The organism is Bacteroidota bacterium, from assembly GCA_019637975.1.
In the GTDB taxonomy this organism is placed as follows: Bacteria; Bacteroidota; Ignavibacteria; order UBA10030; family UBA6906; genus CAADGV01.
Genome location: JAHBUR010000029.1, coordinates 1 through 50,636 on the forward strand (window position 1 = coordinate 1; position 50,636 = coordinate 50,636).

Annotated in this window: 43 protein-coding genes; 11 read left to right on the top strand and 32 right to left on the bottom strand. The window is 52.6% G+C overall.

What is annotated here, in order from left to right; translation table 11 throughout:
• The 5 genes from KF749_14360 to KF749_14380 all read right to left on the bottom strand — a co-directional run.
• Positions 1-226, bottom strand: a 226-nt coding sequence (locus KF749_14360) for a carboxylate-amine ligase (GenBank protein MBX2992330.1), incomplete at its 3' end; no start/stop codon positions are given.
• A gap of 21 nt (positions 227-247) precedes the next feature.
• The gene (locus KF749_14365) at positions 248-1,228 is read right to left on the bottom strand and encodes a hypothetical protein (protein ID MBX2992331.1); all 981 of its coding nucleotides are present in this window, start codon (positions 1,226-1,228) and stop codon (positions 248-250) included.
• Positions 1,229-1,442: 214 nt separating this feature from the next.
• A complete protein-coding gene (locus tag KF749_14370; GenBank protein ID MBX2992332.1) occupies positions 1,443-1,766 on the bottom strand; it encodes a YbjQ family protein in 324 nt (107 codons plus the stop codon).
• Positions 1,763-2,230, bottom strand: a complete 468-nt coding sequence (locus KF749_14375) for a hypothetical protein (GenBank protein MBX2992333.1) — start codon at positions 2,228-2,230, stop codon at positions 1,763-1,765. Before KF749_14375 ends, KF749_14370 begins: the two co-directional genes overlap by 4 nt.
• On the bottom strand, positions 2,230-2,787 hold the full coding sequence (locus KF749_14380; protein ID MBX2992334.1) for a sigma-70 family RNA polymerase sigma factor: 558 nt from the start codon (positions 2,785-2,787) through the stop codon (positions 2,230-2,232). Before KF749_14380 ends, KF749_14375 begins: the two co-directional genes overlap by 1 nt.
• Positions 2,788-2,991: 204 nt before the next feature.
• On the opposite strand from KF749_14380, the gene pepF (KF749_14385) reads away from it, so the two are divergent.
• Together pepF (KF749_14385) and pepF (KF749_14390) are read left to right on the top strand one after the other, a co-directional pair.
• Complete coding sequence (pepF, locus tag KF749_14385; protein ID MBX2992335.1) at positions 2,992-4,848, top strand: oligoendopeptidase F; 1,857 nt, start codon at positions 2,992-2,994, stop codon at positions 4,846-4,848.
• A gap of 158 nt (positions 4,849-5,006) precedes the next feature.
• Entirely contained in the window at positions 5,007-6,881 is a 1,875-nt protein-coding gene (gene pepF / locus KF749_14390) for an oligoendopeptidase F (GenBank protein ID MBX2992336.1), read from the top strand.
• A gap of 30 nt (positions 6,882-6,911) precedes the next feature.
• Here pepF (KF749_14390) and KF749_14395 read toward each other — a convergent pair whose 3' ends face one another.
• The 8 genes from KF749_14395 to KF749_14430 all read right to left on the bottom strand — a co-directional run bounded on the left by KF749_14395 (position 6,912) and on the right by KF749_14430 (position 15,661).
• On the bottom strand, positions 6,912-7,514 hold the full coding sequence (locus KF749_14395) for a hypothetical protein (protein ID MBX2992337.1): 603 nt from the start codon (positions 7,512-7,514) through the stop codon (positions 6,912-6,914).
• Between the two features lies 1 nt (position 7,515).
• On the bottom strand, positions 7,516-8,412 hold the full coding sequence (locus KF749_14400; GenBank protein MBX2992338.1) for a hypothetical protein: 897 nt from the start codon (positions 8,410-8,412) through the stop codon (positions 7,516-7,518).
• Between the two features lie 8 nt (positions 8,413-8,420).
• Positions 8,421-9,494 (bottom strand): adenylate/guanylate cyclase domain-containing protein, encoded by a 1,074-nt coding sequence (locus tag KF749_14405; GenBank protein MBX2992339.1) that lies wholly within the window; start codon positions 9,492-9,494, stop codon positions 8,421-8,423.
• Complete coding sequence (locus KF749_14410) at positions 9,495-10,067, bottom strand: TIGR00730 family Rossman fold protein (protein MBX2992340.1); 573 nt, start codon at positions 10,065-10,067, stop codon at positions 9,495-9,497.
• Between the two features lie 154 nt (positions 10,068-10,221).
• Positions 10,222-10,722 carry a hypothetical protein gene (locus KF749_14415; GenBank protein MBX2992341.1) on the bottom strand — a complete coding sequence of 167 codons (501 nt, stop codon included), beginning with the start codon at positions 10,720-10,722 and terminating at the stop codon, positions 10,222-10,224.
• Positions 10,719-11,822: a hypothetical protein gene (locus KF749_14420; GenBank protein ID MBX2992342.1), complete on the bottom strand. Its 1,104-nt coding sequence runs from the start codon at positions 11,820-11,822 to the stop codon at positions 10,719-10,721. Before KF749_14420 ends, KF749_14415 begins: the two co-directional genes overlap by 4 nt.
• Positions 11,823-11,934: 112 nt before the next feature.
• Positions 11,935-15,114 carry a patatin-like protein gene (locus KF749_14425; protein MBX2992343.1) on the bottom strand — a complete coding sequence of 1,060 codons (3,180 nt, stop codon included), beginning with the start codon at positions 15,112-15,114 and terminating at the stop codon, positions 11,935-11,937.
• Between the two features lie 100 nt (positions 15,115-15,214).
• On the bottom strand, positions 15,215-15,661 hold the full coding sequence (locus KF749_14430; GenBank protein MBX2992344.1) for a CoA-binding protein: 447 nt from the start codon (positions 15,659-15,661) through the stop codon (positions 15,215-15,217).
• Positions 15,662-15,795: 134 nt separating this feature from the next.
• Between KF749_14430 and KF749_14435 the strand changes: the two genes are divergently transcribed.
• Positions 15,796-16,602: a DUF4382 domain-containing protein gene (locus KF749_14435; GenBank protein MBX2992345.1), complete on the top strand. Its 807-nt coding sequence runs from the start codon at positions 15,796-15,798 to the stop codon at positions 16,600-16,602.
• 26 nt (positions 16,603-16,628) lie between these two features.
• On the opposite strand, the gene KF749_14440 is transcribed toward KF749_14435, so the two are convergent.
• The 4 genes from KF749_14440 to nifJ all read right to left on the bottom strand — a co-directional run bounded on the left by KF749_14440 (position 16,629) and on the right by nifJ (position 22,970).
• A complete protein-coding gene (locus tag KF749_14440) occupies positions 16,629-17,351 on the bottom strand; it encodes a hypothetical protein (protein ID MBX2992346.1) in 723 nt (240 codons plus the stop codon).
• Positions 17,352-17,442: 91 nt separating this feature from the next.
• Positions 17,443-18,192, bottom strand: coding sequence for a 2,3-diphosphoglycerate-dependent phosphoglycerate mutase (gene gpmA, locus KF749_14445; GenBank protein MBX2992347.1), 750 nt, complete (start codon positions 18,190-18,192; stop codon positions 17,443-17,445).
• A gap of 144 nt (positions 18,193-18,336) precedes the next feature.
• Positions 18,337-19,335: a dihydroorotate dehydrogenase-like protein gene (locus KF749_14450; protein ID MBX2992348.1), complete on the bottom strand. Its 999-nt coding sequence runs from the start codon at positions 19,333-19,335 to the stop codon at positions 18,337-18,339.
• 29 nt (positions 19,336-19,364) lie between these two features.
• Positions 19,365-22,970: a pyruvate:ferredoxin (flavodoxin) oxidoreductase gene (nifJ, locus tag KF749_14455; GenBank protein ID MBX2992349.1), complete on the bottom strand. Its 3,606-nt coding sequence runs from the start codon at positions 22,968-22,970 to the stop codon at positions 19,365-19,367.
• Between the two features lie 314 nt (positions 22,971-23,284).
• On the opposite strand from nifJ, the gene KF749_14460 reads away from it, so the two are divergent.
• Positions 23,285-23,764, top strand: a complete 480-nt coding sequence (locus KF749_14460; GenBank protein MBX2992350.1) for a hypothetical protein — start codon at positions 23,285-23,287, stop codon at positions 23,762-23,764.
• A gap of 59 nt (positions 23,765-23,823) precedes the next feature.
• Here the strand turns inward: KF749_14460 and KF749_14465 are convergent, their stop codons facing one another.
• The 14 genes from KF749_14465 to KF749_14530 all read right to left on the bottom strand — a co-directional run bounded on the left by KF749_14465 (position 23,824) and on the right by KF749_14530 (position 40,198).
• Positions 23,824-24,885: an agmatine deiminase family protein gene (locus tag KF749_14465; GenBank protein MBX2992351.1), complete on the bottom strand. Its 1,062-nt coding sequence runs from the start codon at positions 24,883-24,885 to the stop codon at positions 23,824-23,826.
• Positions 24,873-25,784, bottom strand: coding sequence for a carbon-nitrogen hydrolase (locus KF749_14470; protein MBX2992352.1), 912 nt, complete (start codon positions 25,782-25,784; stop codon positions 24,873-24,875). Before KF749_14470 ends, KF749_14465 begins: the two co-directional genes overlap by 13 nt.
• Positions 25,785-25,847: 63 nt before the next feature.
• Complete coding sequence (pdxH, locus tag KF749_14475; GenBank protein ID MBX2992353.1) at positions 25,848-26,462, bottom strand: pyridoxamine 5'-phosphate oxidase; 615 nt, start codon at positions 26,460-26,462, stop codon at positions 25,848-25,850.
• A gap of 8 nt (positions 26,463-26,470) precedes the next feature.
• A complete protein-coding gene (locus tag KF749_14480) occupies positions 26,471-27,013 on the bottom strand; it encodes a carbonic anhydrase (protein MBX2992354.1) in 543 nt (180 codons plus the stop codon).
• 127 nt (positions 27,014-27,140) lie between these two features.
• On the bottom strand, positions 27,141-28,817 hold the full coding sequence (locus tag KF749_14485; GenBank protein MBX2992355.1) for a T9SS type A sorting domain-containing protein: 1,677 nt from the start codon (positions 28,815-28,817) through the stop codon (positions 27,141-27,143).
• Between the two features lie 183 nt (positions 28,818-29,000).
• The gene (locus KF749_14490; GenBank protein MBX2992356.1) at positions 29,001-31,400 is read right to left on the bottom strand and encodes an AAA family ATPase; all 2,400 of its coding nucleotides are present in this window, start codon (positions 31,398-31,400) and stop codon (positions 29,001-29,003) included.
• 110 nt (positions 31,401-31,510) lie between these two features.
• Complete coding sequence (rodA, locus tag KF749_14495) at positions 31,511-32,728, bottom strand: rod shape-determining protein RodA (protein ID MBX2992357.1); 1,218 nt, start codon at positions 32,726-32,728, stop codon at positions 31,511-31,513.
• A 3-nt stretch (positions 32,729-32,731) separates the two neighbouring features.
• Positions 32,732-34,606, bottom strand: a complete 1,875-nt coding sequence (mrdA, locus tag KF749_14500; GenBank protein ID MBX2992358.1) for a penicillin-binding protein 2 — start codon at positions 34,604-34,606, stop codon at positions 32,732-32,734.
• 6 nt (positions 34,607-34,612) lie between these two features.
• Positions 34,613-35,101, bottom strand: coding sequence for a rod shape-determining protein MreD (gene mreD / locus KF749_14505; protein ID MBX2992359.1), 489 nt, complete (start codon positions 35,099-35,101; stop codon positions 34,613-34,615).
• A 4-nt stretch (positions 35,102-35,105) separates the two neighbouring features.
• Positions 35,106-35,930 (bottom strand): rod shape-determining protein MreC, encoded by an 825-nt coding sequence (mreC, locus tag KF749_14510; GenBank protein MBX2992360.1) that lies wholly within the window; start codon positions 35,928-35,930, stop codon positions 35,106-35,108.
• Positions 35,927-36,952 carry a rod shape-determining protein gene (locus tag KF749_14515; GenBank protein ID MBX2992361.1) on the bottom strand — a complete coding sequence of 342 codons (1,026 nt, stop codon included), beginning with the start codon at positions 36,950-36,952 and terminating at the stop codon, positions 35,927-35,929. Before KF749_14515 ends, mreC begins: the two co-directional genes overlap by 4 nt.
• 23 nt (positions 36,953-36,975) lie before the next feature.
• The gene (gene purH / locus KF749_14520; GenBank protein MBX2992362.1) at positions 36,976-38,517 is read right to left on the bottom strand and encodes a bifunctional phosphoribosylaminoimidazolecarboxamide formyltransferase/IMP cyclohydrolase; all 1,542 of its coding nucleotides are present in this window, start codon (positions 38,515-38,517) and stop codon (positions 36,976-36,978) included.
• Positions 38,518-38,537: 20 nt separating this feature from the next.
• A complete protein-coding gene (gene purN, locus KF749_14525; GenBank protein MBX2992363.1) occupies positions 38,538-39,158 on the bottom strand; it encodes a phosphoribosylglycinamide formyltransferase in 621 nt (206 codons plus the stop codon).
• Positions 39,159-39,256: 98 nt separating this feature from the next.
• Complete coding sequence (locus KF749_14530; protein ID MBX2992364.1) at positions 39,257-40,198, bottom strand: LD-carboxypeptidase; 942 nt, start codon at positions 40,196-40,198, stop codon at positions 39,257-39,259.
• Between the two features lie 243 nt (positions 40,199-40,441).
• Between KF749_14530 and KF749_14535 the strand changes: the two genes are divergently transcribed.
• From KF749_14535 to KF749_14555, 5 genes are all read left to right on the top strand, one after another.
• Complete coding sequence (locus KF749_14535) at positions 40,442-41,023, top strand: RNA polymerase sigma factor (GenBank protein MBX2992365.1); 582 nt, start codon at positions 40,442-40,444, stop codon at positions 41,021-41,023.
• An 18-nt stretch (positions 41,024-41,041) separates the two neighbouring features.
• Positions 41,042-42,001, top strand: coding sequence for a HEAT repeat domain-containing protein (locus KF749_14540; protein ID MBX2992366.1), 960 nt, complete (start codon positions 41,042-41,044; stop codon positions 41,999-42,001).
• Positions 41,998-42,999 (top strand): DUF4097 family beta strand repeat protein, encoded by a 1,002-nt coding sequence (locus KF749_14545; protein ID MBX2992367.1) that lies wholly within the window; start codon positions 41,998-42,000, stop codon positions 42,997-42,999. Before KF749_14540 ends, KF749_14545 begins: the two co-directional genes overlap by 4 nt.
• A gap of 207 nt (positions 43,000-43,206) precedes the next feature.
• Positions 43,207-45,867, top strand: a complete 2,661-nt coding sequence (locus tag KF749_14550; protein MBX2992368.1) for a carbohydrate binding family 9 domain-containing protein — start codon at positions 43,207-43,209, stop codon at positions 45,865-45,867.
• Positions 45,868-45,956: 89 nt separating this feature from the next.
• Positions 45,957-47,084, top strand: coding sequence for a hypothetical protein (locus KF749_14555; protein ID MBX2992369.1), 1,128 nt, complete (start codon positions 45,957-45,959; stop codon positions 47,082-47,084).
• Positions 47,085-47,202: 118 nt separating this feature from the next.
• Here KF749_14555 and KF749_14560 read toward each other — a convergent pair whose 3' ends face one another.
• Complete coding sequence (locus KF749_14560) at positions 47,203-47,916, bottom strand: hypothetical protein (protein MBX2992370.1); 714 nt, start codon at positions 47,914-47,916, stop codon at positions 47,203-47,205.
• Positions 47,917-48,185: 269 nt separating this feature from the next.
• Here KF749_14560 and KF749_14565 point away from each other — a divergent pair, with 269 nt between their 5' ends.
• Both KF749_14565 and KF749_14570 read left to right on the top strand, forming a co-directional pair.
• Complete coding sequence (locus KF749_14565) at positions 48,186-49,502, top strand: hypothetical protein (GenBank protein ID MBX2992371.1); 1,317 nt, start codon at positions 48,186-48,188, stop codon at positions 49,500-49,502.
• A 16-nt stretch (positions 49,503-49,518) separates the two neighbouring features.
• On the top strand, positions 49,519-50,636 hold a 1,118-nt coding region (locus KF749_14570; GenBank protein MBX2992372.1), incomplete at its 3' end, for a saccharopine dehydrogenase NADP-binding domain-containing protein.

Sequence of the window (50,636 nt, forward strand, 5' to 3'; positions counted from 1 at the left end):
TGTTGCGCCGGAGTTCGAACACTTCCTCCTTCGCTTCTTTGATATTCTTGCAGATGCCCGTCCCGACTTCGATCACCGATTGATGCATTTCCGGCTTCACACGTTCTTGCAGGCGCAACTTTCCTTTGGCAATAATCTCGGCATTAATATGCGAGCGCAGGTCGCGCGTAATCGGATCAATCGTCTGAAATTCTTCTTCAATCCCCAGCGTGAAACTTGGCCGCATGGTCGTCTCTGCTTTCTTGCGCTACTTGGTGGATGTTTTCGAGGATGATTTCTTTGATTGCTTCTTGTCGGAAACGCCATTCAGAAAAGTTGCCCAACGGTATTCTGTTACCTCTCGGTTATTGTTGAGCGCAGTCTTGATGGCAAGCTCGGCCATGGCGTTGACAATCCAGGTGAAATTCTCCGCACCGACAGAGTAGTAATCAGCGTCAGGCGCGGGGTTCAAAAAATCAATTGCGTAGGGAATGCCGTCGCGCACAGCAAACTCCAGAGTATTCATGTCGTATCCCAACGCCCGGCAAATCGTCAGACAATCCTTGATGATGCGACGTTCAAGTTCAGGCGCGGGTGGAACGTTCGGAAGAACGTAGCGCATTTCGTGCGGTTGCTTCGGGTCGTAGCGCATGATGTGGACTTTCTCCTGCCCGATGCAATAACAACGGTAGTACTCTTCAAACTCAATCCCCTCTTGCAGCGTCATGACGAGGTCAGCGGTTTGGTGATAGAAGTGGAAGAAATCTCCTTCATTGTGACATTTGTACACGTGCTTCCATCCGCCGCCGCTGTACGGTTTGAGAAATGCAGGGAAGCCGACATACTCGAACACCTCTTTCCACTCCAGCGGATAGCGGAGATTGCGAAATGACTGGGTTGTGGTTTCAGGAGGATGTTTGTATGACGGCAACAAGACGGTCTTTGGAATTGCAATGCCGATCTTCGACATCAACGCGTAGTTGAAAAACTTGTCGTCGGCACTCCACCAGAACGGGTTATTGATGACCGCCGTCCCATGAATCATCGCGTTCTTCAGATACGCCCGATAGTACGGGACATCCTGCGAGATGCGATCGACGATCACATCATATTTCTCGGGTGCCGCCATCTTTGTAATGCCTACGTCAACAAATTCGGCAACGACTCCCTGATTCATTTCATTGATACGTGCAACCACTGCACCGGGAAAGGTATTCTCCATCCCGAAGAGAAAACCGACGCATTTCATGCTGACTCCAAATTGTAGTGTGTATAGCTCACCGGATGCACCCGGCGGGCAATATCGATGAGACTTGACCAGAGATCGTGAAGGAGCTCACTTCGAGGGAAGAAAAATTCCGCAACCTGTCAAAAGTCGAAGGTATGATAGGGAAAACACTGTTGAGTGTCAAGCAACACGAATCGCTCGAAAAACGGGTTTGGGACTCTTCAATGAGCCTTTTTCAGGCCGCGTCTTCGACCACAACGGCGGTTCCGTACGCCAGTATCTCCGCCGCATTTGCCATGATGTAGCTTGTCGAAAAGCGGACGTCAACTATCGCATTTGCGCCCAACTCGGTTGCCTGTGCCACCATTCTGTCCAGAGACTGGTCGCGGGATTCACCCAGTAGCTTGGTGTATTCTTCTATCTCTCCACCAAAGATATTCTTGAATAGGGCGACAATGTCCTTCCCGATGTGGCGGGCACGAATGGTGTTCCCGCGAACAATCCCGATCGTGCGGACAATTTGTTTTCCGGCTATCTCACCTGCGGTTGCAATGATCATCTGATGACCTTTCTATATTTGTCGGATTTTCTTGAGATCAGTTGCTCGCGGAGAACGGACACCAGCAACACGGCCAATCCCAACGATGCAGCGGCTACGCCGATAGTCACATACAGCGGCACATCGGTATCTCTGAGCAGACCATTGATAAGAACTTTCACCATCCATTGATGAATCGCAAAGCCTGCAAGCAACGTTGCGCCGACGGTTATCAGCAGCCATGCAAACCCCCGTTCCATTCTTGCATATACGCCCGCCCAGTAACGATCCCAGGTTTCTTCCGGTGGTTTTTTGAATTCCATCTCCATTGTCATCTCCTTCAATCTTTTCATTGTTGTCAGTTCCTTTTGTAGCGCGGGATGTGCCGCAAGCAGTTTCTGCAGTTCGTTGTTTTCCTTCCGCGTCAGGTCGCCATCAACCGCTTTTGCAAGCAGCGTGTGTTCGTATTCGGTCAGTTCCTTCATCACAATGCCCTTTCCAATTGGCTGCGTAATCGCTTTCGAGCATAGTACAATCTCGACATCACTGTCCCGACGGGACATTCCAGCAATTCAGCAAGCGTTGCGTACGGAGTATCGAGCATATCCCGTGCAACAATCAGCGAACGGTCATCAGGGGCAAGTCGCCACAACGCCTCCCACACGGATTTTCGTGTCTCCTTCAATTGCATCTGTGTCTCAGCATGAGGCTCGTCCGACTGAACCTCATCCAGCTCACCGGCAATCAACGACATGGAGACTGCTGCTCCTTTCCGGCTGCGTAACATGTTCAGACAATGATTCCTGAGAATTTGATAGTACCATGTATAGAATCGTTTTCCGCTTTCAAATGTGTCAATTGCCCGGAAAGCTTTGACAAATGCTTCCTGCGAGGCATCAAGCGCATCCTCATGCGAGCCCACAAATCCGAGCGCCGCATAATATGCTTGCTTCATGTATTTCTTTACGAGGTAACCGAATGCCTCCTTGTCCCCCGCCCGGCACCGGCGAATCCATTCGGTTTCCTGATCGTCGTTCTGCATTGATGTTCCGTTTCTACTGTATGATACACACAATCCGGCAGTTTATTCAATCTCACACAAGAATTTTCCGTCGCCGGATATTGTGAGTATGCGATGTGAGGGGGTTCACGGCTCCGCCCGATCCATTTGCCCTTTCAGCGGCTTCGTCGTACATTGTCTACCAACAAATTGCAAACAGCCCTTTGGAAGCGGATACCGACCATCATGTCTATTGAACGATTTCATACAGCCGGAGTCGCCGACTACTCACTTGAACGCGACAGAATAAAAATCCCCGACGACTTCAGGTGGGATCTCACAGCCATCTATCCTGATGATGCAGCATGGAAGAACGCAAAACAGCGTTTCATTGCAGAGTTGCCGGAGTTTGAACGCTATCGCGGAACACTGACTGAGTCGGCACAGACGTTGTTTGCCTGTCTCGATCTTGCAAGCAGGTTGGGGAAAGAATACACCCGCCTGTATTGCTACGCCAGCATGAACTCCGACCTTGACACACGCAATGCGGCTTATCTCGGGATGGAACAAGAAATGAGCGCTTTGGGGGCGGACTTCGGTGCAAAGTCGTCGTTCATTGAACCCGAAATCCTGAAAGTCGACAAGTCAACGATCGACGCGTTCATCGCACGTGAGCCGAAGCTGGAGATCTACCGACATAATCTGTATGACACGCTCCGCAGGAAAGAGCATACCGGAAGCGAGGGGGAAGAGAAGATCATCGCCGATGCCGGACTCATGTCCGATGCCCCGGGAAGTGTGTACAATATTTTCTCGAACGCCGACTTTCCGTTTCCCGAAATCGAGTTACACGACGGCAAGAAGGTAAAGCTTGATCAATCGGCGTTTGCGTTGCACAAAAGCGATGCCCATCGTGAGGATCGCAAGAAGATATTCGCCGCATACTTCGGCAAGCTGAATGAATTCCGCCGGACATTCGGGACGAACCTGTTCGCTGAAATCAAGAAGAACATGTTCTTCATGCGTGCCCGCAAATATCCTTCGTGTCTCGAACACGCTCTCGACGGCGGGAACATCCCCGTTGCGGTGTACAAAGGACTGATCGAAAATGTCAACGCCAATCTCGACACCTTTCACCGTTATCTGAGCCTTCGCAAGAAACTGTTGGGCGTTAACGAACTGCATTACTACGATCTGTACGCCCCGCTTGTCAAGGATATCGATCTCAAATACCAATACGACGAGGCATGGAAACATGTTCTTGCTTCTCTAACTCCGTTGGGCGGCGAGTATATCAGTGTCTCACGGAAATGTTTCGACGAACGGTGGGTTGATGTGTTTCCGAACGAGGGAAAACGTTCCGGCGCCTACAGCAACGGCGCCGTGTATGATGTTCATCCGTACATCCTGCTTAACTACAACGGCAAATACGACGACGTCAGCACGCTGACGCATGAACTCGGGCATACGATGCACAGCTATTTCTCCAACAAGCATCAACCGTACCCGACCTCGCATTATTCCATTTTTGTGGCGGAAGTTGCGTCGACCTTCAATGAAGCGCTGCTGATGGACTATATGCTGAAAACGATTTCGGACCCCGACATTCGATTGTCGCTGCTGGGCAACTATCTGGACGGTATCCGAGGTACGGTATTCCGTCAGGTTCAATTCTCGGAGTTCGAGCTCGCGGTTCATGAGCGGGCGGAAAGAGGCGAGGCATTGACCGGCGATGCATTCAGCGAGTTGTATGACTCGATTGCCAAGCGCTACTACGGTCACGACAAAGGTGTTTGTGTAGTCGATGACATGATGCCCATTGAGTGGGCACACATTCCGCATTTCTATTATCACTTCTATGTGTATCAGTACGCTACGTCGTTTACCGCTTCCGCTGCGCTCTCCGAACAAATCCTTGCCGGCGACATCGAAACAACGAAACGGTACATGCAATTGCTTTCCTCCGGCGGGTCGGACTACCCGATCGCGTTGTTGAAGAAGGCAGGTATCGACATGACTACATCCCTTCCTTTCGATCTTACAATAAAAAAGATGAACCGCGTAATGGATGAGATCGAACAGATTCTCGGAAAGAAGTCGTAACCCGCAAGCACAGAAATCTTGCAGAAAAGGGCCTCTCAAGGCCTTTTTCATTGTTTCTATTTCGCAACCATCACGGCGATTCATTCGTATAAGAGGCGGCGTTATTTTCTCATCCCTGTGGTCTCCGACAATAATCCACTACACAGAAAGGCTTCACTATGCGACGTTCTACACTAATCTTCATTTTGCTCTCCACGGTATTTCTTTACGGCTTCGCTCAGGAACGCGACCGGGGAAAAGTTCCGGACAAATGGAAATGGAATCTCACCGACCTGTATTCCTCGGACGACGCATGGAAACAAGCACGTGAACGTTTTTCGGGGGAGTATCCGAACGTTGAACAGTTCAAAGGCACTCTCTCTTCGTCGGCGCAACAACTCCTCAAATGTCTTGACTTCACATTCAATCTTGCGAAGGAGTTCAACCGACTGTATATCTACGCTCACCTGAATTCCGATCTCGATACACGCAACTCGAAGTACTTGGCAATGGTGCAGGAAATGGGACAGCTCGGGGCAGACATGGGAGCCAAATCGGCATACATCGAACCCGAAGTCCTTGCTATTGATCCTGCTACGATTGCGTCATGGGTGAAGCAGGAAAAAGGCCTCGCTGTGTACCGCCAATACCTCGACGATATTCTCCGCCGGAAAGCGCACACGGGAACAGAGGGTGAAGAGAAGATTCTTGCCGATGCGAGCTTGCTTTCCGATGCAGCGTCCAACACATACGGCATCTTCACGAATGCGGACTTCCCCTACCCTGAGGTTCAACTGAGTGACGGCAAGACGGTAAAAATCGACAAGGCTTCATTCGAGTTGTACAGGGCAGGAACGAACCGGGCGGACAGGGCCATTGTATTCAGGAAGTTCTTCGACACGATCAATCAGTATCGTGGAACGTTCGGCACGATGATGTACGGCGAAGTGAAGAAGAACATGTTCTACGCGAAAGCGTCGAAGTACAACAACGCCATGGAACGGGCGTTGAACGGGGCAAACATTCCTGTTCAAGTGTACACAAGTCTTGTCGAGAACGTCAACAACAATTTACGCACACTGCACCGCTATCTGAATCTCCGCAAACGAATGCTCAGCCTCGACACATTGCATTATTACGATTTGTATGCGCCGCTGCTGGCGAACGTCGATCTTTCCTACACGCCGGAAGAGGCTGAAAGACTTGTGCTTGCCTCGCTTGCCCCGCTCGGCAAAGAGTATGTAACTGTTGTGCAGAAAGCGATGAACGAGCGTTGGATCGACCTGTATCCGACGGAGGGCAAACGATCGGGAGCGTATTCGCAAGGCGGGGCATACGACGTTCATCCGTATATGCTTTTGAACTACAACGGAAAGTACATCGACGTTCGAACGCTGACGCATGAGTTGGGCCATACAATGCAAAGCTATCTTTCAAACAAGGCGCGGCCGTTTCCGACCGCGGGCTATCCGATCTTCACCGCCGAAGTTGCCTCGACATTTAACGAGGCATTGCTGAACGACTACATGCTGAAGACAATCAAGGATGACAATGTCCGTCTTTCCATTCTCGGCAGTTATGTGGAAGGAATGAAAGGAACATTCTTCCGGCAGGCGCAGTTCGCCGAATTCGAAATGCGCATACATGAATTGGCCGAGAAGGGCGAATCGTTGACGGGCGATAAGCTGAACCAACTGTATCTTGATCTGACACGCAAATACTACGGACACGACAAAGGCGTTTGCGTCGTCGGAGATGAGATCAAAGCAGAATGGATGTACATCCCCCATTTCTACTACAACTTCTACGTATACCAATACGCCACTTCGTTTACGGCCTCTGCTGCACTCGTCGAGCCGGTACTGGCAGGCGACAAGCAAGCAACAAAGCGGTACATGGATTTTCTTTCGGCAGGTAGTTCGGACTATGCAATCAATCTGCTGAAGAAGGCCGGCGTGGATATGACGACATCCCAGCCATTCACCATCACGATGAACAAGATGAACAAAGTGATGGATGAAATGGAGAAGCTGTTGACGAAGATGAAGAGGTAGCTAAACACAACAAGGCTCATTGGTCAATAATCACCTGAGTATTTTGGGGGATTGCTGACCAGTGGGCCGGTCTTCACCTACGAACTTGACATACCACCTATCGCCGTCATCAGAGACAAAGAATAGATCTTCCTCGCCAACCTGCCAGCGTTTCATCGTTTCTCTTGTTTGATTCCTTTTCCACCATCGCGGATGCAACTCGGACACGTGAACGACAATGACATCCGGCTCAACATCTGTGAACATTGGATAGTAGGGTGAGAACTTGAATTCTCCCGGCTTCCAGATAGCCAGTGCATCGCCTTCAGGATCGAACGACACCCGCGTCACTTTGCGTTCCGAAGACATTGAATTCAGCTTTTCCACCAGACGGCTACGTTCGCTCCCGCTAATATACGTCCCCGCGGGATCCATGGTCATTCCGATCCAGCGTATACTGTCCGGATATCGCGTCGGGCTGGAAATGAATCCCAATCCGTGAGCCCATACTATCAATAGTCCGCACGTTAGCGCAACCCAGCCGTACCTGGCAATCAGGCGGACATCAATTCGTTGTAGCGTCTCGTGTACCATTCCGACCAGGGCCGTCATCAAAATAAGGGCCGCAACGGCAACGTATATGTGGTACCACATTTCAAGTCCTACAACCTGCACCCATCAATGAAATCGCCCCGAACATCAGTACCGGGAATTTGGAGGGAAAGAATTTTGCCGACGTGCCAAGGGCTATGGGATATGCAACTGCCAATGATCTCGTCAACGGATCATCGAAGAGGCGTTGCAGGATATTGCGGGACACTTTTCTTTCAATTTGAAACTGCATATCCGCGAGAAACCCGGTCCAATGCTCCATCACGTACAGCATATACAACACGAAGCACCCCAGCACGATGAGGATGGACAACGACTCACTCACAGACGGAAATTGCAAATACTTCCTCTGCTTCACCCACACATATCCAAGAGCAGCAACAACGAAAATCAATCCATACGGATGAACGAGAGGCGTTATCAGCAGTACGGCAAGACTGAAATACTTCTTGCCGCGCAACAGTAAGTACCATCCCCAACACACCCAACAAAGGGCCATCGCATCCATGCGTGCCGTGTTCCCTGCTACAATGAAGTTGGAGGCAAGAAGGAACATCGAGGCAAACGTAACGACAATCCAAATCGGGGCCGTGCTTTGTAGCAGACGCAGGAGGCCGATATAGAGCAGAATCGTGCACACCCAGGAAATGTCACGAACAAATTCCAACGAGTACGGAACGACCTTTAGTACACCGCCCAGCACGAGGGAATACGCAGGAGGCATCCACATAAGATGACGTTCAGGGTTCACTTCAGGCGTAAACAGTGTGTTGTGTTGGGCAATATTTACTGCAGGGAAGACAAACAGGCATTCATCCGCCCAAGGGATGGGCAGACCTAAACCCGCAGTTCGATGAAGAGACCACGAAGAGACAATAACGACAACAATGGATGCAACAAGAAGTCCTCTGGAGCGCAATAGGTCGAGAAGGTCTTTCATGGAAGGCGCTATGCAGCCTCCAAAATGCTGTACAACTCCACCTCCTCTTCCTTTCCCCGCAGTCTTATTCTGCCAATGCTCTGAGGGCTCAAATACTCTGTGCGGGGAAGTCTTTGCATCAAGTCGGCCGAAAGAAGAAGATCTTTCTGCAGCGTTGTACACTCCGTCCGGATGCGTGCTGCCGTGTTCACCGTATCACCGTGATAGACAATCTCCCGTTTTACGTCGCCGATCTCTCCCGTGATCACGGGGCCATAGTGATAGCCGGCCTTGAATTCTGGCACAAAGCCGTAGGTCTTCTCATACTTCTCTGCATTCATGAATATTGCGGCAGCAACTCTGAAGTAACACGCAATGCAATTCGCGTCTTTCAGTCCTTTCTCGCCTGTCCACGTCACAACCACTTCATCACCGACATATTGGTAGATTGTGCCTTTGCTTTCCACAATGGCGGGTGAAATATCGTGAAAGAAATCGTTGAGGAATTTGTGGTACCGGACGTTGCCGAGACGTTCCGCTATTGCCGTTGATGATTTAATGTCGAGGAACATGAAAATCCGTTCCTCTTCAATTGGTTGATGATACTTGCCGGTAACGAACATCAGCAGCGCGTTGTGGCCGAGCAGGCGGTTGACCTGCCGGATGAAATTGATGAGAAAGCTGGCCGCAAGCGCGTACACGATGACACGGAGGAATTCACCGTTCCACAAGAAATCCTGGAACTTCGGGTCGTAAAAAGCGGCGGCGGTCGAAGTGTCATGCATCCAAGCTGCATGTATGAGAATAACGTAGAACACCGTGACGCTGATAAGCATCACGTAGAACAGCGTCCGCAACGTGATCATGACACTGAACGAGAGCCGTTGGCGGTAGCGTGAAAACACGAACATCTCGGCTACCGACGTTCCCCATCCGAGAATCAACCCGATGACGACACCGTTGAACAATGAATGCCAGTGGAACTCGGCAAACACCAGAACGTAGGTAATGCCGACGCAAAACATCACAAGGCTGGTATTGACAATCGAGCGGATTTGATGCTCGCGCCAGGATTGCAGGCGAAACGGAGATGACATGTGCATTTAGCGGTCCATCCATTTGTCAGTGAAAGAGACCCGTGGAGCCTTCAAGCGGGAGAGAAGCACCTCGACATTCTCCTCGACATGAAGGAGATTGAGATGTTCAGCCTTGACGAACCGTTCAACAACTGTGTGCCGCAAAAAATCCGTCAACGCGTCAAAGTATCCGCCAACATTCAGCAATCCGACAGGTTTCGTCAGATAGCCGAGCTGATTCCACGTAATAACTTCGAACAACTCATCGAGCGTGCCCGTGCCTCCGGGCAGAGCCACGAATGCATCTGCAAGATCGTACATTGTGGCTTTCCGGATGTGCATGTCGTCCACAACATGAAGCTCGGTAAGCGAGTCATGCGCCACTTCTTTTTTCTTCAACGCTTCGGGAATGACACCAACGGCTTTCCCCCCATTCGAGAGAACAGCGTCGGCAATATGCCCCATCAATCCAACTTTTCCTCCTCCAAAAATGAGTGTGATGCGCTCACGTGCAAGAAGAGCCCCAAGCGTCTCAGCAGCCCGGGCATACGCACCGTTGGCTCCGGGACTTGAACCGCAGAAAACACAAATGGAATTCATATGACTGACTATCGAGGAGTTGATGGAGAGATGAGAACCGGAAAGGCCTCAAGAGCTTTTGTTCTGAATATAGGCAGACTTGAGTTAGAATGGTAGCGTGAGAAGGTTCGCCCTGCCTGCGGGACTCCCCTGAATGAGAGTCCCGCAAACTTTTTTACTTCTCGTCCGGCAATGGCTTGAGTTCGCGAGGCTCGATTCTCAAAGCTTGTTTCAAGCCCGCGTTCGGGCCGCCGATCACGGTTATCTCCACGCTCCGGATGTTATCCGGCTTTGCGAAGGTGACCGTGAATGTTGCCTTGTCCAACTCCCCCGTATCCGGCTTTGTTGATCCGGCGGTACGAATTGCCCTCGGATTGTCAACGGCAACAATCGATACGGCACGCCCCTGTTCGTCCAATGCCTTCAACATTACATCTCCTTCAGCATGAATTGTCGGGCTCGGAACGCCCGTTGCACGGAACGGTGTTGCGATGTAGCCATCTTTCGTCGCTTCAACCCGGACGAGTAGAACCGGAATGGGCGAGTAGAGGGTTCGCGTTGCCGGCATGTTTTCAGGGTCGGACTTGAAATCTCCCATTTCCTTCTGTTGCACGTTATCGCGATTGCTGCACGAAAAAACAAGCAGCGTCATCAAGAACATGATTGTCGTTTTCATGGCGTCTCCAGTTGTGAATAGAACCAACTGATTCGGTTGATGCACGTTCGCTCGAAATCGGGCATTGCTGCGTCGCCGTCATTCAGCATGATGCATTTGAGCGAGCTGGGTTCGGGCCTCCACCAACTCCCCTCAATATTCTGGCAATCGGCGGCAGGCCAGCCGTTCGATGTATTGTACGACTCGCAGTTTGATTGGGAGTTGTAATTATTGTGGTGCGGGTCGCTTGACGTGTTGTGTCCGCCGCCTGCATATTCATCCATCAATTTGAATGCGGCATGGCCGCTCTCGTGTGCCGCCGTGCCAATGTTGGTAGGCTCGGTACCGAAGTTGCCGCCGCTCGCCCAGTCACGTTTCACCGTTGTATGAATTACCGCGGCATGATCGATGATGGTAGAATTCTGCACGCTCGAAGGAATATCCATTGTTCTGGGGCTGGCGTCGAAATCGCTGATGAACCCGCGTTGCGGCGAGTAGTAGAACTGCCAGTATTTCTTCCCCATCTTCACGCCGTTGTTGATGTGATAGCCGTCGAAAATGAGCGGCTCGAGATCGGGAAGCATGCCGCGCGCTGTTGCATAATCCGTTCTGTCGGCAACGAAGCACACATCTATCCTTTCGCCCGGGGCTCCGTTGCCCCACAGCGGAATGGGATTGTTGCCGAATGGCCAGTCGCCCGCAGCAAACGACCATTCTTCCTGCTTTGAGTTCCCCTTCTTGTCCGTCACTCTAAACAGGAACGTGAGGAACGTCGATGCCGGAAACCCGGTGAGTGTGTGGGTTTCATTGATGCTCGTCGGGTTGGAGGGGAAGTTCCACGTCTTGACGAGGCCCCACGTGCCGTTGTTCCGCTTTGTTGCCGTTTGCATGCCGTTCACAACGGAGAGGGCATACTCATAGACATACAGCCTGGCCTGGCTGATGCCGTCGCCGTCGGTCGCCTTGACGGTGAAGTCAACGGACTGGTTATTTGACGGATGAAGGGGTTTGTATCGCGTCGACATCCGTGCAATCGATGCGCAGCCTGTCAAGTAGAAGACGGAAGCCGCCAGTACCGCCGCCAACATCCCGCGCCGCGCAACGATTCGCATTGTGTTCATAGCACACCTCGTACTTTGGTGATTGATGTCCCCCCCCTTTCAGCATGCCCAGTATACTTCATTCCAATAACAGACAACATGCCGCAGATACGGTATTCGACGTAACCTGTGCCTATCCTTTCAGCCACTCTGCAAGCAAGTTGTATTTTTCTATCAGCCAAGTCATTACAGGATGCCCGAACAGCGCGTCGGCTCCGAGGGCAGCCAGCAAAATAAAAGCTGAAACAAGCAGTGTAACGAGAAGCCGGAGCCAGAACTTCTTCCCTTTGATGAAATCGCTGATAAGAAAGATAAGGAAATTCATTCCCAACGTAATTGCTGCGAGCGTGATGCCCAATTGCTGCATCGGAGTATTTGTGAGAAGAGTTCCGGAAACAATCAGCAACGTTTCGAACACATACAGAACCTTGAGCCAATGCCGCACAAGAAGGTTGAGGAGGCTTCCAGGTACCGCCACAATAACAAGTCCCCAAAAAACCTGACCCAATCGTGCAATCCACGAGCCGCCCGATTTGGAAAGATTACGCTTTTCGGATAGTTGTTCAAGCATTTTGCCGATGATGCGGCTCGCACGCGACATCGTTTTCAACGTCGCCTCCGGATTGGTGTTCCTGCTGATCGAATAACTCTCCCGGAAGAACTGCAAGAGACTCTCTTCCTTCAGAAGAAGGCGGAACAGGGCTTCGGCTTTTGTATTGACCGACTCCCCGTACTGTTTTGCCACAAGTTCGCGCAACTTCGCGATATCATCAATGCCCTTCGAATGAACCAATGACTCGGCCAGTACCTTGCTGAGTGTGCGGACATCCTGCGGCCGCAAATCTTCCTTGAGAATCTCTTCCTGCGCTTCTTGAATGAGCTTGTCGCGCAACTCTTTGTGCACGTCTCCCGGCAACAACGAACTGATGATGCGCTCCGCACCGTCAAGTCTTCCCCACAGAATATCATTCTCACGCCAGACCCGATCGAGGAAGGCGCCAAAATTGCCCAATGCCGTGCCGGCAAGTTTCTTCCTGCCGTCGGGTTTTGCGCCTTCTTCTTTCTCATCAATCAAGCTTGTCGCATCTTCAGGACTTATCCGTATCACCTCCACGACATCAAGCTCTCCCGCATCGGCACTGTACAACACGGGAAACGTGATCATGTCATAATCATCGTAGAATTGATAATAGTGCCAGAGACATTCGCGGGCTCTTTTCTCGGGCGAGTTGGCAGAAAGGGAGGATTTGTGGGGATTCAGCGCCTGCGAGCAGATTTCAGAAGCCTTGCCTGTTGCCTTGAAAATGAACGACGATAATTCGGCGGCAAGCGTTGTGAGGCCTTTTTCCAGAGACTTCTGCTGCAAAAGATGTTTCGCTTCATTCATGCGGAAATTCTCGGTCGGCTCATTCAGCAGCTTTCTGATTTGCTCGGGTGTTATGCCGGTGCTGACAACGAACTGATGAAGCGGGTTTTTTTCAACCCGGGCCCGCAACGCGCTGCGAGCCCCGTTCAACACGGAATACGCGGAAGCAAGCGATGCCCGGATGTTCAGAAGTTCCTGCCGGAATGCAGTCTCATTCAGGTCTTTCAGGTCGTACTTCACCCCGATATTGTCGAGAACGCTTTCGGCATCCCGGCCACCGCCGTGCAGAACGTCAAGCTTGCCCTGCACGAACGCAAGCCGCCGCAATCTGTAGCCGAGGTCGAATTCGAGCAGAAATCTGTTCTCCGTTGCCCGCGAATCTTTCCGTTCTTTGTAGATTGTGTAGTGCATGCTTCGCCAGGCGCGCACAAGGTAGCGGATTCCTAACAGTTGATCGGAATCTTCATCCAGCCCCGATGCACGGGTGATCAGTTCGGCAATCTGATCCGTGACAGAACCGACTTTCAGGCGTTGATAGCCGCCGTATGCAATACCCTTCTTCCGGATCATCTCCGCCAGATCCTGCTCGGCCCATTTCGGACCGGGCAGTGATTCCGAGCGATCGCCTTCGTTGCCGTATTTGACATCCACTTCGATGCCGGTGGTAATGCGGCTGATGCGTTCGATGAGACTGTTACGCTGCAGAACGCGCTGCAGATCTTCACGAATTGTTTCATACCGGGGGAGAACAAGAAGCGCGGCATTCACGTTTTCCAACGCATCCGGTTTTTCGCTTGAGACTCCCGATTGCTGAGGATGTTCGGGAGCCGGCTCGATGTAAATCAGTTTTCTGTCAACCGGAAAATCAGCCTGACGTGTCATCAACGCATCAATTGCATAGCTGAAGGGTTTGTTGTCAAGGTAGCCGCCGTCGCCGAACGACCGGACCCGGAACGGAATCTCGGACGCCGAACGGTATCCTTCGATGAACCGCGCCCAGCGTTCGCTGGCAGACGTGCTGGAAGAATCGTCGTTGTGCGGCGGAACGTGTTTCACGACGCTATCAATATCGTCAAGCCGCATTGGCTCGAACGCAAACGGAAACGACGACGTGCAGCGGGCCGCAAAGGCGAGAAACGGATTGAAATCCCTCGTGAAATCGTTCCGAATCGATTCGCCGTCCTCCGTCACACGATCAACATAATCCGTCTGTGCCTCCGTTTCGGATGCCGTTGTATAGTATTTGAAATGGAAGACGTTCTTATGCCTTCTCTCGTACACAACCGTGTCGGCAAGCCGGAGCGGCACAATAACGCCGTGAAGATCTGTTGCGGTAACAAAGAGATCAACTTCCGTTCCGTAGGGCGATTGCGCGATGCGAGTACTGTCGCGGGACTTCTCCATGTCGTCAAACGCTTTCAGCAGCTTCAGATACATCCGGTTGCTGTTGAGAAGCGATTGGGGTTGCCGTTGCCGGGTCAGAGGCAGATTCTTCACCGACTCCTTGTCGTTCAACAACAGTGCGATATCTCCTTCGTCAACCCACAACTGTTTCAGGTCGTTCATCAATTGATTGTTGGCGAGAGCCTTGGCAAGAAAGATGGCATTGATGCCGCCGGCGGATGTGCCGGAAAGAATGTCAACAACAAATCGCGTCCTGATCGGATCATCCGGCAGGGATTCCCGGAAAATTTCCTCATGATTGCTGATGATCTGCCCGAGCTTTCGATACACTCTTTCCGTGCCGGACAACTGATCGTTGGTGAACAGGGGCTTGTCGGGGCGTTTGTTGTCGGCGGGGGCGGTTGCACGTACGAGGTGGTACAATTCCTGCGCGATTCCGTTGATGTAAATGGCAAGCGAAACGCCGCCGTACATCACTATAGCAAATCGAACTTCCTGGGTATATGCACAACGCGGCGAAGCGGACGGCGCGGGGGTAGACATGAAGTCTCCGGGGGATGTTGATAAAAGAACAGCAATGATTCGGGAAGAATCTTACTCAAACCAACATCGAATGTCAAGCCTTTACCCCGGACTCATGCAACTACTGCGGATATGATCTCACAAGTCTGCTTACCCAGCAGTGAACGGCGTGAATCGACTTGACGGGCTCGGTGAACATCAAGATGCACTGTCCGCAAACGAGATTGAGGCCGTGTTGCTTCGCATACGCAATCGCCTGATCGGATTCCGCCCCTTGTTGCAGCCAGATGTTGGTGATGCCTTTGGTGTGAGCCCGGGCAACGATTTCCGCAGCAGCCTCGGGGTGCACAACAACCACAATTGACGTCACCGAATCGGGCAATTCGTCGACGCTCGCGAGGCACGGCATGCCTTCAACCAAAGGAAGGTGCGGAGAGACGGGATAAACTGCAAAACCCTTGTTTTTCATTTCACGCAAGATGACATTGCCGAATTTTCTGCTGTTGCGCGAGACCCCGACAACTCCAAATGCCCTGGAAGCGAAGAACTGTTGAATTGATGTTTTCATAATATTCTACCTGATTTGCCTCAAGATTAGATTTTCTTAACCGGATTCTCTTTCCGACTCAAAATATCTATGTTGGGATTGTCACATTTTCTTAGACCGTGTCTTCGTATGGTTTGTGTAGAAAGGGGAGTTTCATGACCAGAGTCTTGTATTCGTTTCTTGTTGTCCTGCCGCTGTTTCTGCTTTCATCGTGTTTGAAAGATCATGACCCGACCGGTCCGGATCCGGAAGGGGAAACGGGAACCCTTATCATTCGCATGACGGATAGCCCGATCACGTTCGACTCGGTTCTCATCCGGATTGACAGTGTTCGTATTCACGCCAGCAACTCCGACACCCTTTCATCGGGATGGCACACGATTAACCGGACACGTGCCGTTTACAATCTCCTTTCTCTAACGAACGGGGTAGACACCGTCATCGGCAGGGCGCCACTGCCGCCGGGAACATATTCCCAGCTCCGTCTGCATATCGGTACAGGGAGTCGCGTTGTCGTTGGAGGCGTCTCTCATCCTCTCACCATTCCCAGCGGATCGCAAAGCGGTTTGAAGCTCAACATCCACGCAACAATTGAACCGAACACCACCTACACACTGCTTCTCGATTTCGATGCTGCCCGATCTATTCTCCGGACAGGCAACGGGAGTTTCATGCTGAGGCCGGTTCTCCGCGTTATAACAACAGCACAGACAGGCACGATCAGCGGGCATGTTGTGCCTGCATCGACGCGTCCGATTGTCACCGCCTATAACGCCATGGATACGATCTCTACAATGGCAGATGCATCGGGAGCGTACACCCTGGCATATCTCCCTCCATCATCGTACTTCGTCCATTTTGCACCTACAGATACGACGTACCGCGATTTCACTGTCGCAGGCGTTATTGTCTGGCCGGGCGTTACCACTCCGTTGGGCACAATAACGTTGCAGCCGCGGTAGGGATCGTCGGAAGTCCCGGTCAGGTGTTACTCCAACACATGCTCAAGCACTTGATACTCCGTGTGCAATTTTTCGATTGCGGCGGTAATAGTTTCCTTGTTGTTTGATTCTATTGCAGCCGCCAATGCGTCAACCGAGACGGAGAGTGCCGCCCGCTTCTCAACAAAAACGGGTTCAATCCCTTTTCGTTTCTCGGGCAAGGTTGCGTTGTTCAATAGGCTCATTTTCTCCTTCAGCTCTGTAACGGATCCCTTGATGTTCTCGATATTATACTCCGGTAAATAGTAGTGATACAGCGGATAGAGCACTGTATGGAATGCATCGAGTTCGGCTAATGGCGGACGCATAACCCGGACGAGCTTCTCGTACTGCGTGTGGAGTTTTTCCGCAACATCAAGCAGTAGCTTGTCGTTCTCATCTTTCACGGCATTCTTGTAGTTTGCTACTATTCGCTGCAACTGATCAACCCCTTTCTCCCACGCTTCCTTCTTGTCCCGAAAAATCCCGGGAAGTTCGGCGCCTGAAACCGCGTTTGCGTGCTTTTCAACTTCCGGCAGCAACGATCTGAGCATGGCAATATCCTTCTCCGGCCAGGCTGTATGCCAAAGCTGGAAGATGACTGCGTGAAATTCCTTCAGTGCCGGGACCTCGGCTTTCAGTTCGGCGCCCAGCTCGTGCGGCTTCTCCTGCGCTATACAAACAGATGCAACGAACAAACACCGTACTGCAATGAAATAGATCCTCTTCATTGTGACCTCTTGTGATTTTGTTAATGTGGAAGAACAGGAGGAAGAAAAGGGGGATTCCGGAACATTCCTTCGCGCGGAACGTTCCTGCCACTTACTTCTTTGCTTTCCCTTGAGCAGCAACAGCTTCCATCGCCTTTTTCACTGCTTCCGGGTCGCCCAGGTACTCCCTCTGAATCGGCTTGAGGTTCTCATCAAGGTCATACACCAGCGGCAAGCCGGTCGGGATGTTCAACTCCGTGATATCGGCCTCCGATACGTTGTCGAGATATTTCACGAGCGCTCTGAGACTGTTGCCGTGTGCTACAATGATCACGCGTTTACCGCTCTTGATCGCCGGGGCGATTGTTTCGTGCCAGTAGGGAAGAAACCGGGCGACCGTATCTTTCAGACATTCGGTTGCAGGAAGTTCTTCAGGCTTCAGGTTCCTGTAACGAGGATCGAAACCGGGAAAGCGAGGATCGCTTTTGTCCAGCACCGGCGGTTGAATGTCGTAACTCCTGCGCCAGATTTTCACCTGGGCTTCGCCGTACTTTTCGGCCGTTTCGGATTTGTTTAATCCTTGCAGTGCGCCGTAATGTCGTTCGTTCAATCGCCAGCTGTTGTGCACGGGAATCCACATCAAATCCAATTGATCCATTACATACCACAGTGTGCGGATTGCGCGCTTCAACACGGAAGTATAGGCAACATCAAAGACAAATCCCTTTTCCTTTAAGACCTTGCCGGCGGCGACGGCCTCTTCCTTTCCTTTTTCAGAAAGATCAACATCCGTCCAGCCGGTAAAACGGTTTTCTTTGTTCCATGTGCTTTCGCCGTGGCGGAGAAGAACAAGCTTGTACATTATGGAGGCCTCATATATTGGTTATTTCGAACGGTTGACAGGTGAAAGATACGGAAGAGAATTCTCGAATTCATCCCACCCGGAAACAAAAAGGTGTCCTCACAATTTTTGAAGACACCTCTCAGCATTAGAAAACAACGCCGTTCAGATAATCACTTTGTACTGGTTCAACGCTTTCATGTAGTTGGCACGCTCAAACGCCGCCGGGTCGGCAACAGATTTCTGGCTCATACTTCCCTTCATTTGTGACACGGAAACGTACTCGTGTTCCAGCATCCATTGCCGCACCTCGGACAATACGGTTGTGATGTGCTGCGGGCCGTGCTTCAACAACGCCGAACACATCATCGTCACATCCGCTCCGGCCATCAACATCTTGATCACGTCCTGGGCAGTGTGGATGCCGCTTGTCGCCGCCAGACTTGCCTTCACTTTTCCATGAAGAATGGCAATCCACCGCAACGGCAACCGCATCGCCATCGGCGTGCTGAGCACGACGCCCGGAACCACCTCAAGCGTTTCAAGATCGATATCAGGTTGATAGAAACGGTTGAATAACACAAGTCCGTTTGCTCCGGCAGTATCGAGCCGTTTTGCCATGTGTGCCATCGAGCTGAAAAACGGACTCAACTTCATCGCTACGGGGATTTTTATCGCTTGCTTCACAGCGTGCAACACTTCGAGATAGCGATCCTCAACTTCCTGCCCTGTAAGTTCCGGGTCCGTCGGAATGTAGTACACATTCAACTCAAGCGCATCCGCCCCCGCTTGTTCGATCTTCTTCGCGTACTCAATCCATCCGCCGACGGAGATGCCGTTGAGACTGCCGATAACAGGGATCGAGATTTTTTCCTTCGCAGCGTGCAGCAACTCGATGTACTCATCAGGGCCCAGGTTATATTCCTGCGATTCCGGAAAGTACGTAAGCGATTCGGCGAAACTCTCCGTGCCGTAACTGAGATAGTGATTCAATTCAGCGGCTTCATGCGCAATCTGTTCTTCAAAAAGAGAGTACATGACAATTGCCGAAGCGCCGGCGTCTTCCAGACGTTTCATCGAATCAAGCGAGCGTGAGAGCGGCGACGCCGATGCCACAAGCGGATTCCTGAGATGCAGGCCGAGATAGTTGGTTGAGAGATCCATATATTCTCCTGAGATTTCGTTGATGTCGTTCAATTCGTTGACGGTGCCGGCTTCGGCGCTTCCGGTTTTGGCGCGCTGCCGTTGCCGGGAGTCTCCGCAGCAAGTGATTCGAGCGCCTTCCATCTCGCCTCCACATCCTCCTGGGCGAGTTTCATCAGTTCCTTCGCTTCGTGCGGATGGCTCTTTGTCAGCATCTTGTAGCGTGTCTCCATGTACGCATACTCTTCGAACTTGATCTTCGGCGCTTTGCTGTCGAGTTTCAGGGGGTTCTTTCCGTCCAGCGCCAGTCGCGGGTCAAACCTGTAGGTCGGCCAGTGTCCGCATTCGACGGCAAATTTCTGATTCGTCATGCCCTTCGTCATGTTGATGCCGTGCGCGATGCAATGGCTGTAGGCAATAATCAGCGACGGCCCGTCGTACGATTCCGCTTCCATGAACGCACGAACTGTCTGCGCATCGTTGTAGCCCATCGCTATCTGCGCGACGTACACGTTGCCGTACTGCATCGCGATGCGACCAAGATCTTTCTTCCCCAGTGGCTTGCCGGCCGCCGCAAACTTTGCCACCGCCGCTCGTGGCGTCGATTTGGACATTTGCCCGCCGGTATTGCTGTAGACTTCCGTGTCGAGTACGAGAATGTTCACATTCTTGCCGGAAGCAAGCACGTGATCCAACCCGCCATACCCGATGTCGTACGCCCAACCGTCGCCTCCCATAATCCACACACTCTTCTTCACGAGCATGTCCGCAAGCGAAAGGAGCCGTTTCGCGTCGGAGGAGTTCATGCCGGCAAGCTTCTTTTTCAGATCTTCTACTCGCTGGCGTTGCTCGTAAATGCCCGGCTCGTCGGATTGGTTCGCATTGAGGATCGCGCCGGCAAGATCATTGCCGATCTCACTCTTCATCTTCTCCACGATCTCCAACGCCATCTGGTGCTGCTTGTCGATGGAGAGTCTCATGCCGAGTCCGAATTCCGCGTTGTCTTCAAAAAGCGAGTTGTTCCACGCCGGCCCGCGTCCTTCGTGATTGGATGTCCATGGCGTTGTTGGCAAGTTGCCGCCGTAAATGGACGAGCAGCCTGTCGCGTTCGCCACAACCATTCTGTCACCAAACATTTGTGTCGCCAACTTTACGTAGGGCGTTTCGCCGCAACCGGTGCAGGCACCGGAGTATTCAAACAGCGGCTGAGCAAACTGCGAGCCCTTCACCGAATCCATCTTGATCGTGCGGCGATCGATCTCGGAAAGCGAGAGGAAGTAGTCGTAGTTCACACGCTCGCTCTCGCGAATCGGCGGTTGCTCGGTCATGTTGATGGCCTTCAGCCTCGTTTCCTTCTTGTTCTTCGCCGGGCAGATGTCAACACAGATGCCGCAACCGGTGCAGTCTTCCGGCGCAACTTGGACTGTGTACTTCATGCCCTTGTATTCCACGCCTTTGTAGTCCATTGACTTGAATGTCGAAGGGGATGCTGCAAGCTCCTTGCCGTCGTACACCTTCACGCGAATGGCAGCATGCGGACAAACGATCGCGCATTTGTTGCACTGAATGCATACACCTGTCTCGTCCCAGATTGGAATCTCGAGGGCGATGTTACGCTTCTCCCACTGCGCTGTTCCGGTGGGGAACGTGCCATCTTTCGGGAATGCGCTGACAGGCAGCGAGTCGCCGAATCCGGCAATGATCCCTGCCGTAACGTTCTTCACAAAATCGGGAGCCTTGTCGGAAACGACAGGCGGCATTTCAATCTTGCTGCTGACCGATGCCGGAATCTTCACTTCATGCAAGTTGGCAAGCGTCTGATCGACTGCGGCGTAGTTTTGTTGGACGATCTGATCGCCTTTCCTGCCGTACGTTTTCTTGATCGAGTTCTTGATGGCGGCAATGGCTTCATCTTTCGGCAGGACGCCGGAGATTGCAAAGAAGCATGTTTGCATAATGGTATTGACGCGGGCACCCATTCCCGTCGCCTGCGCGACTTTGTAGCCGTCGATGACGTAGAATTTGATCTTCTTGTCGATGATCTGTTGCTGGATGTGCCGCGGCAGTTGATCCCACACCTGATCGGGACCGTAAAAGCTGTTCAGGAGAAATGTCGCGCCGGGGACCGCATTCTTCAACACATCATATTTCTCGAGAAAGAACCACTGATGACACGCGACGAAATTTGCTTCCGTGATCAAATAGGTTGAATGAATCGGTCGCGGACCGAAGCGGAGATGCGATGTTGTTGTCGAGCCCGACTTCTTCGAGTCGTAGACGAAGTAGCCCTGCGCGTAGTTGCTCGTATCCTCGCCGATGATTTTGATGGAATTCTTGTTTGCGCCGACAGTCCCGTCTGCGCCGAGACCGTAAAACATCGCCCGCACAACATCATCCGGCTCGGTGCTGAATGAGTGATCGTACTCCAGACTCGTGAATGTCACATCATCATTGATGCCGACGGTGAAGTGATTCTTCGGATTATCCTTCTTCATCTCGTCGTACACGGCTTTGACCATTGCCGGCGTGAATTCTTTTGACGAAAGGCCGTACCTGCCACCGATGATTTTCGGAAACCCAAAGGGCAATGCATTATTGATAAACATTTCGGTGACGGCAGTCAGCACGTCCTGATACATTGGCTCACCGGATGCGCCGGGTTCTTTCGTTCTGTCCAGCACGGCAATACTCTTCACCGACTTCGGCAACGCTTCAATGAAGCGTTTCGTATCAAACGGACGGAACAGCCGGACCTTCAGCATGCCGATGTTTTCGCCCCTCTTGCTCAGATAATCAACCGTTTCTTCGACAGTCTCGGCTCCCGATCCCATTATCACAATAACACGCTCGGCTGTCGGCGACCCGTAGTAGTCGAACAGTTTGTATTTGCGTCCTACCACTCGGGCAAACTTGTCCATCGACTTTTGTACGAGGTCGGGAAATGCGTTGTAGTAGGGGTTCACAGTTTCGCGAGCCTGGAAGAACACATCGGGATTTTGCGCTGTGCCGCGGAGAACGGGATTTTCCGGAGTCAGCGCCCGCTCGCGATGCGCACGGATCAGATCATCATCAATCATTGCGCGCAAATCGTCGTCGGTGAGCTGCTCGATTTTCATCACTTCATGCGATGTGCGGAAGCCGTCAAAAAAATGAAGTACGGGAAGCCTGCCTTCAAGCGAAGCGGCTTGGGCAATCAACGCCATGTCCATCACTTCCTGCACGGAGTTCGATGCAAGCATCGCAAATCCGGTTTGTCTCGCCATCATCACATCGCTGTGATCACCGAAGATGGAGAGAGCATGCGAAGCCACCGTTCGTGCGGACACGTGGAAGACAGTCGACGTCAACTCGCCGGCTATCTTCAACATGTTCGGCAGCATCAACAACAATCCTTGCGATGCCGTGAAGGTAGTTGAGAGAGCCCCTGTTTGCAGCGCGCCGTGTATCGCGCCTGCCGCGCCCCCTTCGCTCTGCATTTCTGTCACCGAAGGAACCGTCCCCCACAAATTCTTCCTCCCCGCCGCCGACCATTCATCAGCCCATTCACCCATATTCGATGAAGGGGTGATAGGATAAATACAGATGACTTCGTTCAGCTTGTGAGCAACATAGGCGGCGGCTTCGTTGCCGTCAATGGTGACGTGTTCGCGCTTCATTGTCAATTACCTCGTGTAAGAATATGAGACTGCGTAGAATTTCTTTTCCAGATATGATAACAAACCCTCACCATTTTTGCGAATTCTGTGCCATGTACAATCAATGGAATACGGCTGATTTCATCAAAAATCCGGCCTGAAATTCCAAGATTTAGGAAAATCAAGGGCCTTTTTGCAATGATGAGAAGGGGGACGCATGTGTCGTTTGCGGACTTGACTCTTTCTGAATTCTGCGCTACTATCAAGCGGGGAGCTGTTGCTTTACCCGCCGTTCTTTCTCATCTCAATCAATTCACCAAACCAAGGAGGGAGCAATGAAATTTCTTGTCGCGTCAATTGGTAACCGGTTGGAAAGTTACGTCGCAAAGCGATTTGAACATGCCGCCTGGTATTTGATTGTTGATTCCGAAACAGAGGCAATCGAAGCCATCCGCCACAACACGCCGCATGATCGTCGCGCTACTCTTCTGAAAGCCGCCTCTGCAGAAGTCCAATGCGTTGTGGCCGGAAAATTCGGGGACAGTGCGTTGAAGCTCATCCGGACACATGATATGCGCATTGCCCCCGTGCACGGCATCAACGCGAAGTCAGCATTGGAAATGATTGAAATGCGGGAAATTGAACTGGTTGATGTACACGGGATGAGAAAACACCGTACTCCGCTTACAGGAATGATGCAGAAAATAATCCCCGGAAGAACAATCGGGAAGAACCTGATAGCCGCGTCATGCAATTCATCAGACTCGCAGCGCGGCCATCATCATTTACAGCAGTACGGAGGAAGAGGACATTAGAATCGGGTAAGACAGGCTCCGCTCGTCGCAGATTGTTTTCGACGGGCGGAGTTTTGTGTTTAGAGTGCCGGCTGCTGCTGGGTAAGGCAATGCAGCGTACCGAAGCCCCACACCAGATCGACAGCATGAATGCCGATCACAGGCCGATCGGTGAACAGTTCAGACAAGATTCCCAACGCAACACGGTCGCCCGGATCGTTAAATGTGGGAACAAGAACCCCCGCATTTGAGATGTAGAAGTTTGCGTAACTTGCCGGCAACCGTACGTCATCCAGATACAGCGCCAAAGGCATCGGCAGCGAAACCACTTCCACCATTGAGCCATCCTCAAGTCGGGCACCCTCCAGCCGTTCACGGTTCTCCTGCAGAGCGGCGTAGTTTGCATCTGTCGGATTTTCCTCGCTGCACAACACAACAGTTGTCGGGTTGACAAACCGGCACAGGTCGTCAACGTGGCCATGTGTGTCATCGCCCGCGATTCCTTTCCCAAGCCAGATCACATTCGTTGCAGCGAGGTTCTCAGCAAGTACTTTTTCCATGTCGTGCCGCGACAATCCGGGGTTACGAACCTGGGTACTCTGATCCAGCAAACATTCTTCCGTCGTCAACAATGTTCCTTTTCCGTTCACGTCAATTGCGCCGCCTTCAAGCACGACGGGCTTTCCGTTGTAAGATGGATGAAAGAGACGGATTCCGAGCGACTTCGCTGCCCGTGTATGAATATGCTGATCCTTCTTCCAGTCGGGGTACTTTGCCCACGCGTTGAACTTGAAGTTCGTCACTGCAACTTCGGATTCATTCCTGACAAACATCGGCCCGAAGTCCCGTGTCCAGCCGCGATTTGTGGGAAAGCGGAAGAACTCTATCTGCGACATGTCGGCATGGACCCGCCTCAACAATCTGCGGGCGTTTGCCTCATGCTCTTTCGAGTTGACGATGATGCGGACGATTTCGCCCGCGCTCAGCTTTCTGACAATTTCCCCGAACACCCAGGGAATAATGCTGAACTTTCCGGGCCAATCGCTTTTGTTGTGGGGCCAGCCGATCCACGTTGCCTCGTGTTCTTCCCATTCGGCGGGCATGCGAAAACCGAGAGAGGCCGGCGTTTCTACTGTTGCCATTTCTCCCCGTCGAGAAATCGCTGTTCGATTCCGCGGTATGCGTCAATGCGCCGGTCGCGCAGGAACGGCCAGTTGCGGCGGACATCTTCTATTCTCTCCAAATCAACTTCGCCGATCAGGATTTCCTCCTTGTCAATAGACGCTTCGGCAAGGATGACGCCCTGCGGATCGGCAAGAAATGACGTTCCCCAGAATTCGAGTCCGGGCTCACCTTCAACTGTCTTCTCGTGCCCGATGCGGTTCACGGCGGCGACGTACACACCATTGGCAATGGCGTGTCCGCGTTGCACGGTTTGCCACGCGTCGCGCTGCTGCTTGCCGTACTGTGCCTTCTCGTGCGGATGCCAACCGATTGCTGTCGGATAGAAAAGAATACTCGCACCGCGCAGCGCCGTCAGCCGGGCGCCTTCGGGATACCATTGATCCCAGCAAATCAACGTGCCGATGTTCCCCTTGCCGGTGTGGAACGACTTGAATCCGAGATCGCCGGGCGTGAAGTAGAATTTTTCGAAGAACGCAGGATCGTCGGGGATATGCATTTTGCGGTAGATGCCGAGAATCGTGCCGTCGGAATCAATAACGGCCGCGCTGTTGTGGTACACTCCGGGAGCGCGCTTTTCAAACACCGGGGCAACAATGACAATACCCGCTTTCCGCGCAACGGCTGTAAGCGCTTGCGTTGTCGGGCCGGGAATTGTTTCGGCAAGCTCGAAGAGGGAAACATCCTCTTTCTGACAAAAGTACTGCGAGCGGAAGAGTTCGGGCAGACATACAACCTGTGCGCCTTTCCTTGCCGCTTCCTCCACTTTTGCCGCGCCATGTTTCAGGTTGGCGTCGGGATTCTTCTCAAGCGCAATTTGTACAAGCCCGACGGTGAATGTGTTGGGATGAGTTGACATGCTGATGAATTCTGCAAAGAATGTTGAGTGAATATACCCGAAGAGCCGCTGAGAATCAACGCGCTATGGCGCCAACCGCTCGACCCTCCACCCGTCACCGATCTTGCGATACACGAGGCGGTCATGCAGCCGGTTTTCGCGGCCTTGCCAGAATTCGATGCTGTCGGGCACAAGACGAAATCCTCCCCAATGCTCCGGACGCGGAATTACCATGTCCTGGTATTTCTGCGAAAGTTGCCGGTACCGTTCCTCAAGAAACTCCCTGCCCGGAATAACGCGGCTTTGCGGTGAAACAAGCGCGCCAATCTGACTTTCCCTCGGCCGCGTCCGAAAGTACTCGTCCGAATCGGCATCGGTCATTCGTACAATCGTTCCTTCAATTCTTACTTGCCGGTGAAGAGGCTGCCAGAAGAAGACAAGGGCCGCGTCGGGATTCTCCGCAATCTGCTGCCCTTTTTCACTCGAGTAGTTTGTGAAGAAGCAGAACCCCCTGTCATCAAAACTTTTCAAAAGAACGATTCTTGCCGAGGGCTTGCCTGCGCGGGTGGCTGTGGCGAGGGCCATTGCATTAGCGTCGGGAATGCCCGCCTTTGTTGCGTCATCGAACCATCGCTGAAACTCGACGATGGGATTGGCTGCTGCATCTTTCTCAAGCAGAATTTGTGCGGGATCGGACATGCGGAACGTTATGCTTCATTGATGAGGTAGAGAAGATTGTCTTCGACGCGGTACAGCATCGGCGCGATTTGAATCTTCGGATATCGCGTCCGGAGGCGCTTCGCCTCGCTCAGGACAAAATCAATTTCGTTGACGATCTCGAACATCGGAGAAAACTGCGTGAAGTGCTGCTCGGCCAATTCCCTCTCCCATCCGGCATGTTCAACCAGTCCGTTGATGAACATCTCCTTCCGCGCGTGAAGGTTCACCATCCCGCACTTATTGTGCGCGATAAGCGCAATGTGCCGCACACCGCCGACAGCAATGGCAAACGAAACCTTGAACTCGCTGTAGCGCAGATTCGCCCCGCCCGCACGGATGATGAAGGCGAAATTGTCGGGGATATGCAGATGCTTCCGGTTGTCCATGCACATACCGACAAGCAGTTGCGCATTCTGGAATTCCGTGAACGGCAACTTGAGATTATGAAAGGCAAGCAGCTGCCCGATTGGTGTGTCGCGATACTCCGTCGGTATATCGCCGCCGGTAGTGACAGGAAGAAGTCGATTCATCCGCGTTTGATTGTTTTGAATGAAGAATGCTGAGGGTTAGTATAGTGAAGAGTGCGGAAAAATCAAACACAAAAAAAGCGGCTACCCCATGGTGCAGGGCAGCCGCCGACTGATGAAGCGGGGGAGATTACTTCATCAGAATCATCCTTTTGACCGCTACGTTTGCTCCCGATTGTAAGCGGTAGATGTACGCACCGCTTGCCAGACCCTTGGCATCGAACGTCGCTTCATAGCTTCCGGCCTGCAGAGTGCCGTGAACAAGTGTTGCCACCTCCTTGCCGAGAATGTCGTATACTTTCAGCGTCGTTTCGCCCTCCCCGACAACATTGAACCTGATGGTCGTCGAGGGATTGAACGGGTTCGGATAGTTCTGCGACAGCGCAAACTTGTCCGGGAGTTCGCTGCCGACGGGTTTCACATCCGTAAGCGTCTGATTGCCGAAGTAGAGTTTCACCGGAACTTTCCAATCAATGTATGTTGCGGATTGATTATCGTTCGTCATCTTGAACTGGATTCTATCGACAAAAGCCGATCCGCTCAGGATTGTGACAAAACCGGAGCCGGCTCCGGAACCCGTGGCGTACAAAGGTGAGGGCGAAACGCCGGAGTTGAACACAAGGGCATTGCCGTTGAACGGCAACACGAAGATACGCACGCCGCCGGTTTGATTGTTCGTGTAACTGAACGACATGCTCTCCCGCTCGCCGTTACTGAAGTACGCCGGCGACGAAGGATCGAAGTTGATACCGGAAATTTGGGATGATGCAAAATGGAGGCTGACAGGCACAAACCACTCCAGAAGCAATGCAGTCTGGTTTGCATTCCACATCTGAAACCGGATGGAATCAACCGAGATGCTTCCGTTTGTGATTGTGAATGTGCCGGTTCCGCTTCCGCTGCCGGCGGCATACAACGGGGAACCGGAGGCGGCATAATTAAGCGACAGCGCCCCACTTGAGAAGGGACGGGCAAAGATGCGCACACCGCCCGCTTCAGTCGTGCGATAGTTGAACGAAATGCTTGCATTGGAGTTGAGCACAAGGCCGTCCGGAGTCGATGGCGTAATTACAATGTCGGACACAGCATGCGCTCCGTACTTGAAATGTACCGGCACAACGAACTCCGACAACAACGCAGTCTGGTCTGCATCCCACATTTGAAATCGAATACCGTCAACAAGAGTGTTGCCGTTGGTAATGGTAAAGAACCCCGTCCCCGAACCGCTGCCTGTTGCGTACAACGGCGAACCGGATGCTGCATACGACGGCGCAAGCGAGTTGCCGCTCATCGGGCGGGGAAAGATGCGCACACCGCCCGCCTGCATTGTTTTATACTCGAAGGAAATGTTGACGTTCTGGTTGTGCTGCATACTTGCAGCGCTTCCGGGCGAAATTTGGATGTTGGTGATGGCGTTTGTGCCGAAGGTGAACTTCACGGGAACGTAGAACTCTAAAATCAACGAGGTTTGATTGGCATTCCACACCTGAAAACGGATCTTGTCCACCACAACATTCCCCGAAGTTATTGTAAAATACTGACTTCCGGAGCCGCTTCCCGTAAGAAGGCCGGAGCCCGAAGCAGCATAGGCGGGCGACAACGCGTTGCCGCTCATCGGCCGGGCGAAAATCCTGACCCCTGCCGCTTCCGATGTCTTGTAGTTGAATGTGATGTTGACATTCTGATTCCACTGGACAGCAGCAACGGTGTTCGGGCTGATCTGGATATTATACACAACGTCGCTCAGCGCAAATTCGACGAGAAACAGCGTACCGAGTGCGAACAGAAGTCTTTGAAATGTGGTCATGGTATCCTCCGTGATTGTTGGTTGCAGATTGTGAGACTGCACGGCGCCTGCACAAGTCTCGTTCACTGAGGACAAATATAGGTTAGATCACGCGGCGGGAACATACCGCGAGTAAGGGATATTTAAGGCGGAAAACGCTCAATGGGGAAAATGAAGCCAGCTCCGCTAAAACCGAATCTACTTCTACCCGAACTTCTTCACTCTCTTTGCATACAGCAACAACTGCCTGTCAACTTTCGCATGGACGGTTTTGGCCGGCTTGCGAAACAAAATCTCAATCCCTTCATCAATCGTTTTGATGCTGTAGATGTGAAACGTGCCTCTTCGTACGGCGTCGACAACATCATGACGAAGCATCAAGTCGCTTTCGTTATTGTAGGGAATGAGAACGCCCTGCGTGCCTGTAAGCCCGCGTACGTTGCAAACATCAAAGAATCCCTCGATTTTCTGATTTACGCCGCCGATGGGTTGAATGTTGCCGTGCTGATCAACCGACCCTGTTACGGCAATATCCTGCCGGATGGGAATTTCGGAGAGGCTGGAAAGCAATGCGTACACTTCCGTCGATGAGGCGCTGTCGCCGTCAACACCGCCGTACGATTGTTCGAACGTGATGCTTGCACTCAGCACAAGCGGCTTGTTCTTTGCGTACTTGTCCCTCATGTATCCGGTAAGAATCAGCACGCCCTTGTCGTGTGTCGGGCCGCTCATTTTTGCCTCGCGCTCGATGTTCACGATGCCGCCCCGGCCCATCGAGGTTTTCGCTGTTATGCGCGACGGCTTACCGAACGCGTAGCCGCTTAATTCGTACACTGAAAGTCCGTTTACCTGCCCGACCACGGCGCCTTCCGTGTCAATGCGTATGCTGCCGTCGGTGATCATTTCCTGGATTTTTTCCTCCAGAAGACGGACACGCTCAATCCGCTCGACAATAGCACGCCGAACGTGGATGTTCGAGACAGTCTTCGCCTGGTCTTTTATTGCCCAGTAGTTCGATTCACGGATGACGTCGGCAATAATGGTGAAGCGCGTCGAGAGTTTCTTCTGCTGCCCTGCAAGACGTGCGCCGTATTCCACCGTTTCGGTTATCCCGCTCATCTCGAATGGAAGCAGCTTCTCGTTGTGACAGACTGTTTTGATAAACGAGACATAACTGTCGATCGACTTGCGGATGTTCGGCATCTCGATATCGAAGTCCGAGCGGATTTTGAAGATCTTCTTGAAGTCATCATCCAATTCATACAACAGGCTGTACGTGTACGCGTCGCCGATCATGACGACTTTCACGTTCAGCTTTACCGGCTCGGGCTTCAGCGCCGAGAATGTCGAGCCGTAATTGCCATAATCGGGTGGTTGTATTTCGAGCAGACTGTTGCGCAACACACGCTTCATTGTCGTCCAGACGCCGGGTTCGATCAACGCATCGATGGCATTGACCACAAGGTATCCGCCGTCGGCCTTGAGCAGCGACCCTGCTTTAATGTGTGTGAAGTCGGCCCGCCACACACCGTTGCGGTCGACAACCCGCTCAATCGTACCGAAAAGATTCTTGAATCTCGGGTTCGTTTCAAGGATAATCGGCCTGCCATCGACGGAACTATTATCTACAACAACATTCACTTGAAATTCCGTGAAGCGATCATCTTCTTTCTGAATCGTAATGCCGAGAACCGGCGGCTGTTGTTCCTCGCGCTGGTAGAAACGATGGAGATTGTCCAATACATGCTGCTTCATATCAACAAGATACTCATGCACGCTGCCCGCAGGATACTTTGTTTCCAGTTCATCAACCAGTTCTTCAACAATCGGAACTACAACTTTGTAGTTGAGTTGTTCGGCGGATTTCTTTGCTTTCCGCTCGATGTTGCGCATTTCGCGCATAACGCTGTCCAACTGGCGCTCAAGTTCAACCTGGTCTGCCTGCATACGCACGAATGCCTCTTCCGTCAAATCGCCGGCTTCAACTTTTGTGTGGAACTGGTCCATAGTGACGGGGCTGCCGTCAAGCACCGGCGCAATTTCCGGCCGCGTAACAGGTCCGGTTTGCACCTGCACGACTTCGAAGCCGCGTTCTTTTACTTTGCGCTCAAGGTCGCGCAACACTGTTCGCTGTCGTTCCTGGAAATGTTCGAGCGTTGCTTTCCGCTGTTCGTTGTACCGGCGGCTTTCAAACGCGGCGGGAATCTGTGTGATGAGTTCGGTCAGGAAGCCGCTGATATCTTTCTTGAACGCGGCGCCTTGTCCTGCCTGCAGCACAATGAGGCGGGGAACGTCGGGATCCCGGAAATTGTGTACATAGCATTTGTCCGTCAGGTTTGCCTGTTGATGTTCAAACTCGCGGAGCAGGCGTTTGATGGTTGTCGTTCGGCCTGTTCCGGAAACTCCGGTCACAAAAATGTTGTATCCGAAATGCGCCATCTCCAGGCCGACTCGCAGGGCACGTAATGCACGATCCTGTCCGATAACCTCCTGAACCGGTGCGGCATCCTCGATACTGGACACACCGAGGTCTGCAGGCGCGCAGTGCCAGCGGAGTTGTTTGTACGAAAGCCCGGTATTCCGTCGTGAAGATCTTTTTCTCATTGATCTGGATGCAGTGGTCTTTGCCATGGGGGCTCCCCGGGAAAAAGGCGTGGAAAATGAAGCCGATGTATCGCCGCTCTTCGCGGTGTTACAAAACGGCCTCCCGATTGTCAGTATTCTTTTCGATGTGCATACACATTCAACAACAAACCGATCATGATCATGTCGGCGATGAGAGCGGACCCGCCGTAGCTTAAGAACGGCAACGGAATTCCGACCACAGGCGCCAACCCGATTGCCATGCCAATGTTCATAAAGATATGTGTTGCGAAGATTCCTGTTACGCCTATTGCGACAAAACTCCCGTAGGGATTCTTCACGACGGTGGCAATCCGGACGCCGCTGAACAACAGCAGGGCAAACAGGATGATGATAATTGCGGCACCGAGGAAACCAAACTCCTCACCCGGTACGCAGAAGATAAAATCCGTCCATTGAGCCGGAATGAAATTGAGTTGCGTTTGCGTTCCTTCAAGAAATCCTCTCCCGAACAATCCGCCGGAGCCGATGGCAATCTTTGATTGCAACACGTTGTAGCCCGCCCCCAGCGGATCGGCGCCGGGATCGAGAAACGTTTCTATCCGCTTTTGTTGATACGGCTTCAACCCGCCGTGAATGGATTGAACGGAGATTCCCACCAATACAAGAAACGAAAACACAACCGATGCAGAAATAGTGTTCTTCTTCGTCATCCACAATAATGCCCCCAACCCCAGTATGCTGATCAAGAAGGGCGTCGGGCCAATCAACGCCGCGACTGCAACTACTCCGGGGGAGACAAGCGCAAGCAGGGTAAACAACGACGATCCTCCCCAAAACAGAATCGGAAGAAACATGCCGAAGAAGATCATTGCCGTTCCCGTATCGGGCTGGCGGAGGATAAGAACCACGGGGGCGATGAGAATAAGGCCGGGAATAAGCGCATCTTTTGAACGCGAGAGATTCACGTCGCTGCGCGAAAGATGTACTGCAAGCGCCAGCACCGTTGTGACCTTTGCAAATTCCGACGGTTGAAGGCTGAACGGCCCTATTTGAAACCAGCTTGTCGAGCCGGAAACCTGCTTCCCTATCAGCAGCACTGTAACAAGCAGGAGAAGCGAGAGAAAGTAGGAGGGAAATGAAATTCTTTGCAGTGTACGTAAGGGAGTCAACGCGGCAACCACCAACGCCACGACGCCGATGCCGGCGGAAACCAACTGACGCATGTACAACTCGGACATCTTTGCATCGTATGTCGCGCTGTAGATTGAGATAAGCCCGATGACCACCAGTCCGCCGGTTGCAGCCACCGTTCGAATATCTATGCGTTCAAGAAGGTACGAGGCCATTGCTCAATTGCCTTGAATGTGTTGCCCGATGGTTGATTCTTCCGTCTGGACAGGACGTTTGCGCGTCGTGTCGACAGATGCAACCGCCGTCTTCACAGCATCTTGCCGAATCAATCTTCCGTAGAGGTAGTGTTCGATACACTTCCCCGCAATCGGTGCGGCAATGGAGCCGCCATACCCTGCATTCTCGACCATCACCGCGATGGCAATTTTCGGTTCGTCATAGGGCGCAAACCCGACATACCATGCATGATCCTGTCCGTGAGGGTTTTGGGCGGTTCCTGTTTTTCCCGCAGAGATGACATTTTTCACACGAGCGCTTGCGGCTGTTCCTCGCGGCTCCTCAACAACCCGGCGCATTCCTTCGCGAATCAGATACCACGTGTTTTCGGAGAGGCTGATTGTCCGTTTGAGCGTGTCCGGCAATGTTCGTGTTGTATTGTTCACCCGGTCAACGAGCCGCGTAACTGTATGCGGTTGATAGAGTTTACCCTTGTTTGCGAGCGCCATTGCGTAACACGCCATCTGCGCGGGAGTAACTCCCAACTCACCTTGCCCGATGCCGAGGCTGACAAGGAATCCCCGCGTCCATCCCTTCTCGCCGTAGCGCCTGTTCATATATGCGGTTGTCGGCAACAGGCCTGCATTCTCCTCGGAAATATCCAGGGCAGTCGGCTGTCCGAACCCGAACCGGGCTGCATACTCCGACCACGCGTCCAATCCCACTTGCAGCATAAGCCTGTAGAAGAACACGTTGCACGATTGATGGATTGCATCAATCACATTGACCGAGCCGTGAACGTGAAGATCTTTGAACAATTTGTTGCCGAATTGGAAACCGCCCGCACACTGCATGCGCGTTTCGGCGCTGATGATACCCTTTTCCAGCGCAGCAATTGCGAGAATCATTTTGAATGTTGATCCGGGCGGATAGCGCGTGAGCGTTGCCCTGTTGAACAGCGGACGAGTCGGGTCATTGTTGATTTGGCGCCAGAATTCCTTCGGCGTAACCCCGCTCAGGCGCGAGAGGTCATAGTCGGGTTTGCTCACAAATGCGAGTATGCCGCCGTTGTTGGGATCGACGGCAACCAATGCTCCGCGTTTGTCGGTGAACAACGATTCGGCGAGTTCCTGCAAATCGAAATCGATCGTGAGATGCAGATCGTTGCCGTCGGTTGCGGGTTTATCTTCAAGTCCTTCTTCAAATTTACCGACAACCTGCCCGCGGGCATTCACGATACTGTAATCGGCACCCTTCAATCCGCGAATAGCCCATTCGTAGCGGGCCTCCAACCCCGATGCACCGACAATATCCCCTTGCGCATATTGCTCGGGATCGAGTGTTTTGAGCTGTGACTCGGAGACTTCCTTCGTATAGCCGAGAATGTGTGAAGCGTTCGCCTTCGACGTGTACGTTCTCATCGATTCGATTTGATAATCAACGCCCGGCAGATGGTCGCGATTCTCTTCCAGTGCGGCAACAGTTCTGTTATCAACGTCGCGTTTCACGCGCACAGGAACAAAGCGCGAGTACTTGGAGCCGGCCCTGATGCGCTCACGCAGATCGTCGGGCGCCATGTCGAGGATACGCGCCAGCGACGGAATGGTCTGCGCATCGAATTCAAACGGCATCACCGTGACGGTAAAGGAGGGTCTGTTATCAACAATAAGGCGGCCGCGCCGGTCGAACATGTACCCGCGAATCGGTTCCTTTGGAATGTACCGGATGCTGTTCTCCGAAGCCTGCTTTCCGTACTCCTCCCGATAAATCCATTGCAACTGAACGAGGCGCGCTACAAGAACGGCAAACAGCAGAGTGAACAACACGTACAACACCCGCCGTTTCTGATACACCTGTATTTCTTCCAAAACAGGCATCGATCCCTACTGGTATTTTCTCCGGAACAATGACATCGGCACAACAGCCAGCGCGGTAGTGTACAGCATCGAAGGAATGCCGTACGCCACAATTGACATCCACCAACCGATCTCGCTTCCGCGTAGGAAGATAACAAAATAGAGGGCATTATGCAGCAAGGCACTCGTCCCCACGGCAAAGAGGAATTTGGAGGAGGAGAGGTTGATTTCGATTTTGTTTTCATGGTAGAAGTAGCCGGCAATAAACCCCGCAAGCGATTTGCAGAGCGCCGATAGACCTAACATGCCGTCGTTCCCGCTTATCGCATCAACAAACAATCCGATCGAAAATCCGAAGACCGTACCGGTGAGTTGCCCCTGAGTGAGGGCAATGTACACAATACAGATCAGAAGCAGATCCGGAACCGCATTCCCGATCACAACAAAATTCACGACCGTCGTGGAGAAAACAACCAGCAGGAAGGATATGAAGGCAAGAAACAGATAACGCCGCATGTGGTCACTTCACGCGCTGTTCGAGGGCTATGCGGCTTGGATCGGGTTTGTGGAGAACAACAAATACCTCTTCGAGACGGGAAAAATCGACCGCAGGAAGCACACGAATCTCTTTGAACAAAGCGCCCTGATGAAGTTCGACAGAGGCGATGACTCCGACCCGTATTCCCGGCGGAAAGATGGTACTGAGCCCCGATGTAACAATCACATCTCCAATCCTGATTTCAGCAGTACGCGGCACGTTCTTGAGCAACAGATAATCGCCACCCTCCCAAGCGAGAATGCAATCTACTCGCTCGCGTTCAATCACAACGCTCGCACGAAAATCCTTATGCAGCAGCAATTGCCCGATTGCATACTCCCCTGCAGTCGCAACGACCCGGCCTGCAAGCCCGGCATCCGTTACAATGGGCATATTGTAGTGTACACCCTGGTTCTCTCCGACGTCAATCGTCACGGAAGAACGCATCGGTTGTTGGTTCTTGCCGACGATGTTTGCCGCGACGTAGGTAAGTTCGGAACGATCCTTGAGTTCAAGGAGTTTGCGCAGGCGAATATTCTCCAATCTGCTTTCACGCAGCAAACTCACTTCCGACGCGAGACTCACGTTGCGTTCACGGAGAACCGTGTTTTCGTTGCGAAGGGAGAAGTAGTTGGGAATGAAGCCAATCACATCCTGCACAAATCCCGCAGTCACCACAGCAACCGACCGGATGTTTCGAATCTGCGGCGTGTCGTTCAGCGACAGCAGCACAATGGAGACGAGAATACAGAGGGCAAGAACAAGATATTCTTTGAAGAGGGAAAGTATGTCAAGAAACTGCCTCAATATCTCCTGCTCTTGATAAGAACTTTGGAGTAGTGACTCAGGTTGTCGAGCACCTTGCCCGTGCCGCGCACAACCGCGCTGAGCGGATCTTCAGACACATGTACGGGCAAACTTGTTTCAAGGCGCAGCCGTTCGTCAAATCCTTTCAACAATGCGCCGCCGCCGCTGAGCATAATGCCGCGGTCGAGAATATCCGCTGCAAGTTCGGGGGGCGTGCGCTCGAGTGTTCCTTTGATCGCATCCACCATTGCCTGCACGGGCTCCGCCAATGCTTCGCGAATTTCCACCGAGCTTGCTTCGGTGATTTTCGGGATGCCGTTCACAAGGTCGCGGCCTTTGACCCGAATGGTAATCTCTTCCCGCAGAGGCATTGCCGAACCGACCTCACATTTGATTGCCTCGGCGGTCCGCTCGCCGACAAGAATGTTGTGATTTTTCTTGAAGAATTGGACTATGGAGTTGTTCATCTCATCCCCGGCAACGCGGATGGATTCTTCGTTCACAATCCCCGAGAGGGCGATGACGGCAATCTCTGTTGTGCCGCCGCCAATATCGACGATCATGTTGCCGACGGGCGCTTCGACATCCAACCCGACTCCGATTGCCGCAGCCATCGGCTCGGCGATGAGGTGGACTTCCTTTGCTCCGGCATGCTCCGCCGAATCGCGCACGGCGCGCTTCTCCACTTCCGTCACGCCGCTCGGCACGCAAATCACGATGCGGCGGCTCGGCATCCAGTTCGCATTGATTTTCTTGATGAACTCGCGAAGCATACCCTCCGCAATCTCAAAATCGGCGATCACGCCGTCTTTCATCGGACGGATTGTGCGGATATCGCGGTGTGTTCGACCCAACATCTCCTGGGCTTCCTTGCCGATGGCAACGATCTTCTTCGTGTTGCGATCGAACGCAACAATGGAAGGCTCGTTGAGAACGACTCCCTTCCCTCTTTGATAGATCAGCGTGTTTGCAGTACCGAGGTCGATGGCAAGGTCTGCCGAAAAGAATGCAAGTAAGCCCATAGGCGTTTCTTATCCTTATCTACTCAATGCTTGAAATGTCTGATGCCGGTAAAGGCCATTGCAATGTCGTGTTGATCGGCTGCGGCGATAACCTCTTCATCACGCACAGATCCGCCGGGCTGAATCACGCAGGTCGAGCCGGCATGAACGGCTTCGAGCAAGCCGTCGGCAAACGGAAAGAAGGCATCCGAAGCGACTGCCGTGTCGCGAACGCTCAGGCCCATTTCGGCGGCCTTCCATGCCGCAAGCCGGGCCGAATCGACCCGCGACATTTGTCCCGCCCCGATGCCGATTGTTCTGTCGGCAAGGGCGTACACGATTGCGTTGGATTTCACATGCTTCGCTACGCGCCACGCAAACATCATGGAGGCGAGTTCTTCCTGTGCAGGCTTTCGCTTCGTGACAATCTTGAGACTGCCTTGTTGTATCCGCTCTGTGTCGGCATTCTGGAGAAGCAATCCGCCGGGAACACTCTTAATGTCCATCATTCCGAAGGAGCGGGCATCACCGTTGTTCTTGATGAGACGCCGGTCCTTCTTCTTCTTCAGAAATTCCACAACGCCCGTTTCAAACGCGGGTGCGACAATTACTTCTGTGAATACTTCGTTGATCATTTCCGCCGCGGCCATATCAACGGGAGCGTTAGCCGCTACTATGCCTCCAAACGCGGATTTCGTGTCCGTGGCAAACGCCCGCGCATACGCTTCCGCAACGGTTGAGGCTGAGCCGACGCCGCACGGATTTGTATGTTTAATGATGGCAACCGTCGGCTCTTCGAAATCCGCCGCAAGTCGGGCGGCGGCGGCAATATCGACAATGTTGTTGTACGATAGTTCTTTCCCGTGCAGCTTCTCGAATATCCTGCTGAATCCGCCGTACAGCACGGCCTTTTGATGAGGGTTCTCGCCGTACCGTAAAACCTGATCCTTCTGCATTGCGAAATGCGTGACATCGGGGAAAGGACTTTCGCCACCGCCTTGCGCATCAAGATATCCCGATATAACAGAGTCATACACGGTTGTATGACGAAACACCTCCTTTGCAAGCTCGAAGCAAGTCTTTTCGGAAAGCACGCAATGCTGCGCTTTCATCTCGGCAAGCAGGGCTTCATACCTGTCGGGATTGACGACAACGGCTTTGTGCTTGAAATTCTTCGCTGCTGCTCGCAACATGGTCGGCCCGCCTATGTCAATCTGTTCAATCGCCTCTTCCAATGTTACACCCGCTTTCGCCACAGTTTGCTCGAACGGATACAAATTCACAACTACAAGATCTATCGGCTCGACGCCGAGTTGTTCCAACTGCCGGGTATGCTCCTCATTGTCTGCAACGGCAAGCAGTCCGGCGTGAATTTTCGGGTGCAGCGTCTTGACGCGTCCGTCGAGTATTTCGGGAAATCCGGTAACGTCGGACACTGTACGAAAGGGAATGCCGGCGGCTTTCAAGACGTTGGATGTTCCCCCGGTCGAGATAATCCCGACATTCATGGCGCTGAGCGCCTTGGCAAATTCGGCGAGACCGCGTTTATCAGAAACACTGATGAGCGCGCGGTGAATATGCGGCAAGTCCTCTCCTCATTTGTTTTCTATTCGACAACTTCATCGTGAAGAACCTCCCCGACGGCAAACATCCTCACGGCCTCGGGATAGAGTTCGTGTTCAGTCGCCAGCACTTTTGCGGCAAGTGTTTCGGCGGTGTCATCCGGCGCGACTGCGACTTTCTTCTGCACAACAATCTTCCCTCTATCGTACTCCTCATCGACCATGTGAACTGTTGCGCCGGAGAATTGTTCGCGCGCTGCAACAACAGCTTCGTGTACGCGCATTCCGTACATTCCCTGCCCGCCGAACTTCGGGAGCAACGCCGGATGGATGTTGATGATCCGGTTTCTGTATTCGCGGATGATGCGAACCGGAACCCGCTTCATATATCCGGCAAGCAGAATGAAGTTCACATCATGCAAACGGAGTGTTGCGAGAAGATGTTCTGCGAATTCTTCCGGCGCCGGAAACTTCTTACCGCTGATATGCTCCGCCGGAATGCCGTTGGCTCGCGCGCTCTCGAGAATTCCCGCCGTCGAATTATTGCTTATGACAACACGAACATCCGCGTTCGGAATTCTGCCCTGCTGGATTGCGGCAAGGACAGCCTGAAAGTTTGAACCCCGGCCCGATCCAAAAACTGCAATGTTCAGTGGACGAATCAACGACTCCCGATGCAAAATTCATCGAAAAGGTAATGCTATTCTGAACGAGAATCAACAAAAAGGCCAACAAAATAAGGGATTTTTCAGCTTTTTTGCTGCTACCGGACTGCGGCTTCAAGAAAGCGAAGCGTCTTCGTTGTTGAATTCAACTTCACGTTCACACCCAGCGGCAGAGTCAGCTTTTTGGGCACATGCCCGAACGGAAGGTTGGCAAGAACCGGCTTGCCGAACTTTTTAACTGCATCCTCGAGAACTTGCTGCGCGGAATGAGAAGGCTTCGTCGCGTCAAGAGGCTTGCAGTCGGTAAACTGTCCGAGCAGCATTCCGTTCGCCTTGCTGAACACCAATCCGTTCCGCAATTGTGTCAACATGCGATCAACACGGTACGGCTCCTCGGCAATCTCCTCAAGAAAGAGAATCGAATTTGTGAAGTCGGGCTGGTATTGCGTTCCCATCAGCGAAACGACAAGGGAGAGATTACCTCCGAGCAAAACTCCGCTTGCTTTACCTTGAACAAGGGATTCCGGCGCAGGTTCGGAGGGAAAGTGAATTGCCCCGATTTTTTTTGAAGCTGTGAGAAGGCGCCAGAAGAGTTCTTCCGTGAAAGGATCGATTTGATTCGCCATCTCAACCCCGGCCATCGGGCCGTGAAAAGTGACGAGGCGGCATTTCTTCCAAAGCGCAAGCTGAAGGGCGGTCACGTCGCTGAAACCGACGAGAATCTTCGGGTTGCGGGCCGCAAGGTTGTAGTTGAAGAGAGAAAGAAGCCGCGGCGTGCCGTACCCTCCCCGAACACAGATGATTGCTTTAACACGCGAATCGGAGAACATCGCATGCAGGTCGGCCACCCGTTGCTCGTCGGTTCCGGCAAGGTAGCCGCTCGTCTTTCCGACGTTCTCACCCACCAAAACACGATAGCCCAGCGATTCGAGGTATCGGACACCCTTCTCTATTCGAGACGCATCAGCGATAGGACTTGACGGGGAAATAATCCCGATGAGATCGCCCTTCTTTAGTTTGGGCGGATGGATTGTTATCATTCGATAAGCTTGGTTTGGAAGCGATTGCCGGACGCATCAATCTAACCAAACGTACTGTGAGTTTCAAAAAGTGGCTTCTCCGACGTGAAACCCGAAGAGACGCAACTTTCGCCTTTTTTGGGCGTTTTAGAAGGGTAGATTCCCCCGTTCTCTTCTTCAATTCTCAGCCAATTCCGACATAATCGCTACAACCATTCTGCAATCAACAAGTCTAATTACCTGTACACGGAAATGCATTCCCGCATGATTAATACCGAAGACGAAGAACTTGTTCTGCAAGCCAAGGCAGGCAGCATTACAGCATTCGAACAGCTTGTACACAAGCACGACAAGCAGGTGCTGGCCATTGCAGCCCGGTACGTGACAAGCTCGGAAGATGCAAAGGATATCTACCAGGAAGTATTCATCAGAGTATACCGCGGATTGAAGCATTTCAAAATGAAGAGTGAATTTTCCACGTGGCTGCACAGAATTACAGTGAACGTATGCCTGACACACCGCTCGCGCAGGAAGAGATTTGTTCATGTGCCGATTGACGGAGACGGGTCCGGTGACGGTGATCCGGAGACACACGGCGTGGAACTGCAAAGCAATGACGACCCGGCAGACCAGCACTCAGTGGATTCCGAGATCAGAGGGCATGTGCAGGATGCCCTGGAATCGCTTTCGGCAAAACAGCGGCTCGTATTCACCTTGAAGCATTTCGACGGCTACAAACTGCGTGAGATTGCAGACATGATGAAGTGTACGGAAGGAACGGTGAAGCGGTATTTGTTTCTTGCAACACAACAGTTGCGCGAAAGACTGCGGGTTGTGTATGAATAAGATGGAAGGAGAACAACAATGAACCATCAGCAATACAGGCAATGGCTTCTGCTTTCGCTGTATGAGGAACTCAATTCCGAAGAACAATCCCGTCTCAACAAGCATCTCACGCAATGCCGCGAGTGTCGGATTGAGTTGGATGAACTGCAGAAGCTGCACGCCTCTCTCGCCCGCGCCGGCTCGTTCGCCCCCGATGATGCGCTGCTGAACGATGCGCGGCAGAATCTGCGCTCGGCGCTTCGTGCCGAACGAACACGCCCATCGATGTGGGATCGGCTGGGAGATTTTGTATCCGACTATATTCAGCCAAACTATAAGATCGCCTTGGGCGGAGTGGCGATGCTCGCAGCAGGCATCCTCGTCGGGCGGATGCTCTTTCCTGCCACGCAGGACACTCCGGTTGCTCAGGTTGCAGACCGGCATTTTTCGTCAGCGTTCGAAGGTGAGCCGCGTATTTCCAACATCCGGTTTCTTGATTCCGATGCGCAGGACGGGATGATCGAGTTCACGTTCGATGCGACATCTCCCGTTCATATCAAAGGAAGCATCAACGACGAACGTGTGCAGAAAGTACTTGCCCACGCTTTGGTTAACGACCAGAACCCGGGAATCCGGTTGCGTTCCGTCAATGCCCTTTCAACCCAAGCCGAACACCATAAGCCGCCTGATCGTGAAGTGAAGGCGGCGCTGATTCTCGCCGCCCGCACCGACAACAATCCGGCGGTTCGACGGGAGGCGCTCAAAACTCTGGGCAGTTTCCCGTTCGACGAGGAAATCAAGCAAACGTATCTGCATGTGTTGATGCAGGATACCAATCCGGCGATGCGTATCGCCGCGATCAACGGCCTCGACTCTGCACGCATGCAGAGCCCCGATGCCGACTTACTGAATGTACTTAAGCAACGAATTCAATCAGATGAAAACAGCTACGTGCGCATTCGCGCACAAGCAGTTCTTGAGGAGGTTAAACAGCAATGAAACATTTCACAACGGCAATACTTCTGTTGTCTACTCTGATGATCGCGTACTCGTCTTCCGTCGCCCAACGGCAGAAGCAAACGCAATCGTTCACTGTTACAAAAGGCGGCACGCTCGACGTGTCCGTGGATGGCGGCGACATACGGATCTCGACGTGGGAAAAGAACGAAGTAACGGTAAACGTCAACGGCTATGATGATGACGAGAGCGACGTTCGCATTACGCAGCAAGGGAACACGATTCGTGTCACCGACCGTGGCGGCTGGTCGGACGGCGGATTGTTTACGGTTTCCGTTCCCTCTCATTTTAATCTTAACATCAGAACTTCGCTGGGCGATATTTCCGTCCGAGGGAAGATCGCCGGCTCTATTGCATGCGAAACATCGGCGGGCAACATCAGAACGGATGATGTTGACGGAGACATTGATTTGCGGACGTCGGGAGGCGATGTCCGGACGGGGAGGATTACGGGCAAGACTACGGTGAGCACGTCCGGCGGCGACATCGAGGTTGCTTCTTCGTTGGATGAATTGGATGTACGAACGGCAGGCGGCGATATCCGCGTCGGCAACGTCAGCAAGTCGATGCGGGCGCGTACCGCCGGCGGCGATATTATCATCGGGGATGTGGGCGGTGAGGCTAACGCTTCAACCGCGGGAGGCAATGTGATAGTCGGGAAAGTCAGCGGACAAGTAACCCTTTCGACATCCGGTGGTGATGTCGAGCTTAGCGCAGGTACCGGCACTATCAAAGCGACAACCAGTGGCGGGAACATCAAACTGACAAATATTTCGGGTTCCGTGGATGCAAAAACCTCGGGTGGGGATATTCGCGCCGAATTGGTGCCGGGCGGCAAGGGAAAAAGCAGGCTCGTGTCTGCTTCCGGCACAATTACGCTTCTCGTTCCGGAAAACGCCAAAGCAACAATCACAGCCCGGATCTGCATTCCGAGGCGGTGGCGCTCGAAAAAAGATACCTACACCATCCGGTCGGATTAAAGAAGAATCCTCCCTCCGCAGCGAGGATGATCGTGAGATTGAGGCAACGTATACTGAAACGGCGGCGGCGAAGTGATTTCGCTTGAAACAGTAAACTCGGACATTGAAATCCGCAAGCTCAAAAAGTAGTTGTCAACCGGTACGATGTAAACATCATCTAATCATACACAATCTGAAACAATCTTACGGTTATAGAGGAGATTGATCATGCGTTCCGTTTTCTGTGCCATTGCCTGTCTTGCGTTGCTCACGCTTGCAACAGCCAGCGAAAACGTTCCGGCAAATATTCAGAAGACGGTTCACGCTGTTAGAATTGCGGACGCAATTACCATCGACGGCGTTCTTTCGGATCCCGTGTGGCAGCAATTGCAGCCGGCCGTTACATCACTCTACCAACGCGAGCCCGAGGAGGGAAAACCGGCAACCGAACGGACTGAAATCTATATAGTATATGATGATGCGGCGTTGTATGTCGCTGCGCGGTTGTATGACACCGCTCCTGATTCTATTGTTGCGCGATTGACACGGCGCGACGTATTTGTCAACGCCGACGACTTCGGCATCTATCTCGATCCTTATTATGATCGCAGAAGCGGCGTGTATTTCGGGCTCAACGCCGCCGGAACGCTGTACGACGGCGTTCTGTACAACGATGATTGGGATGACAATACGTGGGATGGTGTGTGGGAAGGAAAGGCGGCAATCACTACCGATGGATGGTCGCTGGAAATGCGCATTCCGTTTTCGCAGCTCCGGTTTCGCGCGGGCGAGCGGCAGGTGTGGGGCGTGAATTTTCTCCGCGAGATTTCACGCAAGAATGAGAAGGCCTATCTGGTCTATACGCCCAAAAACGGCAGCGGGTTTGTGTCGCGCTTTGCGGATTTGGTGGGAATGGATAACCTCGAACCGCCCCGCCGTTTGGAGATTCTCCCCTACGTCAGCACGAAAGCGGAGTACACCCGGCGAGCACACAATGATCCGTTCAACAACGGCTCGCGCTACACGCCCGGTTTCGGCGCCGACATCAAGTTCGGCATCGGCAGCAACCTGACAGTTGACGCAACGGTGAATCCCGATTTCGGTCAAGTAGAAGTTGATCCGGCAGTCGTGAACCTGAGCGATGTGGAAACATTCTTCAATGAGAAACGCCCCTTCTTCATCGAAGGCTCGACGATATTTGAATTTGGGTATGGCGGCTCGAACAACAACTGGGGATTCAACTGGGGTAATCCGGGCTTCTTCTACAGCCGGCGCGTCGGACGAACCCCGCAAGGCGGCACTCCCGACAACATCAATTTCTCCGACGTTCCTTCGGGCACACACATTCTCGGCGCGGCAAAACTCACGGGCAAGTTGGGCGACAGCTGGAACGTCGGCTCCATCAATGCGTTGACGAAGCGGGAACTGGCAGACATCGATTCCGCCGGACACCGGTTCAGCCATGAAGTTGAACCGCTGACGTACTACGGAATTTTTCGCGGGCAGAAGGAATTCGACGGCGGTCGGCAGGGACTCGGATTTCTTTCAAGCGTTGCAACGCGAAGTTTCTCCGACAACCGCCTAAGGGATCAGCTGAACAGCAGTTCTCTCACCTTCGGGATCGATGGATGGACGTTCCTTGATGCAGACAAAGTCTGGGTGATTACGGGCTGGACGGGATTGTCGCATGTACGCGGCAATCAATCCCGCATGATTGCGTTGCAGCGAAGCGCTTCACATTACTTCCAGCGTCCCGACGCAAGCCACGTCAGCGTCGATAGTTCCGCGACTTCGCTGCAGGGATATGCAGGACGCATCGCGTTGAACAAACAGAAGGGAAACTTCTACGTCAACGCGGCGTTCGGATTCATCGATCCGAAGTTCAACACCAACGATCTCGGCTTCATGTGGCGGAATGATATTTTGAACGGCCATCTTGTGCTGGGTTATAAGTGGACGGAACCGACGAGCGTGTACCGGCGCATCACCATGAACTTTTCGCATTTCCGCAGTTATGATTTTGAAGGGAACCAGACGTGGGGCGGATTCTGGAACGGCAACTACATTCAATTTCCCAACTACTACTCCATTCAGACATGGTTCGCGTACAACCCGGAAACATACAGCAACCGCAGAACCCGCGGCGGGCCTCTCACAATCAATCCGCCGGGGTATGAATTCGGCAGCTATATCTCGACAGACGACAGGAAGGACTGGGTTTTCTCGGTCGAGGGGAACATCAACAACTATCAACAGGAATCGAACAGAGGGCGGAGTGTGTACCTCGGCATCGAGTACAAGCCCGCGCCGAATGTTTCTGTCCGCCTCAACCCGTCCATGCGCATGTTCCGGACAGCCGCGCAGTGGGTGACGAGCCGCGAGGATGCAGAGGCGGCGCATACATTCGGGCGCCGCTATATTTTTGGCGAGCTGAATCAACGTGAAGTTGCGGCAAGTATCCGTTTGAACTGGACGTTCACGCCTGAGCTGAGTCTGCAGATGTACATTCAGCCGTTGATTTCGGTCGGCGAGTACAGGAACATGAAAGAGCTCGCCCGCCCGAAATCGTACGAGTTCAATACCTACGGAGTCGGCTCGTCAACAATTTCCAGACAGGATGATGAGTATGTTATCGATCCCGATGGCGCCGGCCCCGCGCAGTCGTTCACGGTTTCCAATCCCGACTTCAACTTCAAATCATTGCGCGGGAGCGCGGTGTTACGCTGGGAATATATGCCCGGTTCGACCATCTACTTCGTATGGACACAGCAACGAACCGACGACTCCGATCCCGGCACATTCCGATTCGGGCGCGACGTGCGGCATCTCTTCCGCTCGCAGCCGGATAACATCTTATTGATCAAGCTCAGTTTCTGGACAAATCCATAAGTTGGCAAAGTTTAAAAGTCGAATATCGAAACCCGAAACAAATCCAAAATTCGGGAATCAATTCTTCTTCACAAATAAGGAACAACACGATGAACATCAAACTCTCTTTCCTCCTTCTCTGTTTCGCGTTGTTGGGATTCGCTCCGCAACCCGACAATATCGAGAAAGAATTCACTGTCTCGCCCGGCAAGAAGTTGGAAGTTGATCTCAAGACAGGCGGCTCGCTGAAGATTACAGGTTGGGACAAGAACGTCGTAAAGGTGAACGGCACAATAAAGGGCAGGGATGCTGAAGATTGCGTAGTTGAGGTGGTGGAAGAAGGCGGGGGTGTGCGCATCTCCTCGTATTATGAAGGAAGAAGAAGAAACTACAATACGAATGTCGATTTCGAAATCCAGGTTCCCCGCAAGTTCAATCTCGATCTGAAATCGATGGGCGGCAGTTTTACGATCGAGAATGTCGAGGGCACGATCGAGGGCAAAACCATGGGCGGGGCACTTACATTGACAAAGCTGAAGGGGGACCTTGACCTGACAACCATGGGAGGCAAGGTTCGACTCACCGACTCCGATGTCGATGGCAAAGTGAAAACGATGGGCGGAGAAGTTTTGGTGGAAGATGTGAAAGGAACCGTCAAAGCCAGCTCGATGGGCGGCAAAGTGATTCAGCGGAATGTCACCGGCAGGTCGGGAGAAGGGATCAAGAACGAGGTGCATATCAGAACAATGGGCGGCGGGATTAACGTTGATGACGCCCCCGAAGGCACGGACGTTCACACGATGGGCGGGAACATTCACATCAGAAAGGCCGCCAAATATGCCCGAGCAAAGACGATGGGCGGAAATATCGAAATCGATGCCGTCGATGGCCGGGTGAGTGCAACAACCATGGGCGGAGATGTCAACGTGACGATGATCGGCGATGCGACGAAGGGCGATCGTGACGTGGAAATTGAATCAATGTCCGGCGACGTGACGCTGACGGTTCCCTCCTCTCTTTCGATGGATGTGGATATCACACTTGCGTATACTCGCGGCAAGGAGGGAGACTACAAGATCGTCAGTGATTTTGATTTGAAGAGGGAAGAAACAAAGGAGTGGGAACGCCGCAACGGCTCACCGCGCAAGTACATCTACGGAACAGGAACCATCGGCGGCGGAAAGCACAAAGTCAAGATCAAGACGATCAACGGGAATGTGTATTTGAAGAAGGGATAACCCCTCGAACAAAATCAGCATTGGGCAAGCGGATAAACAGTTCATTTTCTCAGTGGGCTGGGAAGCTATCTCTTTGCCGGCAACCGATCTCTCTGCACGGGCACAGTCGAGAACCGCTCTAAAGTGCAAACCCTACCGTGATGCGGAAAAACAGCGGCAGGCCCGGTCGTCCCCCGCCTGCGAGCGCAACACGAGCCCCGAGATCTGTCCCCAGGGTGAACCCGGCGCCTTCGTTTGGCAGTGAAGCGTACTCGTACGAAGCACCGATATCCAACTGCCACGGGAAGTTCGAGGGCCCCTCGAATTCCCCTGTCCGCTTGCGAAGCCCCACGAGCGGACCGATCCGCCAGATCCGATAAGCATCCTCGAGGCTTATTTCATCCAATGGAACACGATACCGCACTCCGAAACTCACATCTGTTATCAGGAGCGCCGTTTCGATGCACCCCGCCAAACTCAACCGGCTAAACGGAAACACCTCCAGGCAAATGTTCAATCCACTTGGGAACCCCAGCCCTATTTCGAGATCAAAAATCCGCTGTCGTACTGCTCCTTGGTTAATTGCCGCAACCGCTGTTTCTGTCGTATCACCACCGAAAACATGACGCCGTGTTGTGTCATTCTCCGTCTGCAGAGCAGAAGCAGCGTGGAAACTCAGAAGAGGGTCATGTTTCCCTTGTGCCCGTTTGCGCTCAGCCTTCGCTGTAGAATATGGACTATCAAAAAGGATTTCATCATCCACTTCAGTGAAAGTTGCAGGAATATGCCGGGCATAGGCTTGAAGATGCAAGAAAGCCATAACAACAAATAAGACAAACTTCAGGATGGCCATTGATGGAACTCCAATTTGTTTTCTTATTGTTGGGAGAACATTCTTTCCCTTTTCAAATCCGTCGCGTTAACGCTGCCACTACATTCTTGAATCAGATGATGATATGAGGCTTTCTTGGAAAAGGATACAGATTCTCACTGCCAATATCAACAAATGCAACACCTCCGAGGTCGGATCTCCCCTCCGCTTTTCCTTGACTTTCCTCCATGTATTCCATAGTGTGAAGTGTACCAGTTGTTCCCCGCCTCACCCATTACGGAGAAGTCATCATGTTGAAATGCATTGGCATCCGGCGCGAGACGAAGGACAAAACGCAACGGCGCGCACCGCTTTCACCAACACATGTACGGACACTTGTTCGCAAATACGGCATCAGAGTACTTGTGGAGCCGTGGCCTCAACGCGTATTCCCGGATGCCGAATACAAGCGCGCAGGAGCCGAGATAACCACCGACCTCAGTCCGGCGAACATCGTGTTCGGCGTAAAAGAAGTCTCATCCGACTATCTACTCGAAAACAAAGCCTATTGTTTCTTCTCCCACACCATCAAGGGTCAGGAGTACAATATGGAGATGCTGCAAACCATTCTCGACAGGAACATCAGCCTGTTCGATTATGAATTGGTGAAAGATGATGAAGGCAAGCGGATCGTCTTCTTCGGTGACTACGCTGGCTACGCAGGAATGATCGATACGTTGTGGGCGCTCGGCCGCAGACTCAGTTCTGAAGAAATTAAAACTCCCTTTGCCGGTATCAAGTACGCAAACAAGTACGGAAGTCTTGAAGAAGCATCAACCGCAATTCGGAAAGCAGGAAGGCGCATTGCCCGGCACGGCTTACCGCGTGAGCTTGTTCCGTTCGTCGTCGGATTTACCGGGTATGGCAGAGTCTCGACGGCTGCGCAGAATGTGTTTGATCTTCTTCCTTATGAAGAAATGGAACCGCAGGATTTACCCGCGTTCATGAAGGCGCGCAAATTCTCGAATCGTGTTTTGTACAAAGTGAAGTTCCAGAAGCCGGATATGTTCCAGCATCTTGTCCGCGGGAAGAAATTCAACGTCAAAGAGTTTACGCGTTATCCCTACCGGTACGTCAACCGCTTTGAGCGCTACGTTCCGTTCCTCAGCGTTATCGTGAACGGCATTTACTGGGAGCCGCAGTTCCCCAGCCTTCTCTCAAAACGATATATCAAAACGCTTTATGCCATAGAACGGCGTCCCCGCCTGCGTGTCGTCGGAGACATCACTTGCGACGTTGAAGGATCGATTGAGTTGACGGTGAAGACGACGGATTCGACAAATCCCGTCTATGTTTTTGAGGCGAAGACGGGCAAGACGATTGACGGATGGAAAGGAAGAGGCCCGGTGGTTCTTGCTGTTGACATGCTGCCGACGGAACTGCCGCGTGAAGCATCGGAGGCGTTCGGTACCGGATTGCTGCCGTTTGTTCCGAAACTCGCCGCAGCAAACTACACAAAACGGTGGAACGAGTTGAAGATAGCGCGTCAGTTTCTGGATGCATTGATTACACATCACGGAAATCTTACGCCGCAATTCAAATATCTCAAGAAACATCTACCGAAATGAATGCAGGGATGAAATCATGAAACATATACTCGTACTTGGTGCCGGACAAAGCACATCGTATCTTATATCCTATCTGTTGCAGCATGCGGAACAATTCGACTGGTTCGTGACAGTCGGAGACCACAATGCCGAGCTTGCGACGCAGCGGGTCGCGGGACATCCCCGCGGACAAGCGTTGCAGTTCGATATCAACGACGAGCCGACCAGAGTCGCCCTTCTCAAGAAGGCGAAAATCGTTGTGAATATGTTGCCGCGGCCCTACCAGCATCTTGTCGCGCTGGAATGCCTGAAGAACAGCTCGCACATGATCACCGCATCGTACGAAGACCCGATGGTGCGCAAGCTGGAAACCGAAGCGCATCGCAAGAACATTCTCATCTTGAATGAAATGGGACTTGACCCCGGCATCGATCATATGGTCGGGATGGCACTTATTCAAAGAATCAGAAATCAGGGCGGTGTGGTGAACAGCTTCCGGTCGTACGGTGGCGGCTTGCCAGCGCCGAAGGCGGCGCCCAATCCGCTCAACTATGCCATCACGTGGAATCCCCGCAACGTGCTGATGGCGGGCGAAGATGGAGCCCTGTACAAAGAGGATGGAAGAATCAACTTGCTGCCGTTTCATCAGTTATTCCAGCGAACGTGGACAGTGGATGTGGAGGGAATCGGCACGCTTGAAGCCTACCCGAACCGCGATTCGCTTGCGTATGAATCCGTTCTCGGCTTGACGATGGATCACACAATTATCCGCGGTACGCTGCGCTATCCGGGCTGGAGCGAAACGTGGCAGCAGATTGTCTATCTCGGGCTCGCGAACGAAGCGCTCCGCATTCCCAATCTGAAAAACATGACCTATCGTGAACTCACCGAAATGGCCTTGCCGCAAAGCCAGGGGCCGAAGAAGCTCGAACAACAAGTGGCAAACTACCTCGGCATCAGTCCGACGGGAAAGATTATGGACAACCTGAAATGGCTCGGACTCTTCTCGAAAGAAAAAATCGGGGTGGACGTTCAGACCGTTGCTGAGGTGATGATCCATCTCATGAAGCAAAAACTCCGCATGCCCGACGGCGCGCAGGATATGGTCGTGCTCGTGCACGAAATCGAATGTCACTATCCCAACGAGAACAACAG

Excerpts from the sequence above, each read along its gene's own strand:
- KF749_14365 (MBX2992331.1), bottom strand. The coding sequence starts at position 1,228 with ATGAAATGCGTCGGTTTTCTCTTCGGGATGGAGAATACCTTTCCCGGT.
- KF749_14370 (MBX2992332.1), bottom strand. The coding sequence starts at position 1,766 with ATGATCATTGCAACCGCAGGTGAGATAGCCGGAAAACAAATTGTCCGC.
- KF749_14375 (MBX2992333.1), bottom strand. The coding sequence starts at position 2,230 with ATGAAGGAACTGACCGAATACGAACACACGCTGCTTGCAAAAGCGGTT.
- KF749_14380 (MBX2992334.1), bottom strand. The coding sequence starts at position 2,787 with ATGCAGAACGACGATCAGGAAACCGAATGGATTCGCCGGTGCCGGGCG.
- pepF (MBX2992335.1), top strand. The coding sequence starts at position 2,992 with ATGTCTATTGAACGATTTCATACAGCCGGAGTCGCCGACTACTCACTT.
- pepF (MBX2992336.1), top strand. The coding sequence starts at position 5,007 with ATGCGACGTTCTACACTAATCTTCATTTTGCTCTCCACGGTATTTCTT.
- KF749_14395 (MBX2992337.1), bottom strand. The coding sequence starts at position 7,514 with ATGTGGTACCACATATACGTTGCCGTTGCGGCCCTTATTTTGATGACG.
- KF749_14400 (MBX2992338.1), bottom strand. The coding sequence starts at position 8,412 with ATGAAAGACCTTCTCGACCTATTGCGCTCCAGAGGACTTCTTGTTGCA.
- KF749_14405 (MBX2992339.1), bottom strand. The coding sequence starts at position 9,494 with ATGCACATGTCATCTCCGTTTCGCCTGCAATCCTGGCGCGAGCATCAA.
- KF749_14410 (MBX2992340.1), bottom strand. The coding sequence starts at position 10,067 with ATGAATTCCATTTGTGTTTTCTGCGGTTCAAGTCCCGGAGCCAACGGT.
- KF749_14415 (MBX2992341.1), bottom strand. The coding sequence starts at position 10,722 with ATGAAAACGACAATCATGTTCTTGATGACGCTGCTTGTTTTTTCGTGC.
- KF749_14420 (MBX2992342.1), bottom strand. The coding sequence starts at position 11,822 with ATGAACACAATGCGAATCGTTGCGCGGCGCGGGATGTTGGCGGCGGTA.
- KF749_14425 (MBX2992343.1), bottom strand. The coding sequence starts at position 15,114 with ATGTCTACCCCCGCGCCGTCCGCTTCGCCGCGTTGTGCATATACCCAG.
- KF749_14430 (MBX2992344.1), bottom strand. The coding sequence starts at position 15,661 with ATGAAAACATCAATTCAACAGTTCTTCGCTTCCAGGGCATTTGGAGTT.
- KF749_14435 (MBX2992345.1), top strand. The coding sequence starts at position 15,796 with ATGACCAGAGTCTTGTATTCGTTTCTTGTTGTCCTGCCGCTGTTTCTG.
- KF749_14440 (MBX2992346.1), bottom strand. The coding sequence starts at position 17,351 with ATGAAGAGGATCTATTTCATTGCAGTACGGTGTTTGTTCGTTGCATCT.
- gpmA (MBX2992347.1), bottom strand. The coding sequence starts at position 18,192 with ATGTACAAGCTTGTTCTTCTCCGCCACGGCGAAAGCACATGGAACAAA.
- KF749_14450 (MBX2992348.1), bottom strand. The coding sequence starts at position 19,335 with ATGGATCTCTCAACCAACTATCTCGGCCTGCATCTCAGGAATCCGCTT.
- nifJ (MBX2992349.1), bottom strand. The coding sequence starts at position 22,970 with ATGAAGCGCGAACACGTCACCATTGACGGCAACGAAGCCGCCGCCTAT.
- KF749_14460 (MBX2992350.1), top strand. The coding sequence starts at position 23,285 with ATGAAATTTCTTGTCGCGTCAATTGGTAACCGGTTGGAAAGTTACGTC.
- KF749_14465 (MBX2992351.1), bottom strand. The coding sequence starts at position 24,885 with ATGGCAACAGTAGAAACGCCGGCCTCTCTCGGTTTTCGCATGCCCGCC.
- KF749_14470 (MBX2992352.1), bottom strand. The coding sequence starts at position 25,784 with ATGTCAACTCATCCCAACACATTCACCGTCGGGCTTGTACAAATTGCG.
- pdxH (MBX2992353.1), bottom strand. The coding sequence starts at position 26,462 with ATGTCCGATCCCGCACAAATTCTGCTTGAGAAAGATGCAGCAGCCAAT.
- KF749_14480 (MBX2992354.1), bottom strand. The coding sequence starts at position 27,013 with ATGAATCGACTTCTTCCTGTCACTACCGGCGGCGATATACCGACGGAG.
- KF749_14485 (MBX2992355.1), bottom strand. The coding sequence starts at position 28,817 with ATGACCACATTTCAAAGACTTCTGTTCGCACTCGGTACGCTGTTTCTC.
- KF749_14490 (MBX2992356.1), bottom strand. The coding sequence starts at position 31,400 with ATGAGAAAAAGATCTTCACGACGGAATACCGGGCTTTCGTACAAACAA.
- rodA (MBX2992357.1), bottom strand. The coding sequence starts at position 32,728 with ATGGCCTCGTACCTTCTTGAACGCATAGATATTCGAACGGTGGCTGCA.
- mrdA (MBX2992358.1), bottom strand. The coding sequence starts at position 34,606 with ATGCCTGTTTTGGAAGAAATACAGGTGTATCAGAAACGGCGGGTGTTG.
- mreD (MBX2992359.1), bottom strand. The coding sequence starts at position 35,101 with ATGCGGCGTTATCTGTTTCTTGCCTTCATATCCTTCCTGCTGGTTGTT.
- KF749_14515 (MBX2992361.1), bottom strand. The coding sequence starts at position 36,952 with ATGGGCTTACTTGCATTCTTTTCGGCAGACCTTGCCATCGACCTCGGT.
- KF749_14530 (MBX2992364.1), bottom strand. The coding sequence starts at position 40,198 with ATGATAACAATCCATCCGCCCAAACTAAAGAAGGGCGATCTCATCGGG.
- KF749_14535 (MBX2992365.1), top strand. The coding sequence starts at position 40,442 with ATGATTAATACCGAAGACGAAGAACTTGTTCTGCAAGCCAAGGCAGGC.
- KF749_14540 (MBX2992366.1), top strand. The coding sequence starts at position 41,042 with ATGAACCATCAGCAATACAGGCAATGGCTTCTGCTTTCGCTGTATGAG.
- KF749_14545 (MBX2992367.1), top strand. The coding sequence starts at position 41,998 with ATGAAACATTTCACAACGGCAATACTTCTGTTGTCTACTCTGATGATC.
- KF749_14550 (MBX2992368.1), top strand. The coding sequence starts at position 43,207 with ATGCGTTCCGTTTTCTGTGCCATTGCCTGTCTTGCGTTGCTCACGCTT.
- KF749_14555 (MBX2992369.1), top strand. The coding sequence starts at position 45,957 with ATGAACATCAAACTCTCTTTCCTCCTTCTCTGTTTCGCGTTGTTGGGA.
- KF749_14560 (MBX2992370.1), bottom strand. The coding sequence starts at position 47,916 with ATGGCCATCCTGAAGTTTGTCTTATTTGTTGTTATGGCTTTCTTGCAT.
- KF749_14565 (MBX2992371.1), top strand. The coding sequence starts at position 48,186 with ATGTTGAAATGCATTGGCATCCGGCGCGAGACGAAGGACAAAACGCAA.